Annotated in this window: 44 protein-coding genes and 4 pseudogenes; 24 read left to right on the forward strand and 24 right to left on the reverse strand. The window is 63.8% G+C overall.

Annotated elements, in window-relative coordinates; genetic code table 11:
• Positions 1-5: 5 nt before the first annotated feature.
• From ACFE99_RS03085 to ACFE99_RS03095, 3 genes are read right to left on the reverse strand one after another with little or no spacing between them, the layout of a single operon-like run.
• Positions 6-1,049, reverse strand: coding sequence for an acyl-CoA dehydrogenase family protein (locus tag ACFE99_RS03085; RefSeq protein ID WP_375482319.1), 1,044 nt, complete (start codon positions 1,047-1,049; stop codon positions 6-8).
• A gap of 16 nt (positions 1,050-1,065) precedes the next feature.
• Complete coding sequence (locus tag ACFE99_RS03090) at positions 1,066-2,190, reverse strand: acyl-CoA dehydrogenase family protein (RefSeq protein WP_375482321.1); 1,125 nt, start codon at positions 2,188-2,190, stop codon at positions 1,066-1,068.
• On the reverse strand, positions 2,187-3,341 hold the full coding sequence (locus tag ACFE99_RS03095) for a thiolase family protein (RefSeq protein ID WP_375482323.1): 1,155 nt from the start codon (positions 3,339-3,341) through the stop codon (positions 2,187-2,189). The genes ACFE99_RS03090 and ACFE99_RS03095 overlap by 4 nt, the downstream gene beginning before the upstream one ends.
• A gap of 199 nt (positions 3,342-3,540) precedes the next feature.
• Here ACFE99_RS03095 and ACFE99_RS03100 point away from each other — a divergent pair, with 199 nt between their 5' ends.
• Positions 3,541-3,843: a hypothetical protein gene (locus tag ACFE99_RS03100; protein ID WP_375482325.1), complete on the forward strand. Its 303-nt coding sequence runs from the start codon at positions 3,541-3,543 to the stop codon at positions 3,841-3,843.
• Positions 3,844-3,888: 45 nt separating this feature from the next.
• Here ACFE99_RS03100 and ACFE99_RS03105 read toward each other — a convergent pair whose 3' ends face one another.
• Positions 3,889-4,302, reverse strand: coding sequence for a Zn-ribbon domain-containing OB-fold protein (locus ACFE99_RS03105; protein ID WP_375482327.1), 414 nt, complete (start codon positions 4,300-4,302; stop codon positions 3,889-3,891).
• 1 nt (position 4,303) lies between these two features.
• Positions 4,304-5,494 carry a thiolase family protein gene (locus ACFE99_RS03110; RefSeq protein ID WP_375482329.1) on the reverse strand — a complete coding sequence of 397 codons (1,191 nt, stop codon included), beginning with the start codon at positions 5,492-5,494 and terminating at the stop codon, positions 4,304-4,306.
• Between the two features lie 96 nt (positions 5,495-5,590).
• On the opposite strand from ACFE99_RS03110, the gene ACFE99_RS03115 reads away from it, so the two are divergent.
• Together ACFE99_RS03115 and ACFE99_RS03120 are read left to right on the forward strand one after the other, a co-directional pair.
• A complete protein-coding gene (locus ACFE99_RS03115) occupies positions 5,591-6,049 on the forward strand; it encodes a MaoC family dehydratase (protein WP_375482406.1) in 459 nt (152 codons plus the stop codon).
• Positions 6,050-6,051: 2 nt separating this feature from the next.
• Entirely contained in the window at positions 6,052-6,246 is a 195-nt protein-coding gene (locus tag ACFE99_RS03120; protein ID WP_375482331.1) for a ferredoxin, read from the forward strand.
• 9 nt (positions 6,247-6,255) lie between these two features.
• Here the strand turns inward: ACFE99_RS03120 and ACFE99_RS03125 are convergent, their stop codons facing one another.
• Positions 6,256-6,735, reverse strand: a complete 480-nt coding sequence (locus ACFE99_RS03125) for a nuclear transport factor 2 family protein (RefSeq protein ID WP_375482333.1) — start codon at positions 6,733-6,735, stop codon at positions 6,256-6,258.
• Positions 6,729-7,577 (reverse strand): hypothetical protein, encoded by an 849-nt coding sequence (locus ACFE99_RS03130; RefSeq protein ID WP_375482335.1) that lies wholly within the window; start codon positions 7,575-7,577, stop codon positions 6,729-6,731. The genes ACFE99_RS03125 and ACFE99_RS03130 overlap by 7 nt, the downstream gene beginning before the upstream one ends.
• A gap of 438 nt (positions 7,578-8,015) precedes the next feature.
• On the opposite strand from ACFE99_RS03130, the gene ACFE99_RS03135 reads away from it, so the two are divergent.
• Both ACFE99_RS03135 and ACFE99_RS03140 read left to right on the forward strand, forming a co-directional pair.
• A complete protein-coding gene (locus ACFE99_RS03135) occupies positions 8,016-8,777 on the forward strand; it encodes an SDR family NAD(P)-dependent oxidoreductase (RefSeq protein WP_375482337.1) in 762 nt (253 codons plus the stop codon).
• Between the two features lie 16 nt (positions 8,778-8,793).
• Complete coding sequence (locus ACFE99_RS03140; protein WP_375482339.1) at positions 8,794-9,675, forward strand: LLM class F420-dependent oxidoreductase; 882 nt, start codon at positions 8,794-8,796, stop codon at positions 9,673-9,675.
• 483 nt (positions 9,676-10,158) lie between these two features.
• Here the strand turns inward: ACFE99_RS03140 and ACFE99_RS03145 are convergent, their stop codons facing one another.
• The 8 genes from ACFE99_RS03145 to ACFE99_RS03180 form a co-directional block, all read right to left on the reverse strand.
• Positions 10,159-11,100 carry a TIGR03619 family F420-dependent LLM class oxidoreductase gene (locus tag ACFE99_RS03145; RefSeq protein ID WP_375482341.1) on the reverse strand — a complete coding sequence of 314 codons (942 nt, stop codon included), beginning with the start codon at positions 11,098-11,100 and terminating at the stop codon, positions 10,159-10,161.
• Positions 11,097-11,924, reverse strand: a complete 828-nt coding sequence (locus tag ACFE99_RS03150) for a mycofactocin-coupled SDR family oxidoreductase (protein WP_375482343.1) — start codon at positions 11,922-11,924, stop codon at positions 11,097-11,099. Before ACFE99_RS03150 ends, ACFE99_RS03145 begins: the two co-directional genes overlap by 4 nt.
• 377 nt (positions 11,925-12,301) lie before the next feature.
• Complete coding sequence (locus tag ACFE99_RS03155) at positions 12,302-13,444, reverse strand: acyl-CoA dehydrogenase family protein (RefSeq protein WP_375482345.1); 1,143 nt, start codon at positions 13,442-13,444, stop codon at positions 12,302-12,304.
• Positions 13,445-13,451: 7 nt separating this feature from the next.
• Positions 13,452-14,621, reverse strand: coding sequence for an acyl-CoA dehydrogenase family protein (locus ACFE99_RS03160; RefSeq protein WP_375482347.1), 1,170 nt, complete (start codon positions 14,619-14,621; stop codon positions 13,452-13,454).
• The gene (locus tag ACFE99_RS03165; RefSeq protein WP_375482349.1) at positions 14,618-15,208 is read right to left on the reverse strand and encodes a flavin reductase family protein; all 591 of its coding nucleotides are present in this window, start codon (positions 15,206-15,208) and stop codon (positions 14,618-14,620) included. Before ACFE99_RS03165 ends, ACFE99_RS03160 begins: the two co-directional genes overlap by 4 nt.
• 425 nt (positions 15,209-15,633) lie before the next feature.
• Entirely contained in the window at positions 15,634-16,491 is an 858-nt protein-coding gene (locus ACFE99_RS03170) for a hypothetical protein (RefSeq protein WP_375482351.1), read from the reverse strand.
• Between the two features lie 332 nt (positions 16,492-16,823).
• Positions 16,824-17,018 carry a ferredoxin gene (locus ACFE99_RS03175; RefSeq protein WP_375482353.1) on the reverse strand — a complete coding sequence of 65 codons (195 nt, stop codon included), beginning with the start codon at positions 17,016-17,018 and terminating at the stop codon, positions 16,824-16,826.
• A gap of 5 nt (positions 17,019-17,023) precedes the next feature.
• Positions 17,024-18,160 carry a cytochrome P450 gene (locus tag ACFE99_RS03180; RefSeq protein WP_375482355.1) on the reverse strand — a complete coding sequence of 379 codons (1,137 nt, stop codon included), beginning with the start codon at positions 18,158-18,160 and terminating at the stop codon, positions 17,024-17,026.
• Positions 18,161-18,609: 449 nt separating this feature from the next.
• Here ACFE99_RS03180 and ACFE99_RS03185 point away from each other — a divergent pair, with 449 nt between their 5' ends.
• Genes ACFE99_RS03185 through ACFE99_RS03200 form a run of 4 tightly spaced genes read left to right on the forward strand, consistent with a single transcriptional unit; the run spans position 18,610 to position 20,852 of the window.
• Entirely contained in the window at positions 18,610-19,341 is a 732-nt protein-coding gene (locus ACFE99_RS03185) for a hypothetical protein (protein ID WP_375482358.1), read from the forward strand.
• Positions 19,342-19,382: 41 nt separating this feature from the next.
• Positions 19,383-19,952: a cytochrome c oxidase subunit 3 gene (locus ACFE99_RS03190; RefSeq protein ID WP_375482360.1), complete on the forward strand. Its 570-nt coding sequence runs from the start codon at positions 19,383-19,385 to the stop codon at positions 19,950-19,952.
• 3 nt (positions 19,953-19,955) lie between these two features.
• Positions 19,956-20,225, forward strand: a complete 270-nt coding sequence (locus ACFE99_RS03195; RefSeq protein WP_375482362.1) for a cytochrome C oxidase subunit IV family protein — start codon at positions 19,956-19,958, stop codon at positions 20,223-20,225.
• Between the two features lie 9 nt (positions 20,226-20,234).
• Positions 20,235-20,852 carry a TetR/AcrR family transcriptional regulator gene (locus ACFE99_RS03200; RefSeq protein ID WP_375482365.1) on the forward strand — a complete coding sequence of 206 codons (618 nt, stop codon included), beginning with the start codon at positions 20,235-20,237 and terminating at the stop codon, positions 20,850-20,852.
• A gap of 187 nt (positions 20,853-21,039) precedes the next feature.
• Here the strand turns inward: ACFE99_RS03200 and ACFE99_RS03205 are convergent, their stop codons facing one another.
• The gene (locus ACFE99_RS03205; protein ID WP_375482367.1) at positions 21,040-21,630 is read right to left on the reverse strand and encodes a TetR family transcriptional regulator; all 591 of its coding nucleotides are present in this window, start codon (positions 21,628-21,630) and stop codon (positions 21,040-21,042) included.
• Positions 21,631-21,724: 94 nt separating this feature from the next.
• Between ACFE99_RS03205 and ACFE99_RS03210 the strand changes: the two genes are divergently transcribed.
• The 5 genes from ACFE99_RS03210 to ACFE99_RS03230 all read left to right on the forward strand — a co-directional run bounded on the left by ACFE99_RS03210 (position 21,725) and on the right by ACFE99_RS03230 (position 27,107).
• The gene (locus tag ACFE99_RS03210) at positions 21,725-22,192 is read left to right on the forward strand and encodes a hypothetical protein (protein ID WP_375482369.1); all 468 of its coding nucleotides are present in this window, start codon (positions 21,725-21,727) and stop codon (positions 22,190-22,192) included.
• Between the two features lie 591 nt (positions 22,193-22,783).
• A complete protein-coding gene (locus tag ACFE99_RS03215) occupies positions 22,784-24,937 on the forward strand; it encodes an acyl-CoA dehydrogenase (protein ID WP_375482371.1) in 2,154 nt (717 codons plus the stop codon).
• Between the two features lie 17 nt (positions 24,938-24,954).
• Positions 24,955-26,091, forward strand: coding sequence for a nonspecific lipid-transfer protein (locus tag ACFE99_RS03220; protein WP_375482373.1), 1,137 nt, complete (start codon positions 24,955-24,957; stop codon positions 26,089-26,091).
• Positions 26,088-26,501 carry a Zn-ribbon domain-containing OB-fold protein gene (locus tag ACFE99_RS03225; protein WP_375482375.1) on the forward strand — a complete coding sequence of 138 codons (414 nt, stop codon included), beginning with the start codon at positions 26,088-26,090 and terminating at the stop codon, positions 26,499-26,501. The genes ACFE99_RS03220 and ACFE99_RS03225 overlap by 4 nt, the downstream gene beginning before the upstream one ends.
• Before the next feature lie 456 nt (positions 26,502-26,957).
• The gene (locus ACFE99_RS03230; RefSeq protein WP_375482377.1) at positions 26,958-27,107 is read left to right on the forward strand and encodes a hypothetical protein; all 150 of its coding nucleotides are present in this window, start codon (positions 26,958-26,960) and stop codon (positions 27,105-27,107) included.
• A 123-nt stretch (positions 27,108-27,230) separates the two neighbouring features.
• Here the strand turns inward: ACFE99_RS03230 and ACFE99_RS03235 are convergent, their stop codons facing one another.
• Positions 27,231-27,677, reverse strand: coding sequence for a hypothetical protein (locus ACFE99_RS03235; protein ID WP_375482379.1), 447 nt, complete (start codon positions 27,675-27,677; stop codon positions 27,231-27,233).
• A gap of 1,413 nt (positions 27,678-29,090) precedes the next feature.
• Here ACFE99_RS03235 and ACFE99_RS03240 point away from each other — a divergent pair.
• Positions 29,091-30,389, forward strand: a complete 1,299-nt coding sequence (locus ACFE99_RS03240) for an IS110 family transposase (protein ID WP_375482381.1) — start codon at positions 29,091-29,093, stop codon at positions 30,387-30,389.
• 69 nt (positions 30,390-30,458) lie between these two features.
• Here ACFE99_RS03240 and ACFE99_RS03245 read toward each other — a convergent pair whose 3' ends face one another.
• Together ACFE99_RS03245 and ACFE99_RS03250 are read right to left on the reverse strand one after the other, a co-directional pair.
• Positions 30,459-31,283 carry a hypothetical protein gene (locus ACFE99_RS03245; protein WP_375482383.1) on the reverse strand — a complete coding sequence of 275 codons (825 nt, stop codon included), beginning with the start codon at positions 31,281-31,283 and terminating at the stop codon, positions 30,459-30,461.
• 46 nt (positions 31,284-31,329) lie between these two features.
• Positions 31,330-32,166: a hypothetical protein gene (locus ACFE99_RS03250; protein ID WP_375482385.1), complete on the reverse strand. Its 837-nt coding sequence runs from the start codon at positions 32,164-32,166 to the stop codon at positions 31,330-31,332.
• 171 nt (positions 32,167-32,337) lie between these two features.
• On the opposite strand from ACFE99_RS03250, the pseudogene ACFE99_RS03255 reads away from it, so the two are divergent.
• Positions 32,338-32,702: pseudogene (locus ACFE99_RS03255) on the forward strand (DUF427 domain-containing protein); the annotation flags it as partial.
• A 299-nt stretch (positions 32,703-33,001) separates the two neighbouring features.
• A complete protein-coding gene (locus ACFE99_RS03260) occupies positions 33,002-34,051 on the forward strand; it encodes a spirocyclase AveC family protein (RefSeq protein WP_375482387.1) in 1,050 nt (349 codons plus the stop codon).
• A gap of 6 nt (positions 34,052-34,057) precedes the next feature.
• On the opposite strand, the gene ACFE99_RS03265 is transcribed toward ACFE99_RS03260, so the two are convergent.
• Both ACFE99_RS03265 and ACFE99_RS03270 read right to left on the reverse strand, forming a co-directional pair.
• Positions 34,058-34,465 carry a TetR family transcriptional regulator gene (locus ACFE99_RS03265; RefSeq protein WP_375482389.1) on the reverse strand — a complete coding sequence of 136 codons (408 nt, stop codon included), beginning with the start codon at positions 34,463-34,465 and terminating at the stop codon, positions 34,058-34,060.
• A gap of 80 nt (positions 34,466-34,545) precedes the next feature.
• Positions 34,546-34,668: pseudogene (locus ACFE99_RS03270) on the reverse strand (hypothetical protein); the annotation flags it as partial.
• Positions 34,669-34,812: 144 nt separating this feature from the next.
• Here ACFE99_RS03270 and ACFE99_RS03275 point away from each other — a divergent pair.
• Positions 34,813-35,991, forward strand: coding sequence for a cytochrome P450 (locus tag ACFE99_RS03275; RefSeq protein WP_375482391.1), 1,179 nt, complete (start codon positions 34,813-34,815; stop codon positions 35,989-35,991).
• 45 nt (positions 35,992-36,036) lie between these two features.
• Here the strand turns inward: ACFE99_RS03275 and ACFE99_RS03280 are convergent, their stop codons facing one another.
• The 3 genes from ACFE99_RS03280 to ACFE99_RS03290 all read right to left on the reverse strand — a co-directional run bounded on the left by ACFE99_RS03280 (position 36,037) and on the right by ACFE99_RS03290 (position 38,649).
• On the reverse strand, positions 36,037-36,957 hold the full coding sequence (locus ACFE99_RS03280) for a TIGR03619 family F420-dependent LLM class oxidoreductase (protein WP_375482393.1): 921 nt from the start codon (positions 36,955-36,957) through the stop codon (positions 36,037-36,039).
• Positions 36,958-37,282: 325 nt separating this feature from the next.
• Positions 37,283-37,522: a hypothetical protein gene (locus ACFE99_RS03285; protein ID WP_375482395.1), complete on the reverse strand. Its 240-nt coding sequence runs from the start codon at positions 37,520-37,522 to the stop codon at positions 37,283-37,285.
• Positions 37,523-37,527: 5 nt separating this feature from the next.
• Positions 37,528-38,649 carry a phosphotransferase gene (locus ACFE99_RS03290; RefSeq protein WP_375482397.1) on the reverse strand — a complete coding sequence of 374 codons (1,122 nt, stop codon included), beginning with the start codon at positions 38,647-38,649 and terminating at the stop codon, positions 37,528-37,530.
• 123 nt (positions 38,650-38,772) lie between these two features.
• Between ACFE99_RS03290 and ACFE99_RS03295 the strand changes: the two genes are divergently transcribed.
• The 6 genes and pseudogenes from ACFE99_RS03295 (at position 38,773) to ACFE99_RS03320 (ending at position 41,497) form a co-directional block, all read left to right on the forward strand.
• Positions 38,773-39,138: a hypothetical protein gene (locus ACFE99_RS03295; RefSeq protein WP_375482399.1), complete on the forward strand. Its 366-nt coding sequence runs from the start codon at positions 38,773-38,775 to the stop codon at positions 39,136-39,138.
• A complete protein-coding gene (locus ACFE99_RS03300) occupies positions 39,138-39,746 on the forward strand; it encodes a nitroreductase family protein (protein ID WP_375482401.1) in 609 nt (202 codons plus the stop codon). Before ACFE99_RS03295 ends, ACFE99_RS03300 begins: the two co-directional genes overlap by 1 nt.
• A 27-nt stretch (positions 39,747-39,773) precedes the next feature.
• A pseudogene (locus ACFE99_RS03305) lies at positions 39,774-40,131 on the forward strand (acyl-CoA dehydrogenase family protein); the annotation flags it as partial.
• A pseudogene (locus ACFE99_RS03310) lies at positions 40,117-40,502 on the forward strand (nonspecific lipid-transfer protein); the annotation flags it as partial. The pseudogenes ACFE99_RS03305 and ACFE99_RS03310, both read left to right, overlap by 15 nt.
• Entirely contained in the window at positions 40,499-40,909 is a 411-nt protein-coding gene (locus tag ACFE99_RS03315) for a Zn-ribbon domain-containing OB-fold protein (RefSeq protein ID WP_375482403.1), read from the forward strand. The pseudogene ACFE99_RS03310 and the gene ACFE99_RS03315, both read left to right, overlap by 4 nt.
• Positions 40,910-41,317: 408 nt before the next feature.
• Positions 41,318-41,497, forward strand: coding sequence for a DUF2191 domain-containing protein (locus ACFE99_RS03320; RefSeq protein WP_375482404.1), 180 nt, complete (start codon positions 41,318-41,320; stop codon positions 41,495-41,497).
• The last annotated feature ends 31 nt before the right edge of the window (positions 41,498-41,528 follow it).

Genomic DNA, 41,528 nt, shown 5'->3' on the forward strand with positions numbered 1-41,528 from the left:
CCTTTCTAGAGACGGTGCATCAGTAAGCCCGGGACCAGCTCCTCGTCGGCGGGGTCGGCGCAGGCATCGGCACACAGCACGTCGGTCGCTAAATCGCCGAGGTCACGGTCGGTTTCGGAGGCCATGAGCTTGAGTACCGAGAATTCCGGTGAGCTCAGGTCGCCCCGCTCGACGGCGCGCTGCCAGGTAAACCGCAATAGCCAGATCCGCGCCCACAGTTTGGTCATGACCCGCGAGAGCGACGGGTCGAGCAGGTGGTGGCTTCGGGCGGCGTCGACCAGCTGCTCGTGGCGGCGGAACATCGCGACGGCCTGCGAGCCGACGGTCAACCGCTCGCGGCCCAGCGTCGCCAGCGCGATCGTCCACCCCTGCCCGACTTCGCCGATCAACGCGTCGCCGTCGAGTTCGACGGCGTCGAAAAAGACTTCGTTGAACTTGGATTCACCGTCGATTTGCCGCAGCGGTCGCACGGTGATGCCGCGCAGGTGCATCGGCATGATGAACATCGACAAGCCGCGGTTCTTGTCTTCGCCGGTGCGCGCGAGCAGGATTCCGTAGTCGGCGGATGCGGCCGCCGAGCTCCACACCTTCTGTCCGTCGACGCGCCAGCCGGTGTCAGTCTTGTGTGCGCGGGTGCGAACGGCTGCCAGATCGGATCCCGCCCCGGGTTCGGAGAACAGTTGGCACCAAATGTGTTCGCCGGTGCGGATGGACTCGAGATAGGTAGCCCGCTGCTGGTCGCTACCGAACGTGATCAGCACCGGTCCAACCAGGTCGGGCCCGGCGATGCTGAGCTGTCGGGGCACGCCGGCGTAGGCGCATTCCTCGGCGAAGACGGCTTGCAGGGCGACCGATGCGTCGGCGCCACCGTAGTCACGCGGCCAGTGCAGGCACGTGTAACCGTGCTCGGCCAGGTAGCGGTGCCATTGTCGGCCCGGTTCGACGTCGGAGGCGGTGGGGGTTTGCCCGTAGTTGCGTAAACCGGAGGGTTTGGGTGCGGCTTGCAGGAAGGCGCGGATCTCGCGGCGCAGGGTGTCAATGTCGTCCACGTGGTCGGCTCACTTGCTATCCGAGCAGCTTGGCCGCGGCGGCCAGCCGGTCCCAATGTTGACCTGGTAGACCGAACAGCACCTCGTCGGTGCGTGCCCGCTTGACGTACAGACCGGCGGAGTGTTCCCAGGTGAACCCGATACCGCCGTGGATTTGCAGGTTGGCGTGGGAGACGGCACGTAGGGCCTCCGAGCACACCGCGTTGGCCATGCTGACGCGCCAGCTGCTTTCAGCGTCGCCATCATCGATCGATTGCAGCGCGGCCAACGAGGCCGAGCGCGCCAACTCGAGGTCGACCAGCATATCCGCGCAACGATGTTTGATGGCTTGGAAGCTGCCGATAGGGCGCCCGAATTGTTCTCGGGTGCAGGCATATTCGCGGGCCAGTTCCAGCACGCGTTCGCAGGCCCCCACCTGCTCGGCCGACAGCACCGCCAGTGCGCGGTTGGCGCAGCGGTCGATGACGTCGTCGACCGGCCCGTCGCCGATGAGTCGCGCGGCAGGCGCACGGGTGAACGTGATCGTCGCCATCGGGCGCGTCCAGTCGAGCACCCGTTCGGCTTCACCGGTGATACCGGCGTCGGCGGTGTCGAGCACGAACACCGCGGGCTCCCCGTCGGCGATGGCGACGACTACGAGGTCATCGGCGGCGCTGCCGTGCAGCACGTGGCGCACGGTGCCGTCGATGCTCCATCGCGTGCCGGCGCGCGTGGCGGTGAGAGTGATATCGGCACGGTCCCACAACCCGCCGGTGCCGGTGATGGCGGCGGCGGCGCTGCGTTCACCGCTGATCAGCGGCTCCAGCCGCTCGACGGGCGCGCCGGTCTCGACGAGCAGTCCGCTGGCCAATACCGCCGACGCCACCAACGGGACGGGCGCCAGCACGCGGCCCAGTTCGTGGGCCACCACGCCCAGCGTCGTCGCGCCAAAGCCTGCCCCGCCAACCTGTTCGGGCAACGCGATGGCGCTAACGCCGACTTGGCCGCACAGCACCGACCACAGGTGGGCGTCGAATCCCCGCTCCTTACCCTCCTGTTCCAAAGCCACTGCACGCACCCGCTGCTCAGTGGCCAGCCGCTGGCAGACGGCGCGAACCGAATGGGCGAGTTCGCTTTTTTCGTCGGCGGACAGTGTGGTCATCGGCTCAAGATCGCGACGGCGGCGCTGCCGGGGGCTCCGTACAGCTGGGCCATGGCCGCCGTCGGGTTGTTGGGCACCTGGCGGTCGCCGGCGCTGCCGCGCAGTTGGTGGACCAGCTCATAGACCTGCCGCAGTCCGGAAGCGCCGACCGGTTCGCCGTTGGCGATCAGTCCGCCGTCGGTGTTGATGGGAATCCGGCCTCCGATTTCGGTGGCGCCGTCGGCGATGAGGGCCTCCTGCTCGCCGTCTTTGCATAGCCCCGTTTCAGCCATGTGGATCACCTCGGAGCCGGAGTCGGTGTCTTGCAACTGGGCGACATCGATGTCCGCCGGTCCGATGCCGGACGACTCGTAGGCGGCCGCGGCGGCCTGCGCGGTGGTGCCCGGCACGAGCGGCAGTTCGATCGAGGTCCGCAATAACTCGAACGCGCCGTCGCGGCGGCTGCGCAGTTCGCTGGCGCGCAGGTATACCGGCGTGGGGGTGTAGCGCTTCGCCACCTCGGCCCGGCACACCACCGCGGCCGCGGCCCCCTCGTTGGGGTTGCAGTACATGTATTGGCGCAACGGCGCATTGACAACGGGAGAGGCCAGGACGGCATCGGCGCTCATCGGCTTGCGGCGCCATGCATGTGGCGCAAGGGCGCCGTTGGCGAAGTTCTTCTCGGCGATCTTGGCCAGCGTGCGCTCAGTAATGCCGTGGTCATGCATGTAACGCATGATCTTGTGCCCGAAGTAGTGGGTGGTCAAAAACATGCCCTGGTCGCCGTACCACTGGGGCAGTCCGGACACCGACGGATCGGCGCCGAATGCGCCGCGGGGATGCTTGTCCAGCCCGACCGCCACCGCCAGTTCGGCCTCGCCCAATTGCACGTCCCGCGCCGCCAGGGTCAACAGCGTATTGCCGGTGGCGCAGCCGCTCAACGCCGAGCGCACGGGCACACCGGTCATGCCGGCAAGCAGGGTGACGGCTTCAGGGTTGGCCACCTCCAGGCTGCCCGCCCAGACGCTGCCGATCTGGCTCCACTCGACTCCGGCATCTCGCAAGGCCCGGTTGATGGCGATCGCCCCCATTTCCAGTGCGGACCGGTCGGCATACCGTCCGAAAGGGTGGATTCCGACACCGATGATCGCAATCTGCGGGGTGTTGGTCATGGCGCTCCTCGGCAGCAACAATGATGACGTAAACTAGCTAACTATATAGCTCATTGCGGCGCCGGGCCACCGTCGGGGGCTGCCTGCGCAATGGAGCGAGATGAGAGGAGTTGAGCAGCGCGCTGCTGCTTGAGATGGCGTTGAGCAGCGCGCTGCTGCTTGAGATGGCGCCGCGTGATGCCGACCGAAAGGAGTGAACATGATCAAAAACGGCACCAGGTTGCAGAGCCAGGTCTGCGACACCCAGGTCATCATCGTCAGGACCGCAGAGAGTCTCAATGATCTGCGGGCCGGTGGCGCGCCGATGATCCCGATGGGCGCCGACAAGGCCCCAGACGCCGTCCTTGCTCCCGCCTTCGCCGACGGCAGCCTGATGGGCAAACGCTACGTCGATGACAACGGTGCGGAGGTGCTGGTCACCAAAGCGGGCGCCGGCACGCTCACGATTGGACTCACACCGCTGCGTGTCAAGGAAGCAAAACCATTGCCCGCCAGTGATTAAGCCCTGTGCGACCACTTCCGCGTCGCGGGGCTGTGGCGCCGCCGGCTACGCCGGCGTGAACGCGAACGTGACAAACGACTGACCGTCGGTGGTGTCCAGTGTCGTCGTGGTGGATACCATCGACTGGCCGATCCGCAGATCGTCGGCCCCTGCACCTACGATGAGTGTCTCCACCAAAACCCCTTCGGGCAGCTCGACGTAGCCGACAACATACGGCTTGAAGCCCTCCGGCGAGCGGTCACCCTTGTACGGCAGTGGCGGCGCGAACTCCTGGGTCGTATACGTGAACAGGGTCCCCTCGGTGGACAATTCGATCGGCACAATGTCGTCGGTGCCGTCGAAGAGCTCGGCGCGCTCAGCCGGAAATCTCACGGCGCCCGTCGACCGGCGTCGGGATCCTAACAGCACCGCGCGTTCGCCCTCGACGCGGAACAACCCTTCTGCGATAAGTGCACTCATCTCATACCACCTCGATGACCATCGCTGAGCCCATGCCTCCGCCGGCGCACATCGACAACACACCGATGCCGCCGCCGCGGCGACGAAGTTCGTAAACCGCCGATGTCAGCATGCGGGCGCCGGTAGCGGCGATCGGATGCCCGAGGCTGATTCCCGAACCGTAGACATTGACGATTTCCTCGTCGAGGCCCAGTTCACGCGAACAGGCGATGGCCTGGGCCGCGAACGCCTCGTTGATCTCGAACAGCGCGACGTCGTCGAGTGTGCGACCGGCGAGGTCAAGAGCTTTGGGGATCGCGGCAATTGGCGCGCTGCCGGTCCGGCTGGGCGGCACCCCAACCGAACTCCACGACAGGACGGCGGCCAGCGGCTCGCCGCCGACGCCCGGGGCGGTCAGCGCCACGATCGCCGCCCCGTCGTTCAGGCCCGATGAGTTGCCGGCGGTCACCGTGAAACCATCGATCTCGGGGTGCAGCACCTTGAGCGCGGCGAGCGTTTCCATGCTGGTGTCGCGGCGCGGATGTTCGTCTTCGCTGAAGGTGATCGTGGTGCCGTCGGTCCTCGGGACATCGATCGCGACGATCTCGTCGGCGAACGAGCCGGCATCGATAGCCTTGATCGCCCGCTGGTGGCTGCGCAGCGCCCACTCGTCTTGGTCGCGACGGGAAATCCCGTATTGCACTGCGCAGTTGTGCGCGACGGTGATCGACATGTCCAGGGCCGGCGCGTCCGGTGTCGGGGGATGCGAGAGCGAATGCCACGGGTCGACGTAGTCGTGGGTGTCCGTTCCGGCGGTGAACGGCTTGCGCTTGCGCACGACCGGGGTGGTGGACATCGCTTCTGTGCCGCCGGCCAGTACCGCGCGGGTCATCCCCGACGCGATCTGGCCGGCAGCCATGGCGACGGCCGACAGGCTCGAGGCGCACTGCCGGTTGACGGCCACGCCGGGCACGTCGGTCAAACCGAGTTCCACCGCGACGTAGCGGGCGATGTCGCCGCCGCCCTGCATGACCTCGGCCAGGATGAGGTCGTCGAAGTCGGCGGCCTGCAGCCCGGAGCGTTCGACGACCGCCGACACCACCGGCTTGGCCAGTTCGCTGGCTTCCATGTTGGCCAGGGTGCCCTTTCGAGCGGTGCCGATCGGCGTGCGTGCTGCGGCGACGACGATCGCCGGGGGAGTGGCTTTGGCCATGTCCATCCTCACTGTCGGTGGGACTCCTGGCCGACACGGCGGCACAGGGTATACGGTTATACAGATAACGGTATATCAAGAGGAGTGGCGACATCTGTGAAGGTGATCACCTCCATCGACGACGCGATGGCAACCGTCGGCGAGCATCTGGGTGTCAGCGACTGGCAGCGAATCGACCAGAAGCGTATCGACGCGTTCGCCGACGTCACCGGAGACCACCAGTGGATCCATGTAGACGCCGAGCGCGCAGCATCGGAAAGCCCTTACGGCACAACGATTGCGCATGGATTCGTGACGCTGTCGCTGATCCCGGCGCTCAGCCAGCAGAATTACCGCGTCGAGAAGCGGAAGCTGGGTATCAACTATGGGCTGAACAAGGTGCGTTTCTTGGCGCCCGTCGCGGTCGGCAGCCGCATCCGGGTGCGCTCAGAGCTGCTTGAGGCGACGAAGGTCGCCGACGGCGTCGTCAACCTGACCGTACGCCACACCGTTGAGCTGGAGGGTTCTGACAAGCCGGCCGCGGTGGCCGACATGATCACGAGGGTGGTGTTTTAGCCATGCGGGTACGCGTAGACAACTCCAAGTGCGCCGGCCATGCCCAGTGCTATGCCGTCGATCCCAATCTGTTCCCGATTGACGAGTCGGGGTACTCGAATCTGCAAGAGCACGAAGTCAAGCCCGAGGACGAGGAACTCACACGCCAAGGTGTGGCGGCCTGCCCGGAAATGGCGTTGATCCTCGAAGAGGATTGACGCGGCGAATCAAACCAACGAGGGCCGCAGTCCGTCGTAGGGCACCAGCCGTCCCGTCAGGCCTTCGGGTTTGCCGATGGTGCGCGGCACCAGCAGGCGGCGACTGAACCGCCAGCCGACGTCGAGGCGAACGACGTCGTCTTCATAGATCCCGAGGAACTGGATCGGGCGCCCATCCGAACGCCGCCGCGCCCACTCGGTGATCGGAAATCGTGCGCGGGCCTGGTCATGCTCGACATGAACGAGCCCTTGGTGCACCGTCTGGAACACGAACTCAAGATCGGCGGTGGTGGCCGTCAGCACCTCCGCGATTGCGTGCGGGCCAACGGCATCGGCGGTAGTCGGCGAGGACAACACACCGTCGGGTGCATAGACCTGCACGGCTTCGCCGATGTCGCCCCGGGATATGGCCTCGGCATAGCCGGCGGCCAGGTGCTGGATCGCGATGACGTCAGCGACGTTGGCGGCGCTGGGCTCGGGAATCAGCATGGCGGCTCCTCGACGGCGCGCATCCGCACGAACGCGCTGGCGACAAGTCTGTTCTCGCGGCCTTGGTCGCGAAGCTCGACACGGCACCCGGCCGCCTGCGACCGGGCCGCCACAAACACCGGGGTGGCCACGAAGGGACCCGATCGACCTGGCGCGACGATCGTCAAGGCGAGGTGCTCGACCGCCAACGCCTCGGTGCCGAGCGCGGCTGCCGCGGCCTCCAGCGCCGCGGTCTCGGCGATGACGAGCATGGGGCCATGATGGAGCCGTTCGGTGCCGATCTCCGGGCGAAGACTGGGGATCTCAATGAGACCGTCGCGGCGGCGGCGACCGGTGTAGGCCTGCCACAACGGCACGTCGGCGACGCCCTCGGCTCCCTGGCCCGGCTCGGGATAGATGTGGCCCTCCGGCGTCGGGCAGATGACGGACCAATTCGCGGTGCCGAAGCCGATCGGGCGATCCTGGTCGTCGGCGTCATAGATCCGCGCCTCAGTGAAGATCTGCGACCGCGCTTCCTTGATCACCTGGCCGACCACCAAGACCTCACGTACATCGACGCCGGGGTCGAGGATTTCCACGTCGATCTGTGTTAGCGCCAGAATCCAGATCCGGTCGACGTTGATGCCCGCGGTGTCGAGCATGGCGATCGCCAACGGTGAAGCAAGCACCGCCCCCGCCGATGTGCGAAGGTCCGGCCGCAACCGAATCTGATTGTCCGCGTGGGTCCGGTCGATCCAGCGCGGCCTCGAGGCGAGATACCGGTAGGTGAGCAGCGCATCGACCGAAGCGTCCCACTCCCCGTAGGGGCTGGCGGCCTCACGCCGAGCACCGAGATTGGTCATGGAGGCCTCCTTGCGCGGTACCGAGCGACCCGGGCCGATAAGGCTAAATATATAGTGGCATTCTTCTCGGCCGCAGCGCCCACAGGTTGGCAAGATTTGCCGTCGCCGTGGGCCGCCCTCCGAACGCCGGGCACTCGATGTCCGGTCGGCGACACCTGCACCAGCTCGAACAGCCTGCGCAGCCAAAGCCGTACCGATGCGACGTTGGTGTCCGTGCATCGCGTGTCAAGGGGCGCCGCACGATGCACGGACTACTGGCGAATTGTTCGCTCTGGTTCGCGGGCACGTCAATAGGTCTGCAGCCCAGAAGGCAGCGGTGCGCGGAAGCTTGAACAAAACAGTTAAACAATCAGTTATTTTTCGCTAGCCTCGGCGATGTGAAGTTGCGACTGCGGCGTGTATTGGCACCGTGCACTCGAGGGACTTAGGGCAGGCGTCGTGACGGCGAGCTTGCACGGGCGCGCCGCCTTGATCACCGGCGGTGGCAGTGGAGTGGGGCGGGGGACTGCGCTGGCGCTGGCTGATCGCGGCGCGGCCGTAGCGATACTCGGCCGAACGATGGAGCAGTGCGAGCAGACCGTGCATGACATCGAAAACCGCGGTGGCACAGCAATCGCGTTGGGCTGCGATGTCACCAAGGCCGACGACATCGACCGTGCGGTAGCAGCTGTCAGCGGCTCCTGGGGGCGCATCGACATAGTTGTGCACTCGGCCCAAAGCTTCAACTACGGGCCGATACGCAAGCTCAGCGCTGAGGATCTCGATGAGTCGTGGCGCACCGGTCCGCTGGCAGCGTTTCTGCTGATGCGATCGGCCCTTCCCGCCCTGCGGTCATCGCGGGGGCTGATCGTCAACATCGCCTCCGGCGTCGGTGTCACGGCCCCGCCAGCCATGGCGGCGTACGCCATGGCCAAGGAAGCGTTGCGCACCCTGACCCGGGTGGCGGCCGTGGAGTGGGGACCCTACGGCATCCGGGCCGTGGCATTGTGTCCCTTCGCCGCCACGCCGGGGCTCGACAACTTCGACACCACATTCGGCCTGTCCAGCGAGCGCGATCTGGTCCCGCAGATCCCGCTGCGCCGCCTCGGCGATCCCGAGCACGACGTGGGCCGCGTCGTGGCGTTCCTGGCATCGGAGGACGCCAGCTACATCACGGGAACGACCCTCATGGTCGACGGCGGCTACAGCTACCTGCGATGAGAAATGGCGGTCGCCGATGAAGTGGGGAATTGTCTTTTCCAGCACAGGTTTTCCCGATCCGGACAGCGCGGTGGCGCTTGCTCAGACCGCTGAACAGGCCGGCTTCGAGTCGTTGTGGGCGCCCGAACATGTGGTCATGTCCAAGCGCGCCGATGCCACACCGTACCGCGGCTCGCCCGACGGCAGCATGGCACGGTTGGCCCGGCGAGGCGGCATCCCCGACCCGTTGATCTGGTTTGCCTACGTCGCCTCGGCCACCAGCAGGATCCGGTTCGGCACGGGGGTGCTGATTCTGCCGGAGCATCAGCCGGTCGTGCTCGCCAAGTCGGCCGCGACGCTAGACCACTTGTGTGGTGGGCGGCTCATGCTCGGCGTTGGCGTTGGCGAATTGCCTGAGGAGTATCACGCCGTCGGCATGAATTTCTCCGACCGCGGCCGACGGATGGACGAGTACATCGACGCCATGCGGGCGCTCTGGCGCGACGACAGCGCATCATTTCACGGCCGTTATGTCGATTTCGATCAAGTGGAGTGCCGGCCGTGGCCCGTGCGCCGATCCATCCCGCTGCTGATCGGTGGATCGTCTCCGGCCGCGATCCGGCGCGCGGCCACCCGCGGTGACGGCTACTTTCCGTTCGTGTTCCCCGGCCACGACCCCTTGGTGGAATTGCCGCGGCTGCTGGATCGCGTGCGTGGCGAAACCGTCGCGGCCGGACGGGATCCCGCCGCACTGGAATTCACCGCCGGAGGGGCGCGCACCGTTGATGAGGCGAAGGTGTACGCGGAATTCGGCGTGCACCGGCTGACTGTTGCGATTCGCGCCCGCACCGTCGCCGACATGCGCGATGAAGTCGCCCGACTCGGCGACGAGCTGGTGGCGAAGACCCTCGATTTGTGAAGAGAACCGAGATCTGTGATGGATTTTTCCCGGATGCGCCTAAGCCTGTCAGAACGGCTGCGGCTGCTGGAGACTCAAACGGAGTGCACGGTCAGCTGGCTGAACTCCGACGGGTGGCCGGTGGCGGCGATCCAGACTTTCGTGTGGCATCACGACGCACTGTGGGTCACGTCGTTTCGCAACCGTCCGCGCGTTGCCTTGCTGGCGCGCGAACCGCGAAGCGCGGTCACCGTGTCCAGTACGGGAACGGCGCTGCAGCCCCAGCAGATGGCCAGTGCCCGAACGGTGGCCACAGTGCACGATGAAGCATCCGTCGCTCAATGGTTCTACGCTGCCTTTTCGCGGCGCGTCGTGGCCGACGAACGCCGCCCGGGCAATGGCACGCACGTTAGCCGGACAAGATCGGGTGATCATCGAGTTGCGCCCGCAAACGTGGAATACGTTTTCTGGAGCGCGACTACGCGCGAGTTGACCCGCGCTTGGTCAGCCGGGGTCGGCGGGTCGTTGCTGGTGTCGCCGGCCGATGACGACGTGGCTGAACGCGCTGAGGTAATCGGCGGCGGCATTGACCGATGACGCGTCTACGTGCACGATCGCCCACGTCGCTCCGAGTTCGGCGAATTCGTCGAGGCGTTCCAACGCCTGCCGCACCGAGCCGTCCGTAGTGAAATCGATGGCGGCAACGTCGATTTGGATGTCGACGGTGGCAGGATCTCGGCCGACCGCGCGCAACTGGCGGCCCAGGTCCTCCACGGCCTGACGGAACTTGTGGGCGTCATCGATGACCGCAGTGCGGATCGAAGAAGCCATAGCAGGGGGTGCGATGACAGGACACCATCCCTGGCCGAACTGCACCACCCGGCGCAGGGCCGCCTTGCTGTTGCCGCCGATCCAAATCGGGGGATGCGGCTTTTGCACCGGTGGGCTCAGCCACAGTGGGGCAGTCGCAGCGAAGCCCTCCGCAGTGACGGGCTCCTCGGGCTGGCGCCAGATCGAGACCAGCGCGGCCAGCCCGTTGTCGAGCAGGGTAGCGCGACGATCGAAGTCCACGCCGAGGGCGGAGAATTCCGAGCGAAGATAGCCCGCGCCGATGCCGGCGGTGAGGCGACCCTCGCTCAGGATGTCAAGGCTCGTCAAGTTTTTGGCCGCTAGGTAGGGGTTACGGAACGGCAGCACATAGAGGTTGGTGAGCAGCCGGATACGTCTGGTGACTGCCGCGACGAAGCTTAGCCCGGCGGCCGGGTCGATCGTGTCGTGACCGCCGCCGCGACGCCACTTGATCGACGGGGCGGGATGGTCGCTGAACGCGATCGCGTCGAAACCGCATTCCTCGGCCTGCACCGCCAGGCGTGTGATGACGTCGGGGACCAGGAAACCGGGTGCGGCGTTGGGAATCTCGCTGGGGTATTCGAGGGTGAACTTCACCGACGGATGTCCATCCCCGCGTCGACCTTGAGCACGCTGCCGGTGAAGCTGCGGCCGTGCTCGGATATCAGGAACAAAATGGCGTGGCTCACATCTTTGGGTTCGATCATCGGCAGGTCGGGCAGCGCGGTCTGCATCGCATTGACGAGGTTCGGGGTTTGCTCGATGACCTTGAACAGGGCGGGGTTTTGGGTGACCATCGGCGTCGCGCAGTTGGTGGGGGCGACTGCGTTGACCCGGATGCGCTCCGGTGCCAGAAGATTGGCGTACGAGCGCACCAGGCCTGTGATGGCGAGCTTGGACATGTTGTAGGCATCCGACCCGCCACGGCCGTCGGTGAGGTCCAGTAGAGCCGCCATCGAGCTGGTGGCCACCAGGTTGCCGCCCTGCCCGCGTGCCTTCAAGTGGGGGATGGCGACCTGGAAGGTGTTCCACACGCCGATGAGCATGATGTCGATTCCAAGGCGCAGTGCTTGCGATGCGTCGCGCTCATCCGGATTGGTCAGAATGACACCCGCGTTGGCGATGACGGTGTCGATATGCCCGAACTGCTGAACACCGGCGTCAAATGCCGCCTGCAGCGCCGCCTTGTCGCGGACATCAGCCTTTTGAAACGCCATCTGCCGGCCTGTCTTTTCCACCAGGCGCGCCGTCTCCTCCAGATCGTCCATGCTGCCCAATTTGTAGGGCACGAGGTCGAGGTCTTCGCAGATGTCGACCCCGACGATGTTGGCGCCCTGCTCGGCGAACATGACCGCATGCGATCTGCCCTGTCCACGTGCGGCGCCGGTGATGAAGACAACGCGGCCATCTAACAAACCCATGGTGGCTTTTCCTTCCCGTTACGATTGGCAATCATAAAAATAGTTTGCTAATTGGCGGTTGGGAAGGCGTTGCCTGAGATAGCCGGGCTCGATTAGAGCCTGAGCATCAGCGAGGGCACGGACCAGATGGCGGCAGCCACTCGACTCGCCGCAAAATCCTTGACCGTAACGCCGGCGCGGCGGCGATCCCACGGATGGGATCTTGAATTTAGGGGCAGTGGTGCTCGGCACCGGCGATACAGTCCAGGGGACTTTGATTGCGGCCGCTTCAGGCGTTGCGCCGACGAGGTCGTCGCAGACAGCTACACGTCGACGCCGGCATCAGCGAATGCTGTTGGAGACAGGTCAGCCCGCGCGGCGCGACCGCGATGCCAGGGTTATAACCCACCTCGGGAGACCAACTGGGCGGCGATCACATTGCGCTGAATCTCGTTGGTGCCCTCGCCGACGATCATCAAGGGAGCGTCGCGGAAGTAGCGTTCGATATCGTACTCGGTGGAATAGCCATAGCCGCCGTGGATTCGGATGGCATTGATCGCTATCTCCATCGCCACCTCTGATGCGAACAGCTTCGCCATGCCAGCTTCCATATCGCAGCGTTGCCCGCTGTCGAACTTCTCGGCGGCATACTTGGTGAGTTGCCGGGCAGCGGCCAGTTTGGTGGCCATGTCGGCCAGGTAGTTGCCCACCGACTGATGTTTCCAAATGGGCCGGCCAAAGCTCTCTCGCTGCTGGGCGTAAGCGAGGGCGTCCTCGAGCGCAGCGGTCGCGACGCCCAGGGCCCGCGCTGCCACCTGAATGCGCCCAGTCTCCAGGCCTTTCATCATCTGGAAGAAGCCACGGCCTGCTGTTCCACCGAGGATCGCCGTGGCAGGCACCCGACAGTCGTCGAAGCGCAATTCGCAGGACTCCACGCCCTTATAGCCGAGCTTCGGTAAATCCCGCGACACTGTCAGCCCTGGTCCATGTTCGACGAGGACCACCGACATTCCTTTGTGTCGTGGCATGGCGTGTGGATCGGTCTTGCACAGCAGCGCGATGAGCCCCGAACGGCGGGCATTGCTGATCCAGGTCTTTGCGCCGTTGATGACCAGATCGTTTCCCTCGACGCGTGCGACGGTGGTCATCGCTTGCAGGTCGGAGCCGCCACCGGGTTCGGTCAACGCCATGGTGGCACGCACCTCACCAGTTGCCATGGGAGGCAGGTATTTTCGCTTCTGCTCTTCGGTACCGAAGAGCAGAAGCAGCTTGGCCACGACGGTGTGACCGCCCATGGCACCGGCCAGGCTCATCCATCCGCGGGCCAACTCCTGCGCTACCCACACGTAGCAGGGCATCGACACGGGGCAGCCGCCGTACTCCTCCGGTATGGCCAAGCCGTAGATGCCGATACGCTTCATCTGCTCGATCCAAGCCTCGGGATAGGCGTCGGCGTGCTCGACGTCGCGCACCGTCGGTTTGACGTCGCGGTCGACGAACGCGCGGACCGTCTCAATGAGCAGGTTCTCTTCGTCGGTCAATTCGGCCTCATCGGTTGTCTAGGAGGTTGCGGGCGACGATTTCGCGCTGGACCTCGGTGGCGCCTTCGCCGAGCCTTTTGACGCGTAGGTCGCGAAACCAGCGTTCCAGTGGTAGTTCATTCGAGAGCCCCAGCGCGCCGTGTATTTGGATGCAGCGGTCCACCACCCGGTAGGCGGCCTCGGTGGCGTTGAGTTTGGCGATAGATGCATCGACTCGGACGTCGCGGCCGAGGTCGGCGTTCCATGCGGCTTGGTACACGAGTAGTCGCGCGGCCCGCAGTTCTACTTCGCTGTCGACGAGCATCCATCGGATGCCTTGCTTGTCGGCCAGCTTTCCACCGAAGACGTCCCTGTCCGTGACCCATTGGCGGGCGAGGTCGAGGGACGTCTGGGCGATGCCGATGGGGCCCGCAGCGTATGTGATGCGGCCCCTCACCAAAAAGTCGTTGGCCAGTGCAAGGCCTTGACCCTCGGCGCCGATGAGTCTGTCGGCCGGAATCCGGACGTTGTCGAAGTGCAGCTCGTAGGGGCAAAAAGATGCCATCACGTCGATGCGGTTGAAACTCATTCCGGGCGTGTCTTTTTCGACGATGAAGCAGGATATGCCGTTGCGGCCGGGTCCGGTGCGGGCATACACCACACCCCAGTCCGCTTCGCGCGCATGTGAAATCCACATCTTCGAGCCGTTGAGGATATAGGTGTCGCCATCGCGGCCTGCTTTGAGCTGGATCGCCCGCGCCGGATCGGACCCTCCCGATGCCTCGGTGATCGCGGTGTAGGCCTTAGTCATAGTGCCGTCGATGATCGGCTTGGCGTAGGTGGCGAACTGCTGGGGGGAGGCCTTGAACATCACGTTGGGCGGGTTTCCGCCGAATGCGCCGAGCGCAGGAAAAAAGGCCCCCATTCGGCACTTGGCTGCTTCTTCGGCCACCACAACCTGACCGAGAACGCTTAACCCGGTTCCGCCGAACTCCTCGGGGGTCTGCAAGGCCCACAACCCCAGCTCCCGGGCCTTGGCCTGCAACTCGACGAGCTGGTCGCGCGGCAAGCCGATGCTGTCATGCGGCAACGTGTCCTCGATCGGACGCACGTAGGCCGCCATGAACCGCCGCACCGTCTCGCGGAGCAAAACAAGCTCTTCCGGCAGCTCCCAGGCGCCGGTGCTTTGGGCGCTCACATGGATCGGGCGGCCGCTGCCCGCAGCTCACGCGCGTGCTGCAACTGCGGCTGGTGGTTAGCTTCGTATTGCTTGATCCATTCCGGCGGCAGTTTGGCCCACGCCTCGTCGATTTTCAGCCGCCGCGCGGTGCTGAACACTTCGGCGGCGACGACGTCGCCGACGAAGATGGTGTTTTCGTCGTTGTCCAGCAACCCGGTAATGGAGCACTCCACATAGCTGTGGGCGTCCAGCAGGATCGGTGCTCCGGTGACGCCCGGCTTGGTGCGCAGTTTGGAGATCTTGTCGCCGTCGCGCCCTGAGCTTCCGCCCAGAATCATCAGGATTTGCAGCGACGTGTCGATCTCGCCTTCGCCGGCGGAAAGCATATGCATGGCGAATACACCGGAGTTGACCAACATGTCGTGGGTCCGGTTGTACTTGGTCAGACTCACCGTGGCGCGCGGCAACTCCGGCACGATGCTCGCCGAGCCGGCCGACAAGGACATCAGCCCGTTCGCGAAGCCGTCGTCGATGGTGGTGACGGCGACCGGAAACGGCCGCAAGCCCGCCAGTACGGCATTCGCCGCGTCAAGGTCGATGCCCATCCGGATATCCTTCGCCGTGGGTTTGCGCAACAATCACAAGTATCGTACACATATGTCAGAAGTAAATGAACATGCCATCCCTAATGGGTGAGCCAAGCGTGGAAAGCTCGCATGACCCCAGGTGATCGGCGCGATAGACCAACGTGACAGGGCCGTCAGAAATCGTCAGCGTCTCGCAGCGCCCGGCGCCGTTGGCTATCCCTGCGTGCTCGCCTCGCCTGCGACGAGTGCTTGTGTTTATCCGCTCGCAATCGAAACACCGGGTTGCCGCCGGATCAGGTTCGGTAACTGGGCAGGCGGGCCCTGCGACGCTTATCGCCCGTGTGCCAACGCCGCGAATCGCGGCCTGCCGTTGTGTTGGACGATACAGATGCAGTATCCGTTACCTTCGCCAGCGGAACGACTTTGCACTTCTGGTTGCCGCGTCACGTGCTGGCGGGCTTCAGTTTCGCTTCCGAAGCCGCTGGTGTGCTGGTGATGTCCGCTGCCATCACCTCGCCTGCCTGTCGGCCCTCGTTAGCTGTCGCGATCGCGCGGATTATCGCCCGAACGAGGGCCAGACTCATAGCGATAGTAGCCGTGGCCGCCGCCCATATCACAATGCCGGGCACCTCGGTGTGCAGCGCCACGAAGATCGGCCACGCGGTACCGAGATAGAGCGCGCCAAATATGCAGGGCAGCAGTGGAATAGCGAGCAGCACACCAGCACCTCGCAGTCGGTTCCAATACAAGTAAAAGACCGCACCGGCCACGATCGGAAACGCGGCGTTTACGAACATGAACCACAATGGCACGCTGAAGACCGAAAACGGCTGCGGACCGTAATAAGTGTAAAAGCGCACATGTATGCCGAGCACCTCCAGCACAAAATCCAATGTCCAGGCAAATGCGTACAGCGCCCACAACTTGCTCGCTTTGACGCCGCGCCGCATCATGACGGCTCCGATGTAAGCTTCTGCGCCGAACAAGAACCCGTACCCAACCAAAGCGGCCAGCGGTATCGACACACCGAAGGCAATGAAAACGACAGCGAAATTGTCGCGCGCGTACCAGCACAACCCCAGGAAGTCCAGGAGCGGCTCCAGCAGGCATGCCGCGACGCCGGCCAGTGTCGCGCATGCAAGCAACATGTCGCGACGAGCGGCGCGGTGAACCGCAAAGCCGGCAGCAATCAAGAAGCCGACTGCACAAAGGGCTGTAAAGGCGACGCTCGATGAATGCGCAACCGAGAGAGTCACCGGAGGCTCGTGTACCACGTCAATTCCTTTCAGAAGTAGCCACATTGGGCTTCGAACTCCGCGCGACGCGCGGCGCGATGAGCTCGCCGGCAGGGTAGGGCGCTTCTGGCGAGCATCGACGCCGAAAGCGCTACACCCAAGGCGGGCAGCGCATGTCGGAAGCCGCGGCGATGGTCTGCGCCGAACAACACAACGAGCTCTGGGTGGAAACGCTTGACGGCCGTCGCGGCCATTGCGGTGCGACACTTCCGCCCGAAGCGTTGCTCGGTGCCACGTTCCTTGCTCGGGCTATGGCTTGCGCACAGCACCCGTCGATCACACATCACGACGAAGCGCCTTTCATCACTGTCAGTGCCGAAACTTCCTGTGGTGGGGTTTCAGTCCCGCGCCGATATCGCCCCTTCGGGGCAGTTGGCGGCACCGATTCGTGCCGCTTCCGCCTTGTCTGGAGGGACCGTGCCGTCGTTAATCACGATGCCGTAGCCCTCGTCGTCGTCGGCATAAACGCTCGGGGCGAGCGCGTAGCACATGCCGTGGCCCATGCACTTGCCCGAATCTATTGAGACTTTCATGGTGATTAGTTCCCAATCGTCAGGTATAGCGACTCCAGACCGACGGTGCCGCGTGGCCAATGCACTCGGGGAGTAGTGCCTGCGGTGATGCGGTAGTCCGGTATGCGCTTGTGCCACTCCTCGTAGAGCACCTGCATCTCCAGCCGTGCCAGATGTGAGCCGAGACAGCGGTGTACGCCCATGCCGAAGCTGATGTGGCGGTTATCTGCCCGGTGGAAATCGATGTCGTACGGACGGGGAAAGGTTTTCTCGTCGCGATTGGCCACTGCAAGATAAGCGGTGACGCGACTGCCTTCGGGCAAGGTATAGCCCAACAGGTCAGTCTCTTGCGTGGTGACCCGCGGCAGGAACGGAGCGGGTGGATCCAGCCGCAGCAATTCCTCTGTGGCGGCAGGAATGAGCGAGAGGTCCTCGACGATCTCACGGCGCCGGTCGGGGTTTTGCGCCAGACGCTGCATGCCGAAGCCGAGAGCATCCGTCACAGTGTCCAGCCCGGCAAGGACGAAAAGAAAGCACAATCCGATGACCTCTTCGTCAGACAGCGCATCCGGGGGCTGCACATTTAAGACCTGGCTGAGCACGTCATCCCCCGGCACGCCGCGGCGCTTCTGCACAAGCTCAGATAGGTACATGTACAGTTCGGCGGCCTTGAGCATGCCCTGCTGGGCTGCTTCGTCCACTGACGTCTGCCCGGCAGCGGCGCTGAGATTGAGCACCGCGTTCTTCCACTCAATGAACTGGTCCCGCATGTCGAGGGGCAATCCGAACAGGGTCAAAAACACCTGGGTGGGAAATACCGACGAGACCTCGGAGACGAATTCACACTCGCCCCGCTCGGCGATCGGGGTGATGAGGTCGATGACCTGTGCATGCAGGTCGGGTTCCAGCGGCTTGATCGCGCGGGGGCTGAAGAACGGCTGCAGGATGCGCCGGTAGCGGGCGTGCTCGGGCGGGTCGAACGCGATTGGAACTAGCGGTACCGGACTTCCCAGCACGTCAAAGGCCTTCTTTGACGAGAACACCGAGGGGTTTTTCAGGACCAGTTCGACAAAGTCACGACTCGTTGCGGCATAGCCGTCCTCCACTTCCAGCAACGGATTCTCGTCGAGGATATGCCAGGCCTGGTCGCGCGCCTCCGGCATCGGAAGATCGTCGGTGTGTACTCGCGGTAATGACTCAGTGGTCACTCTGGTCCTCGCTTCTGGCGGTGATTGGCGGCAGCCAACGTGACGCACGCCACATCGTGGCATTCTAGCCATCTCTGTCAGAAGTAGACAAGGAGCGGAGGCGATGGCGTGTGCATAGAGCGCGTCGATGTATGCACGCCACTGTTGGTTTAGCCGACCACAGACGCATCTTTTGGTATGAACAGGACGTCAGAAGCTGGCTTCGTCTAATGCAAGAGGGCAAGGCGCTGATGTAGCGAGTCACCGCTGCGACGAAGAGCTGCAACCGTGACAAGGCGCCGAGTGCCCCTACGTACGCGGATGGAACATCTAAAACCTATTCTACCCGATAGTCGACCAATGGTTGACTAACTCGGGCGAGCTGCCTAATGTGAACTCCCGGTGCCGTGAGCGTAGGAGTCGCCATGCATGTCACGATCGAGAAGGCTTCCGCGTGGCTGGGACTGGCCATGGTTGGTGCGTTTCTGGTCATGTTCTGGATCATCGCCGGGATAATTCCGCCGCTGCGGCCCAGCGACAGCGCCCAGCAGATCGCGGCGATCTACGCCCACAAACAATGGCGCATCCGAATCGGTTTGGCGTTGATGATCTTTTTCGCGTTCCTGTTCGCGCCGTTCTTCGCGCTGCTGTCCCGCCAGGTCCGACGCATCGAGGGCTACTGGGGGGTGATGTCGCTGACCCAGGTGATGCTTTCGGTGACGTTCCCGTTCGGTTTCTCGCTGTGCGCGATTTTTGCGGTCGCCGCCGCTTACCGGCCCGAGCGCAACCCCGATGTGACGCAGGCGCTCAACGACATCTTCTGGTTCATCTTCGTCGGACTCGTCGGCCCGTTGATCACGCAGGTGATCATCCTGGCCTTCTGCGTATTCATCGACAAGCGCGAACGGCCGAGCTTTCCGCGCTGGTTCGGCTATTTCAACATCTGGTATGCGGTCCTGGGTGTTCCCGGTTGCGCGATCTATCTGTTCAAGACCGGGCCGTTGGCGTGGAATGGGATTTTCGCCTTCTGGATTCCGCTGACTGTCTTCTGTATCTGGATGATCGTCGTGACGGTGATGCTGACGAAAGCTGTTGACGTCGAAGCGGCTGAGCGCGAGGAGCGCGCGGCGCGCCGGGAGTGGGAACCGGCGGCGTGAACCAGATGGTTCTCCGATCGGTCGTGCGCGGCGATCGGTCGATGGCGGCGAACACGACTCGCCGGGTGCCGGGAGAACCCGGTGTGTGGATTTTCTTGTTCGGTGACATGGTGGTGTTCGGCGTCTTCTTCGCCACCTTCATGTACCAGCGTGGGCAGGCACCGCAGCTGTTTGACCAGTCGCGCCACACCCTTAGCCTGGGCATTGGAGTCGCCAATACGCTGATCCTGCTGACCAGTTCGCTGTTTGTGGCGACTGCTATCCGGGCGATCCGCTGCGCGCAGCGTGGCGCTGCGCAGTTACTCCTTGCCCTAGCGCTGATGTGTGCCCTGGCGTTCATCGGACTGAAGTGCGTGGAGTACACCGCCAAAGTCGCCCAGGGTCACATCCCGACGCAGAACAACTTCTACCTTTACTTTTTTATCCTCACCGGCCTGCACCTCTTTCACGTGCTGATCGGTGTGGTGGTGCTCATCTTGTTGTTGACCCAAGCCCGGCGCAGTGAACTTAGCGCGACCAGAATGGCTGTCGTCGAAGGCGGAGGATGCTTTTGGCATCTGGTGGATCTGCTGTGGGTTGTGTTGTTCGCCCTGCTGTATCTGGTGAGTTGAGCGATGAACTTGGCACTGCTGCTGCGAGCCCGCTCCACGATTGTCTGGCTGGCCCTCGTCGTTGTCACGTTGGTGTCGTGGACGCTGGGAGCTGAACACGGGGTCGGCTCGGGCGTGGCCGTGGTGGTGCTTGCGCTGGCGGCGATCAAGGTGCGTTTCGTCGGGCTGGATTTCATGGAGTTGCGCAGCGCGCCGTCCATCCTGCGCGCCGTCTTCGAGGCATACTGTCTCGCCTTGTGGGGGGTTCTCGCCGGCATGTATCTGTGGCTGTGAGGTTTCGCGATGGCAGGTCAGGGCCAGCGCGTTCGGCGTGGCAGTGCTCCGGGATTGCTCGAGGCGGCCGCCCGGGAGGTGTTCGCCGAACGCGGTTACGCCGCCACCACCCGCGAAATCGCTTCGCGTGCAGGGGTTTCGCACGATCTGATTTTCCGGTACTTCGACAGCAAGGAAAAGCTGTTCTTTGAAGCCGTTGTGACGCCCCTGCTCGATGCGGTCGCGGGGTTGCACCGAGACTGGCTTGACGACCCCGCTTTGACCGCGATGGATCACGATCAGGTGATTCGGCGGTTCACCACCACGTTCTACCGGTTCATCGCATCGAATCAGTCGATTGCCCGGGCGATGGTGCACGTGTTCGCCGACGAGTCATCAGGTGATGAGCTCGACCGTGTGCGTGACCAAATCAGCGCAACTTTGCAGCCAATGGTGGCGCCGATGGAACGGTACCTGGCCGCGCAGGGTTTGCGGCACTCGTCGCCAGGGCTGCAGCTGCGGCTGCTGATGTTGTTCATCGGTGTCTCGGCGACGTTTCTGCGTAACACCTATCGCTGCGATGACGAGGTACCTGGCGCCGGCGAGATCATCGAGGAGTTGTCACTGCTCATCTCGACCGGGTTGTAAAGCCCAGTTCGCACGCGACGGCGGTAGCGCCGGCCGTTCGCGAGTTTCCCTTCCCGTTATGTAATCGGCGTATCTTCTGGTTGTGGTGACCACCCACGCTAGATGCAGTGACCGATCGCCTCTTGTTCGTTTCGATTCGACTTATTGCAGTGCAACAAGACGATCAGGCGCTTGACGACCCGTTGCTTCACTGCACCACCGCCCGAAGCGCGGCGAACTCCTGCCGGATCCAATCGTCTAGTCCTTGATTGGGGCCGGCCAACCACTGGTTGAGGGCTCGCTCGACGAGCAGCAACCCGACCGCCGCCAGCAGTCGGCACTCGCTGTCAGCAGTGGGCAGTCCGCGCCGCTGCGCGATCACCCTGGCGATGGTCTCCGCGTTGGCTTCGTGGTTCCTCCGCTCGCGACCAACCAAGGTCAGCGATGACTGGACCGCTTCGTGGTACTGCGCGATTCTGCTTCGGATGCGCTTGAGCCCCGGTGCCACCAAGGCAAACGAGTTCGCCATCGCTTCGTAGTCCGAAAGTTCCTCGGGCTGGGCTAGGTACACCCCGCTTACGGCATTGATGAAGTCGTACTCGCCAAAGAACAGCACCGACTCCTTGGTCGGAAAGTATCGGAAAAAGGTCCGCGGGGAGACGCCGGCGTTCTCGGCAATCTGGTCGGTGGTGGTGGCGTCGTAGCCGTTGGTGCTGAAGAGATTCATCGCCGCCTCGATGAGCCGCTTACGGACTTTGTCGGCGTGTTCGTTTCGCGGTGAGCGGTCGCCACGCGCCATGGCCTACACCTCCTCGGCTAACTCGGGGTTGGCCCGACCCTACAGCGATCGCGCGGGTCGCGTGGATCGTTGACAGCCGCTTGGTCAACCCACGATGCTTGTCTACAAGTATGGCAGGTTGCTGTCAGTGAGCAGAAATTATCCATGGCAGAGCTCGACCTTGATGCCCGTGTGCATATCAACGATCTGCCCTTTGCCACCGACCGAAATCGGCCATGGCGAGAACTGCGTGCAGCGGGGAAGCGGTGATCCCGGCGATGAGGTCGTGTTGACCGGCGCGGCGGCGGTTGAATTCGCTTGCAAGAAGCCCGAGATCTTCTCGTCTGCAAAGGCTTTCGACCGGCTGGGCAGCCCCGTGCCACTTGTGCCAATCGCGATCGATCCACCCGACCACACCCGGTTTCGCCGCCTGCTGCATCCATTGTTCAGTCCGAAGAAGATGGCCGAGTATGAACCCGAATTGCCCAGGCAGGCAGGCGAGCTCATCGATGCGATAGTTGAGCGGGGAGAGTGCAACATCTTCACCGATCTCGCCACACCATTTCCGTCTCAGGTGTTTTGACCCTGTTCGGGTTACGACTATCCGACCGAGACAGGCTGGTGGCGTGGAAGGATGCGATATCGGAGTTCACCCACCCGGGCAGCACCTGCATGCTGGTTGGCAGGTAAACAGCGAATCAGATCGTCGCCGCGCGCATTGGCATCGTCATTTGTCAGCGTCAAATAATAATGACAGTATACTGTCATTATTGCTTCGTTGCAGCGGCTCGTTTGAAAGGCGTGGATTTCCAATGGCACCGCAGATCGTCGTTGTGCTAACCAATGCCATCGACGGCCAAGACGATCGATCTGAGCTCGATCATTGCGACAAGGTGGACTCCGTGCGGCGACCGGGTGAGGCCATAGTGGGTGAACTGCCGGCGGTCCTGCATTATCAGCACGCGTGCCAGCGACCAACCCTAAGGGCACAACCGTGGACGGCGGCGTCGCCCATGCAGGCTGCCGGACACGCCCGCTCCGACGGCGGCGGTGCGGCTGGGCGCATCGACCGGCAAGCGGTCGCCGCCGCGGCGCCGTCCAGCTGTTGGAGTTCGGCTTTCGCGCGCAGTTGGCAAACCGTGGTGAGAGCAGCAATGGGTATGGGGGGTGGCCAATGCCGTTGGCGATAACCGAAGACCACCGCGCGCTGGCTGAGGTCGCCAAGGCGTTGGTTGCGGGTCGCGCCGGCCTCGCCGGAGCCCGGCGCATGCTGCTGGCCCCTGCTGTCCAGGGCCGATGGTGGGACGACGACGAGCTGTGGAAGGAGATGGTCTCCACCGGATGGTTGGGCCTGCACATCGACCGGCAATTCGGTGGCGAGGGATACGGACTGGCGGAGCTGGCCATTGTGCTGGAACAACTCGGCCGGGCCGCGATCGGTGGGCCGTTTCTTCCGACGGTTGCGGTCTCCGCGGTGATCTCCGCACTGGGAACCGATTCGCAGCGCCAGCGCTGGCTGCCGGGCCTCGCCTCGGGCGACGTCGTCGCCGGTATCGGCGTGACCAGCGCTGCCAGGGTCTCGGACTCGCGGGTCGACGCTCACGGGATCGCGGCACTGTCCGAACCCGGCGCCGACCTCTTCGCGGTGCAGGCGGGAGACGACCTTGTGCTCGTCGAGGCAGGCGATGCGCTGACAACCCAAACCATTGAGTCCGTGGATCAGCTGATGAGACCGATCACAGTGCTGAAGCTGGACTCGGCGCCGGTGGCCGACGTCTTTTCGGGTGGCGCGTCCTTCGCCGCAGCCACCGTTGGGCTGCTGGCCGCCGCCGAGGCAGTAGGCGGTCTTGGAGCCTGCACCGAGATGGCGACTGCGTATGCGGCGACACGAGAACAGTTCGGCCGTCCAATCGGCGCGTTTCAGGCCATCAAGCACCATTGCGCCAACATGTTGGTCGACACCGAACTAGCGTCCGCGGTCACCTGGGATGCTGCCCGCGCCAATGGATCCGAGGCCCTGCTGGCCGCGACGATGGCCGCGGCGCAGGTGCTGCCGGCCTACCAGCGGGTGGCCTTGCAGAACATTCAGGTGCACGGCGCCATCGGTTACACCTGGGAGCACGATGCCCACCTGTATTTGAGGCGCGCTACCGTGTTGCTGGCCTTCGCTGGCGCTCAGGAGGCGCTGCATGAAAAGGTGATCCGACTGCGCAGGCAAGGACTGACCCGCAGCAAAACCGTGGATCTGCCGGCTGGCAACGAACACTACCGGCAGGCGGCCGAGAAGTTCCGCGCCGCGGTCGCCGGCACCAGTCCCGCTGCGCGGCAAAAGCTTTGGGCGCGCAGCGGATATCTACAGCCGCATTGGCCGCCGCCGTACGGCCGGGGCGCCAGCCCGGTCGAGCAGCTCATCATCGAGCAGGTATTAGACGGGCTGGAAAAGCCAAACCTCGGACTGGGGGAGTGGGTGGTGCCCACGTTGCTCCAGCACGGCACCGATGAGCAGATCGAACGACTGGTGTGGCCCAGCCTCGAAGGCGAGCTGCGCTGGTGTCAGCTGTTTAGCGAACCCGGCGCCGGCTCCGACGCGGCGGCGGTCGCCAGCAAGGCAAAACGCGTGGACGGCGGCTGGTCGGTCACCGGCCAAAAGGTGTGGACCAGCGACGCGATGGCTTGCCAGCGCGGCCTGGCCACCGTACGCACCGATCCGAGCGCGCCCAAACACCAGGGCATTACCACCATGGTCATCGACCTCACCCATCCCGGCGTACGCATCCGGCCGCTGACCGAGATCACCGGCGAAACGTTGTTCAACGAAGTGTTTTTCGATGACGTTTTCGTGCCCGACGAGAACGTCATCGGTGTGGTGAACGGGGGGTGGAAAGTCGCGATTGCCACGCTGGGCAACGAGCGCGTGTCGATCGGTGGGGGATCGGTGACGATGGTCGCCGATGAGTTGCTCGAGTTGCTCGCACGCCACCGGCCTGATGATGTCGGCTTCGCACGCGAGGCCGGTGCGCTCCTCGTGGAGGCCTATGCGCTGGCTGCGCTGAACGTTCGGCAAGCGGCGCGAGCGGTGTTCGATGCCGGCCCCGGGGTCGAGGGCAACATCGCCAAACTGTTCGGCGCCGAACATGCCCAACGGGTGACAGAGCTGGCCGTGCGCATCGCCGGACCTCAGCTGTTGATCGGCGGCGACCCAGAAGTGTTACACGACTACCTTTTCAGCCGGTGCCTGACCATCGCGGGGGGAACGTCGGAGGTGCTCCGCAACCTCATTGCCGAGCGCATTCTCGGACTTCCGCGCGAACCGACGCCCACGAAGTAGAACGGAGAGTTACTGAAATGGTGTGTGCTGTTGTAGGCATTGGCCGCACCCCGTATTCGCGGCGATCTGGTCGCACAACCCGCGCGATGGCGGTCGATGCGTGCCGCGACGCGCTGGCCGACGCCGGAATGACGCCGGCCGACGTCGACGGCATCTGCACCTACATGGCAAATGACTCCGAGCAGCCGATCTACGTCGGATGGGCGCTGGGTATCGACGAATTACGTTGGGCCAACGCGATGTACGGTGGCGGGAACCTGGTTGCCGACCAGATCGCCACAGCAGCTGCGGTAATCGAAGCCGGCATGTGCCGGGCGGTCTTGGTGTATCGGTCGCTTAACGGCCGATCGGGCTACCGGTTCGGCCACATCGAGGGCCCGATGCAGGTCCACCACGATGGCCAGTTCGACACCGCCTCGGGATTCATGGTTCCACCGCAGTGGTTCGCCATGTGGGCTCGCCGCCACCAGCATGAGTATGGTTCCACCTGTGAGGATCTCGGCCAGATCGCCATCACCCAGCGCGCCCACGCCGGCCCCAATGAGCATGCCTTACGCCGCGAACCGTTGACGATGGACGACTATTTGGCAGCTCGATGGATCAACGAACCGTTCCGGGTGCTTGACTGCACTTCAGAGGTTGACGGCGCGGTCGCGATCCTGATCGCTGGGGAGGACGTCGCCCGTGACGGCCGGCAGCCGCCGGTGTGGCTGGTCGGGTCGTCGAACTCGCAGAGCGGCGCAGGGTGGACGCAGTGGGACGATCCGACCGAAATGTATTCGCGAACGGCGGGTCCGAGGATATGGGAGCGGACTGGGCTAAGGCCAGCGGATATGGATGTCGCCTGCATGTATGACTGTTTCACCTACACCGTGATGGCGACCATGGAGGGCTTCGGCTTTTGCGAGAAGGGTGAAGTCGGCAAATTCTTCTCGACTGGCCGCGCCACCTATGGCGGTGATGTAGTGGTCAACCCGCACGGCGGATTGTTGTCGGAAGGCTATATCCACGGATTGAACCACCACTACGAAGCGGCGCTGCAACTGCGTCACGCCGCCGGGGTCCGCCAAGTCGACGATGCGCAGCTGGCGCTGGTCACCGCAGGCGGCGGCCCGTTCGGCGGCGCCAACATCTATAGCCGGGAGAAGCCGTGACCGATCCTGCAAGGCTGCCGCCGGTTCCGGTACCCGACGCCGACTCCGCTCCCTATTGGGAGGGACTCAAGCAAGGCAAGTTGATGCTTTGCCGGTGCGACGACACCGGCAAATGGATCCACCCCCCGCTGGAGAGGAGCCGATTCACCGGCGGTCGTGTGCATTTTGAACCGGTAAGCGGCAAGGGCACGGTCTACAGTTTCATCGTGGTTCGCCAGGCGCTGGTGCCCGGACGGGTTGCCCCCTATGTCGTGGGCCTCATCGAACTGGATGAGCAGCCCGGGCTGCGGATCAATGCCGTCATAGATTGTGATCCCGCGGAGGTTCGGATCGGGCAGCGAGTTGCGCTGCGGATCGTCGAGCTGGGCAACAGCGGTTACCGTATGCCGGAATTCGTGCTCGACGGTTGATGCCAGCCCGTTATCCCGGCACCGCCATAGACCCCGGCGCTGGCAGCCGTCTTCCGATCCATTGTCGCGCGCTGTTCGTCGTTAGTATTCGCCAACGCGGACTTTTAGGGAATCCGCCATTCAGCCGATTTTAGCCGTAGTTGCCGCAGGTAGATGACACGACTTTGAGACGAACTGCAGATCACATCGCGTCAAACTGTATGCCTTTCCCGGAGCACGCGGCCTAACAGCATCGACCTTGAGAACCGGCATGTTTGCTGTATGTTCTTGTCGAAAGTGTCCGGATTTTCCGGCTCTGAGAGACACTGGCTGTCCGCAATTTCGGTGAGAATCACGTTGGTCGAGATGGCCGCCGGTGGCGGATGGCGGACCAGATCGACCGCTTCATGGGGCCGGTCAGCCAATCTGGTACCACCGCTTGCCGACCGCACGAAACACGTTGGGGGAGAAGCGGTTATGGCCGCCGGTGACCTCGAGATACGGATCGGTGGGGCATTTCACTTCCTCGGCTCAGGCCGACCGTGCGGTGACCCAGATCGTCGTCGACGGGGCATTCTCGCCAAGGCCGCGGAATTGATGGCCTGGGACGGCCCGCAATCGCATTGAACCGGATAGCGTCATCTCCGCGCCGATAGCTCGGGAAGAGTCCGCGAACACGCTTGCTGTACGGACAACATCGCGTGCTTTCACACCAAACGCTTCCACACCCAAAGTCGTTGCGCACTAGTCTTACCCAGCGCTAGGTGCTGTCTCCTCGCTTTCTGGCTGACCGTCCATGAAGGCCGTGTTGCCTCGATCCTCCTGCTCCCCAGTTATTTTCGCGGTCTGCCAAGAGATTGCCCTTGCGGTGACGGTGCTTACTTCTGTCGCACGGGTACGGGCGCGGGACACGACGTCATCCACTATGATGGCTTTGGTCGCAGCGCTCAGGCTCCTTGCACCTGAGGACAGCGCTTGGTGGATCTCGTCGTTGGCTTGGCGGTCGATCTCGTCGAGCTCATGGCGCATCGTAATGAGCAGCCGGGCAACCTCTTCCGCGGCATCGGCCATGGTTAGGTATTCGTGGGCATGGCGCGTCACCGTTTCGGCGTTGTGGCGGCACTCCTGCACGAACCCGCTGACCATCCACCCCGGCTGGTCCTTAGCGGCCACACTCTCGCCGACACGCTGGATCACGTCGGCACTAGACAGTAACTCGTGGGCTTTTTCGCGAAACGCTGACGCAGATTCGGCCCAGGACTGTGGGTCGGTGGCCGGCCACAAACCGCCAAGAATAACCGCTGAATACGGCCGCGTCGGCATCTCGGCCGGCGCACCCCCGTCTACCACGACACGCCCTTTATTTGGTTCATTCGTCAACGCTAACCCGTGCGCCAACGCCCTTGATCCGCTTTTTTAGGGTTGGCCGGAGGGTTACCACACCAGTGGTATCTCAGATATGGCCCCTCGCTGTGACTTTCGCCACAAGGAGCGCTGTCGTAGTGGTGGGTATCATGTCGCGCATCGATGACGGCTTCACGCTTCCGCATAGTGGACGCAATGGCTGCGCCGCGAAACATGCTGCAGCGTAGGGGCGTAGGGCTTGCGCCCAGCCGGTCCACGGTGGCGCGTCAAGGTGCCTGAGCATCGTGGTTGGGACCGCTGTGGTGCGGTGCGTTCTGCTTCAATCGAAATTCATTGATTACCACGCTTTTCGTAGCCAGCCAGGGCGATCGCGCGAAGTATGGTGTGCGGCACATGTCAGAAGGCAATGCAAAGCGTGCGGGTGCAGCGATAAGGCTGTGTCCGCCAAAATGTCGGCGGTGATAGTCACTGATCATCTTAGAGCGCCAGCTTGTTGAAGGCCACGCTGGCATCCGGCCCGGCTCGTCGAGAGGGCGCGCCCGCCGCTTCATTGCGGCATTACGCCCTGCAATGGGGCCGCCGAGGTCGTTCAGGGGCGGCAAACGCCGCCGGTGGATGAGCAAGGCCGTTCGGCGTCCCAACGGTGTGCCGGCTGGTTACGCCTCGCGGTACAGTCGAGGAGCCCCGGATCGCCGCGCCTGGCTGCCAACAGCATGCCCCGGTGAACACGGGCGCCGACCCACATGTTGTCGGCGCGGCGAGCGGTATGGGGTCGGTGCGACTGCATGGAGCACCGTTGCGCTCGCGAGTGATCACGGGCGCTGATCGCGCAGGCGGCGATCGCCTCGGTATCACCTGGGGCCTGGCTGAGGAGTACGGTGCCGCAGGGCTGGCTGAATCACATGGTGCCGCCCCAGGTGTACCGATCGCCGCGACCGTTGCCGCCGACAGCGGCGATCGCCAAGTCATACCGGCCATGGGTCAGCGCACGCCGAAAACATGGCCTATCAACCAGACCGCTGTCGATAGGCGCTGCCACGATGATGGCTCCGCTCTTGGTGGCGCCGCCAGTGCGAACTGCCGCAGCGCGCAATGAATCGCACCTTGCTAGAGGCGATCGGTCGGCACGATGCAAGAAACGCTGCGATGCAACATACGCCGCAGAGGTCGCGGCAGCCCTACCGATCCCCGTGGGCACCCGCGAAAAGTCGCCCGCCGCGCGCGTCTGCGCGACACAATCTGCCTATGCACACCTCTGACGACAGCGGCCACTCCATCGTGATCGGTGTAGACGCCCACAAACGAACCCACACGCTGGTGGCCGTCGATGCCGGCGGCCGCGAGCTCGGCGAAAAGACGGTCGAGGCGACGACCGCCGGCCACCTTGCCGCTCTGCGCTGGGCGAACAGCGAGTTCGGCACCGATATTGTTTGGGCCGTGGAGGATTCGCGAGGCCTGACCGCACGGCTGGAAAGCGACCTGCTCAACGCTGGGCAGCGGGTGATCCGGGTGCCGACCCAGCTGGTGGCCCGCACCCGCAAGACGGCGCGCAGCTGGGGCAAATCCGACCCCATCGACGCGCTGGCGGCGGCGCTGGCCGCCCTGCGCGAACCGGACCTTCCCATCGCCAGCCACACCCCGTGGACACGGGACTTGAAGTTGCTCGTTGACCGCCGCGACGACCTCGTGCAGGATCGCACGGCCATGATGCAGCGGTTGTTGTGGCGGGTACACGAAATCGACCCGACGCACCGGATCAGCTCGGGCGCACTGGCGTGGCGAAAGCAGCAAGCCCTGCTCGCGGCATGGCTGGCGGGCCGAAAAGGTCTTGTGGCCGAGCTCGCCCGCGACGAGCTCGCCGACATCATTCACCTGACGTCGGCGATCAACGCACTCGAGACGCGGATGGCGGCCCAGGTGCGAGCCGCTGCGCCGTCACTGTTGGCGCTGTATGGCTGCTCCACCCTCACCGCGGCCCGCATCATCTGGGAGTGCGCGGACGTTAACCGCTTCAAAAGCGAAGCGGCGTTCGCGCGCTTTGCCGGGTTGGCCCCGATCCCGTACTGGTCCGGGCCGCCCCGCGGCCGCATGCGATCCCATCCCGGCGGCAACCGGCAACTCAACGCCGCGCTGCACCAAATCGCGATGATCCAAATCAAAAAGGGCGCACCTGCCGAAGCGTATTACCGTCGCCGACGTGCGGTGGAAAACTCTCACCACTACGCCATCCACGGCGTTAAACGGCGCATCGCCAGAACGGTTTTCGCCCGGCTGCGCGCAGACCGCGATCGTGCCCCCGTCGCCGTTGTGTTCGCCGACCTCGACCGCCGCGCCGACGAATGGGCTAAATCCATCGACGAGGTCGAGCGCCGAGCCGACGAACGGGCTAAACGGGGCAGCGCCCCGGCGCCACGAAAAGTCTTGCGAGCTAAAGGGCGCCGACGTGCTTCTGCGGCAACGGCCTCGATATCACGGACACTGGCCCAACTCGATCGTCGCGCTGACGAATGGGCCGCTGTGCTCGACCGGATGGGCGTGTCTTAAAGGCGTTGTGGCCCAGATTTTTACCCGGGTCGCGAGTATCGGCCCCGGCCGAAGGCGGGTACCGGGAGGTCAGTGATCCTCGGTTTTCCGCAACACAATGGTGGATTCATCGACGGGTTGCTCGGGATCTGAAGCAGCGCCAGCCTCATCATTCGCAGCTTGCAGAGGCCCAGTAGCCGGCATCTCGGTTGACGGTTCGTCGTCGACCCGCCCCTCCTGCTCGGTGGCAGCGAGGTTCTCGAAGACATCGGTCGCGTGATCGGACGCGTGCAGCGCCGTTGACCCTTCAGCATCGGCCGGTTCTATTGCCGACGCCTGCGGCGCAGGTTCGGCTGAGCCGGCCGGCTCACCTGACAGGGCCTGCTCGTCCGTCCGCATGTCCGGGTAGACAACCGGCCGCACCTGTTCGCCGCACTCCGGCGAATCAGCACCGGATGCAGCGGTGGTGTTGTCGGCGGTCGTTGGGGCGTCCACGCGATACCGCGCATGGCCACAGGTGTTGAAGGGGCCACCATTGGTGTTGCGGCGCCGCCGGCGCCCGGAATCTTTCTGCCGCTCGGTGCGCAGTTGACGCAGAGTCGACTCGACGCGCCGAACCGCAGCGGCGCGCGCATCGGCAACGATCCGCGCTTCGCGGGCCCGATCATGCATTCCGGCTTGCCGGCGGAGGCGCAGTTTCTCGTTGGCACAACGTGCTATCCGCTGCAGGTCCGCCGTCAGATACTCGGCAAGCAAAGCCGTTTCCGCTGTTGTCGTCGACAACTCGTCAGGCCAAAGCCCAGCGATCACCCAAGGGGTGCAGTCAACAGCGGCGTCGAAGCCCGGGTTGGTCGGGGATTGTTCAGTGGCGCTGCGGGGGCGCCGGCGCGCGGTCAGCCAACCCAAGATCGCCACCGGCTTAGCGTACCGTCACAGCCGGCTCGGCTTCCTATGGAGTTCGCTACGGCTGCCCGCACAGCACCGAATCGAGATTGTCGACGGACCTCAGGGCCGCGATCAGCTCGGTGGATCCGCTGATCCGGGTCGCGCACAGGTCGTAGTCGGTGTACACCAGCCACGATCGATCCGCGGGCCACATGTTGTTCGGCGTAAAGCCGGTGTCGTCGACCAGGGATCTCACCTCGCGCAGGTGTCCGGTGAGCATCCGGGGACCGTCGCGTAACGGTGGGCACCCGAAGTAGAAGTCGCACTGCGCCAACGCCGCTGGGGGAGTGTGGTCGGTAAGCACCGCGATCAGTGCCTGCAGGCTTTCGTCGTCCAGCGATCCTTCCGCGGGCGGTAACAGGGCGACCGGCCAGCTCGACAGCTCAGTGGGACCGATCCGCGGACAGCTTGCGGGCGGGATCACTGCGCGATCCTCCCATTGCTCGTGCGGGAGGTAATGCAGATCGGGCCAGCGACCCGACACCGCCCAGAACCCGAAACCGGCGCGCCTCCCGATCTCGGCCCATCGCACACGGCGCCACGACCCACCCGGCCGCTCGGCGAACCCCAGCGACTGTCCCGTGGTGACCGTCAACTCGTCGAGATTGATCTCGCCCACCATGGTGGGCTGACGTAACCCGGCTTTGATGGCTTGCTGGTGGATGTCGTGATGAGTCATGTCCGCGGGCAGCTCCGGGTTTTCATACACCGCGTTGAGAATCCACAGCGACGCATGCCAGCCGGTCACCGGATCAAAACCGGTCCCTCCTGGGATCCCCCCGTCGGCCGGCAGGTCCTCACCGGCCAGCCACGCTATGCGCGACCTGGCTTCATCATCATCGAGATCATGCACCGCAGCATTGTTGCTGCGAGGTGTCGCCGTGTCCAGCGGCACCGCACCTTGTCGCTTCATGCGTTGGTCGGCCAGCCAGCAGGAAGCGTCGAGTCCCCCGCCAGGGAGCGACGCCCGGAGTCACACCGTACCCGAGGCGCCATCTGCCTAGCGCTCACGGCGCGCAGGCTGTTCAAACGCATCGACATCCTGGCCAGCACCCGCCACATCCGGCTCGAACTAGACGGGCGCCTACTCGCCGAATCGTCACGACCGATGTTGCTGTTCGAGACGCTGCTGCCGGTCCGGTTCTACCTGCCGCCCGACGACGTGGTGGTCGACCTTCAACCGAGCGAGACCGTTACCTACTGCGCGTACAAGGGGCGGGCGTCGTACTTCTCGGTGCCCGACGGTCCTGCCGATGTGGCCTGGACCTACCATCAGCCGCTGCACGACGCCGAGCCAGTGCGAGACCGAATCGCCTTTTCGACGAGCGCGTGGACGTGGTGGTCGACGGCGAGCGCCGGGAACGCCCGGCCACCAAGTGGTCGCGCTGACGGTGAAGCGGTCGCGCGTATCAGGCAAGCTGACCGACACGTCCTCGATTCCTACGCCGTGCGAATGTGATCGCGGATTACTACCAAAAGCTTGCTACTACTGTCAGATATAGACAACGCCAGGGGAGTTGGCGTCATCGTGTCTGACGGGAAATAGTAGAGGATGCCGGTGAATAATGCCGGTGTTAGCAGAAGGCTGGTGGTGTAGACAACAATGTCAGACTGCGCCGCCGGTGTTGACATTGTGACAGTCAACTGCCATCTTTGGAGGCCGTGAGAACGCCCAAGGACGCCTCACGGTGACGGACCTCAAGAGCGCTGGCCGCGTCGCTGGTTCAGGACCGCCATCGGCGCCGGATGCGCACATCAAAACCCTTCGGCCTGTGCTCTTTTGGTCGAGTATCGGTGTGGTATGCGTGGCATTCGCCGCCTATGTCTACACCTCATGGATCGTCTCGGGCAATGCGACGCCGGCTGATCCGGGACCCGATCCGATCCCGGGCGCTACACAGTTGGCAATGACCATCTTCCAGATCGTCTGCCCGATACTGGCACTTGTCGCGATCGTTTACGCGGTCCGCAAGAGCGTGCGGGAACGTCAACTCTGCGTCGAGGCCGCCGTCGTCATCGGGTCGACGCTCGCGTGGTGGCACGACCCCCTGATCAACTGGTTTCAACCGGTGCTGTTTTACAACGCAGGGCTGGTGAACTTCAGCAATTGGATGGAGAACGTCCCCGGCTCGCTGAGCCCGGGCAGTCGGCTCATGGCGGAGCCAGTGCTGATGATCGGGATGATTTACATCTGGATGCCCCTAGCCATGGGCAAGGTCGCAAAATGGGCGATGGGCCGGGCGCGACGCCAGCGGCCGACGCTGGGACCGGTCCGCACCTTCTGCTGCGGCTGGCTGGCCGTATACGTCATCGAGTTCCCATTAGAAATCGTGGCGCTCCATTGCGGGCTTCTCGGGTATCCGGCCTCGATCCCGGCGCTGACACTGTGGGCAGGCCAGACGGTTCAGGTTCCGCTGTACGGGCCGGTGTTGTGGTCGCTGGTGTTGAGTTCCAGCGGTGCGTTGATGTTTTTCCGCAACAAGAAGGGACAGATCCGGGTCGAGGGCGGTGCCGAGACGCTGCGCTGGGCGGGGGCGAAAACGAAGTCGCTGCTGCGGGTACTTGCCGTCACGGGGTTCCTGCACGTGGTCGCGATCGGGATCTACGATGTCCCGCTCAACCTGACCGGTCTGTACGCCGGGCCGACCGAAACATACCCGACCTATCTGCGCACGCAGTTCTGCGGACCTGACACACCCAGACCCTGCCCGGACGGCACCCGATTCAACGACCGGTAGGGGCGGCTACTTCAACACCGACGGCAACGCGGCGAACTCCTGCCGAATCAGATCGTCGAGAGCGCGATTTGAGGTGGACAACCATCGCTTATGGCGCGCTCGACCCAGCAGCATCCCGATCGCCGCGAGCAGGCGGCATTCGTCATCGGGTGCGGGCCGCTGACGCCGCTGCGCGATCACCTTCGCGACGGTATCGGCGTGGGCCTGGTGGTTCTGACGTTCATGACCCTGCAGTACGAAGGACGAAGCGACCGCTTCGTGATACTGCGCGATCCGCTTGCGGATGCGTTTCAGGCCGGGCGCGAGCAGAGCGAAGGAGGCGGCCATCGCTTCGTAGTCCGACAGGGCGTCGGGCTGGGCGAGGAACACGCCGCTGAAGGCGTGAATGAAGCCGTACTCGCCGGAGAACAGCACCGATTCCTTGGTCGGAAAGTAACGGAAGAACGTCCGCGGTGACACGCGGCTGCGTCAGCGATCTCATCGGTGGTCGTCTGTCCACACCCGTTGGCGCTGAACAGATTCAGGGCAGCCTCCAGTAGCGCCGTGCGCATCTTGTCCGCATGTTCGCTCCGCGGCGAACGATCGCCCGCGCCATCGGTCAGCCTCCTCAGCCGCATCGCCGCTGATGCAATACAACCACCCAAAGTGTGGTGCGTCGTTGACACCTGCTGCCGCGCCGACGATACTCAAGCATCAGATGTGACAGTCTACTGTCATAGTTCGAATTCGCAATCGCTGCGTCTGGAAAGGGTCTTCCCGACATGTCCGAAACCGCCTTGAACGGGACCGTGAACATCAACGACCTGCCATTCGGGCGGGATCGATCACGCGCATGGCGGGAGCTGCGTGAGGCGGGCGAGGCGGTGACCTCCGGTGACGAGGTCGTGCTCACGAGCGCCGCGGCGGTGGAGTTCGCTGCCAAGAGACCGCAGATATTCTCGTCGGCCAAGGCGTTCGACGTCTTGGGCAGCCCCGTCCCACTCGTCCCGATCGCGATCGATCCCCCCGACCACACCCGATTCCGCCGCATGTTGGACCCGTTCTTCAGCCCTAAGAAGATGGCTGAGCGCGAGCCTGAATTGCGCCGGCAGGCAGGGGAATTGATCGACGCGATCGTGGACAGGGGCGAGTGTGAAGTGATGGCGGATCTCGCCACGCCGTTTCCCTCGCAGGTCTTTCTGACGCTGTTTGGATTGCCGATGGCAGACAGGGACAGGTTGGTGCACTGGAAGGACGCGATCCTGCAGTTCACCGATCCCGGCAGCGGCGAGCCGACGCCCGAGGTCCTGACCTATGCGCTGGAGCTCTTCACCTACCTCAACGAGCACATCGCCGAGCGGCGAACGGACACCTCCGGCACCGACATGCTCACACAATTGATCCAAAACACCGAAGACGGCGGCATGAATGACACCGAGATTCTCGGGCTGTGCTTCATGTTCGTGCTCGCCGGTCTCGACACCGTCACCTCGGCCGTCGGTTTCTCGTTGGCCAAGCTCGCTGGGGATTACTCACTGCGGCAACGGATCAGTAACGACTTCGCTCTCATTCCGGGCTTCATTGAAGACCTGCTCCGTGTCGACGGACCTGTTCCGTTCGCTCCCCGAGTCACCACCGAAGAGGTCGAGGTAGCGGGCCGAGTGCTGCCCAAGGACACCAGGGTGATGCTGAGCTACGGTAGTGCGGACCGCGATCCACAACGGTATGACGATGCAGACGAGGTGCATCCGGACAGCAAGGCGGTGCACTTCGCGTTCGGGCGGGGTCCGCACCGGTGCCTGGGCTCCCATCTGGCGCGCTTGGAGCTGCGCCTCATTCTCGAGGAGTGGCACACCCGCATACCTGAGTACACCCTGATCGACGGCAAGCAGCCACAGGTGCCGTGGCCCACCGGCACCATGGGATTGCAATCGGTGCCACTGAACATCAGACCCGCGTAGCTATCCGGAGGTCTGGTCACCCGAATACATAGTTCGTCCAAGCGCTCAGCCGACCTTCGGGATGATCTCCTCGGCAACCCAAGACATGTGGTCGAGATAGGCGTTGAAGCCCTCGAGGGGTGGCGGGTTGACCCATGTATCGGTAACCCCGAGTTCGGCCAGCATGTTGCAGTTGTCGATCACCTGCTGGGCGCTCTGGCCGAACTGCGCATTAGGGTCATCGACGATGGCGTGCTCCTGACCGATGGCCAACACCGCGAGGCTGTAGAAGAGCGAGAACGCCCTGTCGTCAAATCCCGGCTGCGACCGCAGATAGTCCATCTTCGCCGGGAGTTCCTCGGGTCTGGTCGTCCAGGGTGCCCAGCCGTCCCCGAATCGGGCCGCTCGGCGCAGCACCGCGTCGGCGTCTCCCCCCATCCAGATCGCCGGACGGGGCTTTCGAATCGGCTTGGGTCCGAACGCCACATCCGTGAATTTCACGAACTCGCCGTCGAAACTCGGCGAGTCGCTCTGCCACAGCTCGAACATCGCTGCGAGGCACTCGTCGGTAACGCGACCACGCTTGTTGAAGGGCACCCCGATCGCGTCGAATTCTTCTTTGAGCCAGCCGACCCCCACCGTCACCTGCGCCCGCCCGCCGGAAAACCAGTCCAGCGTCGCAATCGCTTTCGCGGCGATCACTGGGTTGTGCAGCGGCAGGATTGTCACCATCGAGCCGACCTGAATCGCCGAGGTGGCACCCGCGACGAACGCCTGGGCCGTGGTGGCGTCGAAGTAGTGATCGCCCGACAGCGCGAGATGCGGGGTCGGCGTCAGGTAATGCTCGGGAAGGAACACCATCGAGTATCCGAGGCGCTCTGCGGTCTGGGCGGCCAGCGCGATGTCCTGACCGGTCAGGCCGTGCTCCCACGGCTGGGTGATCGCTGCGACGTGCATGCAGTTGGGCAGGTATACGGTGAATTTCATTGCCAGCCTTCCCGGTTTGGGTGGAGAACCCGAGGCACGCACTTTCGGCGACCGCATGTGGCCGAGTGACTAAAACATTATGACAGTCTACTGTCAGAGTCAACGGTGGACCGCTCGTCAACCAGCCGGTGCGGGCGTCGGTATCGTTTCCCATAGCCACAGTCGACCAAGAAGCGGTCATGTCCAGCACGCAAGCAGTCCAGCCCGGCGCGATCGACTGCGCGACCGATGGTCCCGCGAGGGCTGGTCAAAATGCTTGCCGAGGGCCTCAATTCCGAACTGCGTGGCACAGATGTGTTCGTGAGCGTCGTGTTCCCCGGAGCGGTCAGGACAGACATCGCGATAATTCGGGCGTGATGACTCCGGAGGGAAACGAAGCGACGGCGAACTCGATGAGGATGATGCCGGCGCCAGTGGCGGCCACCAAGGTCGTCCTCGGCATCGAGAAGAATTCCAGGGGGTCTTCGCCGGGTTCGACGCGCTCCTGCTGGACAAGCTGAGCCGCGTTGCGCCGCTTCTGGCCGCCAAGCTGGTCTGGAGGCAGATGCGCGACGTGTTGCCGCACCCGCGTTAAGAGCTCAGCAACTCACCTGTGTCCAGATCCGAGCAGGCCTCAGCGAATCGGCCGAGCACCGCTGTGACAATCTCCACCGAGTACATCTGATCGGGCGTGATCGCCCACATGCAAAAGCCCCACGCCGGGCAGCCGCGGTAGGCGGTCCACATCTCCTCGCGATCCGGCGGCGACGACACGCCAGCGTCCAGCAGCCGCCCGCGGTAGTTGTCGAGCAGTTCCCGCTCGTGCGTGCGCCGGAGGTCGGGGGCCAGGGCGCCGATCAGTGCATAGCCGACATCGTGCGACCACGACCCGCGCCGCACCAGTTGCCAGTCCAGTACACCCATCCGGCCATCGGGCAGTGTGTACGTGTTACGCGGATGTGGATCGCCATGCAGCAGCGTGATCGGCCCGCGTGCGACCTGCTCCTGAAGCTTCCAGAACGCCGCTTCCAGTGTGTCCGCGTCGGCACCCGCGGCGTCGAGCAGTTCACGCTTGTGCGGATGTTCGAGAAATGTGCGGATGATCGCAAATCCATTGGCGCGCAAGAACTCAGCGAACCCTCCGGTGAGGGGGTGCTGCAGCCAGGACAGGTCACCGCCCTCGATCAGTCGCGGACTGCCCCAAAAGGGGGCGTGCACCTGGCTCAAGGTTCCCAACAGCTCGTCGACCTGTTCTACCGAAAGCCCCGCCACGGCATCGGGGACCTGCGCTCCGCGCAGGGTGATGTCTTCACCGAGAATGATGAACTGCGACGGACCGTCCAGGTGATCTGCGAAGTACGTCTTCATCGTCTCGACATTCAAATCCGCGCGAAGGTCGCGGTAGAAGCGGGTCTCGTCGTCAAGCAGCACCGTCCCGCCACCGCCCTCGGACAATTGCACATCCACGGCGTCGGGTAGGTCGTGCACGGTGTTCAGCTGCGTCTTGAGAAAGAGGTTGTGCGGCAGCGGAGTAGCCGGATCGGCGTATTCCACATCGAGATGCACATGAGATGTGGTGCCCTGCCAGGTGCGTCGCACCGCGACGGCGGTGACCACCACCGCGGGGTCGCTGCGGCGCAACAACGAGGTCAGTACCTCAGGAGTTACGTCGTCGGCGCAGCGCAGTGTGATGGGCAGGGCCTCGCTGGTCATCGCAATCCTTTTCGGTTTGGGCCGGTGTGACAGGGACCGTCGCATTAGGCGCTCGTTGACTATGACAGTTAACTGTCATAGTGTCACAGCTAGCTCGATCCCAGGTGAAAGGCGTGTCTGCTAATGGCCCAAGACATATTCATTGTGCTGACCAATCCGATCGAGGGTCAGGACGAGGCGTTCAACAAGTGGTACGACTCCCAGCATGTGCCCGAAGTCCTCGACGTACCCGGGGTGATCGCCGCGCAGCGCTACGACCTCTCGGAGGTGACTGTCCCAGACGATGAGGACCTGCCCGCGCAGCTGCCCCCGCCGACACACCGCTACCTGGTCATCTACGAGCTGGACAACACCCCCGACGTGGTGATGGCCGAATTCCTCAAGCGGGTGATGGCAGGCACGCTGTCACTGGGCGAATACCTGGATCTGAGCACAATCTCGTTGACGGGATGGACTCCCCGCGGCGAGCGTGTGGTGGCGGATTCGTAGTGGCGGAGCTGCTGGCCGTCATGCACGCCCAACGTGCGTGCCGGCGATTCGATCCTGACGGCAAGGTTCTCGACGCTGACCTGGAGCGCATCCTTGAGTCCGCCGTTCACGCCCCGAGCGCCGAGAACACCCAGCCATGGTCGTTCGTCGTCGTCCGAAACGAGGAGACCAGGGCCCAGCTGGCCGATTGGTGGACCGAGACCTGGAACGCGGGCGGCGGCGACTTCATCCGGCAGAGCGTCGACGATAAGGCGCTGGTGGCCGACCTCGAATACGGCTTCAACCGAGGCGGATTCGCCGCGGCGCCGGTGGTCGTGGTGGTCTGTGCCGACACCGAACGAGTGCCGGAGATCTACGCACCCTCCTCGATCTATCCCGCGGTGCAGAACATGCTGCTCGCCGCGGCCGACCTCGGTTACGCGTCCTGCTTGACCACTGGGCTCACCACGTTCGGCATTGAGCGGGTCCGCGAGAAGCTCCAACTCCCCGACACGCTGCTGCCCATGGCCGCGGTGTATCTCGGAAAGTCGGCCAGGAAGCTGTCACCGCCCCGTCGTCGTCCTGCGGCATCGGTGACATACCGCGAACAGTTTGGCAAGCCCTGGTGACGATTCAATGAGAACGGAGCGTTGCCAATGCCATTGGCGATAACCGAAGACCACCGCGCTGTCGCCGATGTCGCCAAGGCGATTGTGGCCGGTCGGTCCGGCACGCCGGGGCGCGCCGCATACTGCTGGAGCCGAAGAGGCAGGGCCGCTAGTGGCGTGACGACGGCCTGTGGAAGGAGATCGTCTCCACCGGATGGCTTGGCCTGCACGTCGACGCGCAGTTCGGCGGCGAGTGGTATGGACTGCCCGAGTTGACAATCGGCTGGAGCAACTGGGCCGCGCCGCCATCGGCAGTCCGTTTCTGCCAACGGTCGCAGCGTCTGCGGTGATCGCCGAGATCGGGACCGACGAACAGCACAAGCGATGGCTGACGGAGATGTATTCGCGCACAGCCGGTCCTAAGATCTGGGAAAACACCGGACTCACCCAGCCGACATGGATGTCGCCTGCATGTACGACTGCTTCACCTACACAGTGATGGCGACGATGGAGGGCTTCGGCTTCTGCGAGAAGGGCGAAGTCGGAAAGTACTTCTCGACCGGGCGGGCCACCTACGGCGGCGACGTGGTGGTCAACCCGCACGGCGGCCTGCTGTCGGAGGGCTACATTCATGGGCTCAACCACCACTACCATGCGGCGCTTCAGCTGCGCCACGTAGCGGGGGTCCGCCAGGTCGACAACGCACAATTGGCTCTGGTCACCGCGGGTGGTGGTCCGTTCGGCGGCGCCAACGTATACAGCAGGGAGAAGCCATGACAAATCCGCTCCTGCTGCCGCCGATTCCGGTTCCAGATCCCAACACTGCTCCGTATTGGGAAGGTCTCAAGGACGGCAAGTTGATGCTATGCCGGTGCGACGATACCGGGAAATGGATCCACCCGCCGCTGGAGCGCAGCAGGTTCACCGGCGGCCCTGTACATTTCGAGGAGGTCAGCGGGGCAGGAATCGTCTACAGCTACATCGTTGTGCGCCAAGCTCTCGTGCCGGGCCGTGTGCCGCCCTATGTCGTCGGGCTGATCGAACTCGACGAGCAACCTGGGCTGCGGATCAACGCAGTCATCGATGCCGATCCGGCCGACGTCCGCATAGGCCAGCGCATCCGACTTCGGATCGTTCAACTTGGAGAGAGCGGTTACCGCATCCCCGAATTCGTCATCGCTTGATCACGCTTCGCGCAAGAGCTCCTGGGTGCCCAGGTCCGAATAGGCTTCGGCGAATCGACCCATGATGGTCCCGACGATCTCCTCCGAATACATCTGCTCGGGGGCAAGCGCCCACAAGCAAAAGCCCCAGGCGGGGCTCTCGCGGTAGGGCTCGACAACGCTTACGAGAAAGATGCAGGACGAGTCGCCGAATTATCGGCGTACGCTCGGACTGCGAAATAGGTTGGTGCCCAACATGATAACGAATACGGCGGAGTTTGCCGTTAAAGCCGCATATTCGATTTCCGCGTATTCCCGCCCGCTGCGGTCGGGCACCTGTTCGACGGCGCGGACGCGTTGGAGGACCGGATTATCAGAGACTAGTATATACTTGATCGACGTATCGTATATACGAGTGGAGGTTGACTAATGACGAAGCGCTTGATTGACCTCGATGACGAACTCTTGGCCGCCGCTCAGAAGGAACTAAAGACATCCGGCGTATCGGATACTGTTCGCACGGCATTGCAGCAGGCCGCGGCATCCTCCGCTCGCGCGCGTCAGATCGAATGGTTGAAGGCCGGCGGCCTAGGCCCGTTTTCCGCATAGTTGGCGGTTAAGGTTTGTGGTTTTGGATGTT

Source organism: uncultured Mycobacterium sp. (genome assembly GCF_964249325.1).
In the GTDB taxonomy this organism is placed as follows: domain Bacteria; phylum Actinomycetota; class Actinomycetes; order Mycobacteriales; family Mycobacteriaceae; genus Mycobacterium.

What these genes read in the sequence shown, in the direction of transcription:
- ACFE99_RS03215 (WP_375482371.1), top strand. Translation starts at nt 22,784, where the DNA reads ATGCCGTTGGCGATAACCGAAGACCACCGCGCGCTGGCTGAGGTCGCC.
- ACFE99_RS03210 (WP_375482369.1), top strand. Translation starts at nt 21,725, where the DNA reads ATGCTTGTCTACAAGTATGGCAGGTTGCTGTCAGTGAGCAGAAATTAT.
- ACFE99_RS03125 (WP_375482333.1), bottom strand. Translation starts at nt 6,735, where the DNA reads ATGCTGATTCCCGAGCCCAGCGCCGCCAACGTCGCTGACGTCATCGCG.
- ACFE99_RS03185 (WP_375482358.1), top strand. Translation starts at nt 18,610, where the DNA reads ATGCATGTCACGATCGAGAAGGCTTCCGCGTGGCTGGGACTGGCCATG.
- ACFE99_RS03295 (WP_375482399.1), top strand. Translation starts at nt 38,773, where the DNA reads ATGGCCCAAGACATATTCATTGTGCTGACCAATCCGATCGAGGGTCAG.
- ACFE99_RS03280 (WP_375482393.1), bottom strand. Translation starts at nt 36,957, where the DNA reads ATGAAATTCACCGTATACCTGCCCAACTGCATGCACGTCGCAGCGATC.
- ACFE99_RS03095 (WP_375482323.1), bottom strand. Translation starts at nt 3,341, where the DNA reads ATGACCAACACCCCGCAGATTGCGATCATCGGTGTCGGAATCCACCCT.
- ACFE99_RS03090 (WP_375482321.1), bottom strand. Translation starts at nt 2,190, where the DNA reads ATGACCACACTGTCCGCCGACGAAAAAAGCGAACTCGCCCATTCGGTT.
- ACFE99_RS03150 (WP_375482343.1), bottom strand. Translation starts at nt 11,924, where the DNA reads ATGGGTTTGTTAGATGGCCGCGTTGTCTTCATCACCGGCGCCGCACGT.
- ACFE99_RS03100 (WP_375482325.1), top strand. Translation starts at nt 3,541, where the DNA reads ATGATCAAAAACGGCACCAGGTTGCAGAGCCAGGTCTGCGACACCCAG.
- ACFE99_RS03320 (WP_375482404.1), top strand. Translation starts at nt 41,318, where the DNA reads ATGACGAAGCGCTTGATTGACCTCGATGACGAACTCTTGGCCGCCGCT.
- ACFE99_RS03140 (WP_375482339.1), top strand. Translation starts at nt 8,794, where the DNA reads ATGAAGTGGGGAATTGTCTTTTCCAGCACAGGTTTTCCCGATCCGGAC.
- ACFE99_RS03230 (WP_375482377.1), top strand. Translation starts at nt 26,958, where the DNA reads ATGGCCGCCGGTGACCTCGAGATACGGATCGGTGGGGCATTTCACTTC.
- ACFE99_RS03175 (WP_375482353.1), bottom strand. Translation starts at nt 17,018, where the DNA reads ATGAAAGTCTCAATAGATTCGGGCAAGTGCATGGGCCACGGCATGTGC.
- ACFE99_RS03120 (WP_375482331.1), top strand. Translation starts at nt 6,052, where the DNA reads ATGCGGGTACGCGTAGACAACTCCAAGTGCGCCGGCCATGCCCAGTGC.
- ACFE99_RS03205 (WP_375482367.1), bottom strand. Translation starts at nt 21,630, where the DNA reads ATGGCGCGTGGCGACCGCTCACCGCGAAACGAACACGCCGACAAAGTC.
- ACFE99_RS03110 (WP_375482329.1), bottom strand. Translation starts at nt 5,494, where the DNA reads ATGGCCAAAGCCACTCCCCCGGCGATCGTCGTCGCCGCAGCACGCACG.
- ACFE99_RS03275 (WP_375482391.1), top strand. Translation starts at nt 34,813, where the DNA reads ATGTCCGAAACCGCCTTGAACGGGACCGTGAACATCAACGACCTGCCA.
- ACFE99_RS03130 (WP_375482335.1), bottom strand. Translation starts at nt 7,577, where the DNA reads ATGACCAATCTCGGTGCTCGGCGTGAGGCCGCCAGCCCCTACGGGGAG.
- ACFE99_RS03195 (WP_375482362.1), top strand. Translation starts at nt 19,956, where the DNA reads ATGAACTTGGCACTGCTGCTGCGAGCCCGCTCCACGATTGTCTGGCTG.
- ACFE99_RS03170 (WP_375482351.1), bottom strand. Translation starts at nt 16,491, where the DNA reads ATGTGGCTACTTCTGAAAGGAATTGACGTGGTACACGAGCCTCCGGTG.
- ACFE99_RS03290 (WP_375482397.1), bottom strand. Translation starts at nt 38,649, where the DNA reads ATGACCAGCGAGGCCCTGCCCATCACACTGCGCTGCGCCGACGACGTA.
- ACFE99_RS03315 (WP_375482403.1), top strand. Translation starts at nt 40,499, where the DNA reads ATGACAAATCCGCTCCTGCTGCCGCCGATTCCGGTTCCAGATCCCAAC.
- ACFE99_RS03190 (WP_375482360.1), top strand. Translation starts at nt 19,383, where the DNA reads ATGGCGGCGAACACGACTCGCCGGGTGCCGGGAGAACCCGGTGTGTGG.
- ACFE99_RS03220 (WP_375482373.1), top strand. Translation starts at nt 24,955, where the DNA reads ATGGTGTGTGCTGTTGTAGGCATTGGCCGCACCCCGTATTCGCGGCGA.
- ACFE99_RS03240 (WP_375482381.1), top strand. Translation starts at nt 29,091, where the DNA reads ATGCACACCTCTGACGACAGCGGCCACTCCATCGTGATCGGTGTAGAC.
- ACFE99_RS03180 (WP_375482355.1), bottom strand. Translation starts at nt 18,160, where the DNA reads ATGCCGGAGGCGCGCGACCAGGCCTGGCATATCCTCGACGAGAATCCG.
- ACFE99_RS03105 (WP_375482327.1), bottom strand. Translation starts at nt 4,302, where the DNA reads ATGAGTGCACTTATCGCAGAAGGGTTGTTCCGCGTCGAGGGCGAACGC.
- ACFE99_RS03200 (WP_375482365.1), top strand. Translation starts at nt 20,235, where the DNA reads ATGGCAGGTCAGGGCCAGCGCGTTCGGCGTGGCAGTGCTCCGGGATTG.
- ACFE99_RS03165 (WP_375482349.1), bottom strand. Translation starts at nt 15,208, where the DNA reads ATGGGCATCGACCTTGACGCGGCGAATGCCGTACTGGCGGGCTTGCGG.